This is a genomic window from Saccharopolyspora ipomoeae (assembly GCF_029952525.1).
Taxonomy (GTDB): Bacteria; Actinomycetota; Actinomycetes; order Mycobacteriales; family Pseudonocardiaceae; genus Saccharopolyspora; species Saccharopolyspora ipomoeae.
The window spans coordinates 518521-576191 of the sequence record NZ_JASAOF010000003.1; the positions used below are offsets into that span (position 1 = coordinate 518521).

48 protein-coding genes and 2 riboswitches (1 of these 50 running past the window's edge) are annotated in these 57671 nt (G+C 70.8%); of the genes, 19 read left to right on the forward strand and 29 right to left on the reverse strand.

What is annotated here, in order from left to right:
- Together QFW96_RS09055 and QFW96_RS09060 are read left to right on the forward strand one after the other, a co-directional pair.
- Positions 1–493 carry the 3' portion of a hypothetical protein gene (locus tag QFW96_RS09055; protein WP_281455094.1) on the forward strand. Its footprint begins 287 nt before the window's first position, so 493 of the gene's 780 nt are visible here — the last part of the coding sequence; its start codon lies off the left edge, out of view; it ends in the stop codon at positions 491–493.
- Between the two features lie 215 nt (positions 494–708).
- Positions 709–957: a hypothetical protein gene (locus QFW96_RS09060; protein WP_245775586.1), complete on the forward strand. Its 249-nt coding sequence runs from the start codon at positions 709–711 to the stop codon at positions 955–957.
- A gap of 79 nt (positions 958–1036) precedes the next feature.
- Here the strand turns inward: QFW96_RS09060 and QFW96_RS09065 are convergent, their stop codons facing one another.
- The 9 genes from QFW96_RS09065 to QFW96_RS09105 form a co-directional block, all read right to left on the reverse strand.
- Entirely contained in the window at positions 1037–3256 is a 2220-nt protein-coding gene (locus tag QFW96_RS09065; RefSeq protein WP_281455095.1) for a 3-hydroxyacyl-CoA dehydrogenase NAD-binding domain-containing protein, read from the reverse strand.
- 14 nt (positions 3257–3270) lie between these two features.
- On the reverse strand, positions 3271–4485 hold the full coding sequence (locus QFW96_RS09070; protein ID WP_281455096.1) for an acetyl-CoA C-acetyltransferase: 1215 nt from the start codon (positions 4483–4485) through the stop codon (positions 3271–3273).
- Between the two features lie 252 nt (positions 4486–4737).
- Entirely contained in the window at positions 4738–6054 is a 1317-nt protein-coding gene (locus QFW96_RS09075; protein ID WP_281455097.1) for a (Fe-S)-binding protein, read from the reverse strand.
- Positions 6054–7292: an FAD-binding oxidoreductase gene (locus QFW96_RS09080; protein ID WP_281455098.1), complete on the reverse strand. Its 1239-nt coding sequence runs from the start codon at positions 7290–7292 to the stop codon at positions 6054–6056. Before QFW96_RS09080 ends, QFW96_RS09075 begins: the two co-directional genes overlap by 1 nt.
- Entirely contained in the window at positions 7292–8794 is a 1503-nt protein-coding gene (locus QFW96_RS09085; protein ID WP_281455099.1) for an FAD-linked oxidase C-terminal domain-containing protein, read from the reverse strand. The genes QFW96_RS09080 and QFW96_RS09085 overlap by 1 nt, the downstream gene beginning before the upstream one ends.
- Before the next feature lie 203 nt (positions 8795–8997).
- Positions 8998–9843: an oxygenase MpaB family protein gene (locus QFW96_RS09090; RefSeq protein WP_281455100.1), complete on the reverse strand. Its 846-nt coding sequence runs from the start codon at positions 9841–9843 to the stop codon at positions 8998–9000.
- Between the two features lie 4 nt (positions 9844–9847).
- Entirely contained in the window at positions 9848–11008 is a 1161-nt protein-coding gene (locus QFW96_RS09095; protein ID WP_281455101.1) for an alkaline phosphatase family protein, read from the reverse strand.
- Between the two features lie 60 nt (positions 11009–11068).
- Positions 11069–12211: an acyl-CoA dehydrogenase family protein gene (locus QFW96_RS09100; RefSeq protein ID WP_281455184.1), complete on the reverse strand. Its 1143-nt coding sequence runs from the start codon at positions 12209–12211 to the stop codon at positions 11069–11071.
- Between the two features lie 119 nt (positions 12212–12330).
- The gene (locus QFW96_RS09105) at positions 12331–13461 is read right to left on the reverse strand and encodes a CaiB/BaiF CoA transferase family protein (protein ID WP_281455102.1); all 1131 of its coding nucleotides are present in this window, start codon (positions 13459–13461) and stop codon (positions 12331–12333) included.
- A gap of 145 nt (positions 13462–13606) precedes the next feature.
- Between QFW96_RS09105 and QFW96_RS09110 the strand changes: the two genes are divergently transcribed.
- The 4 genes from QFW96_RS09110 (at position 13607) to QFW96_RS09125 (ending at position 16656) form a co-directional block, all read left to right on the forward strand.
- Complete coding sequence (locus tag QFW96_RS09110; RefSeq protein WP_281455103.1) at positions 13607–14323, forward strand: MerR family transcriptional regulator; 717 nt, start codon at positions 13607–13609, stop codon at positions 14321–14323.
- Between the two features lie 157 nt (positions 14324–14480).
- Positions 14481–15815, forward strand: coding sequence for an AMP-binding protein (locus QFW96_RS09115; protein WP_281455104.1), 1335 nt, complete (start codon positions 14481–14483; stop codon positions 15813–15815).
- Between the two features lie 119 nt (positions 15816–15934).
- Complete coding sequence (locus QFW96_RS09120) at positions 15935–16327, forward strand: YidH family protein (RefSeq protein WP_281455105.1); 393 nt, start codon at positions 15935–15937, stop codon at positions 16325–16327.
- Positions 16328–16329: 2 nt separating this feature from the next.
- On the forward strand, positions 16330–16656 hold the full coding sequence (locus QFW96_RS09125; RefSeq protein ID WP_281455106.1) for a DUF202 domain-containing protein: 327 nt from the start codon (positions 16330–16332) through the stop codon (positions 16654–16656).
- Between the two features lie 4 nt (positions 16657–16660).
- Here QFW96_RS09125 and QFW96_RS09130 read toward each other — a convergent pair whose 3' ends face one another.
- The 4 genes from QFW96_RS09130 to gcvH form a co-directional block, all read right to left on the reverse strand.
- Positions 16661–17077, reverse strand: a complete 417-nt coding sequence (locus tag QFW96_RS09130; RefSeq protein ID WP_281455107.1) for an organic hydroperoxide resistance protein — start codon at positions 17075–17077, stop codon at positions 16661–16663.
- Positions 17074–17547: a MarR family winged helix-turn-helix transcriptional regulator gene (locus QFW96_RS09135; protein WP_281455108.1), complete on the reverse strand. Its 474-nt coding sequence runs from the start codon at positions 17545–17547 to the stop codon at positions 17074–17076. The genes QFW96_RS09130 and QFW96_RS09135 overlap by 4 nt, the downstream gene beginning before the upstream one ends.
- Positions 17548–17714: 167 nt before the next feature.
- A complete protein-coding gene (locus QFW96_RS09140) occupies positions 17715–19070 on the reverse strand; it encodes an L-serine ammonia-lyase (RefSeq protein WP_281455109.1) in 1356 nt (451 codons plus the stop codon).
- Between the two features lie 31 nt (positions 19071–19101).
- Positions 19102–19473: a glycine cleavage system protein GcvH gene (gcvH, locus tag QFW96_RS09145; protein ID WP_281455110.1), complete on the reverse strand. Its 372-nt coding sequence runs from the start codon at positions 19471–19473 to the stop codon at positions 19102–19104.
- Positions 19474–19525: 52 nt separating this feature from the next.
- Positions 19526–19621: riboswitch (glycine riboswitch) on the reverse strand.
- Positions 19622–19717, reverse strand: a riboswitch (glycine riboswitch).
- A 109-nt stretch (positions 19718–19826) separates the two neighbouring features.
- Here gcvH and QFW96_RS09150 point away from each other — a divergent pair.
- From QFW96_RS09150 to QFW96_RS09170, 5 genes are all read left to right on the forward strand, one after another.
- Entirely contained in the window at positions 19827–21380 is a 1554-nt protein-coding gene (locus QFW96_RS09150; protein WP_281455111.1) for a helix-turn-helix domain-containing protein, read from the forward strand.
- A gap of 166 nt (positions 21381–21546) precedes the next feature.
- Positions 21547–22662 carry an alanine dehydrogenase gene (gene ald, locus QFW96_RS09155; RefSeq protein ID WP_281455112.1) on the forward strand — a complete coding sequence of 372 codons (1116 nt, stop codon included), beginning with the start codon at positions 21547–21549 and terminating at the stop codon, positions 22660–22662.
- 289 nt (positions 22663–22951) lie between these two features.
- Positions 22952–23383: a hypothetical protein gene (locus QFW96_RS09160; RefSeq protein ID WP_281455113.1), complete on the forward strand. Its 432-nt coding sequence runs from the start codon at positions 22952–22954 to the stop codon at positions 23381–23383.
- A gap of 79 nt (positions 23384–23462) precedes the next feature.
- On the forward strand, positions 23463–24029 hold the full coding sequence (locus tag QFW96_RS09165; RefSeq protein WP_281455114.1) for a hypothetical protein: 567 nt from the start codon (positions 23463–23465) through the stop codon (positions 24027–24029).
- Positions 24026–25234 (forward strand): MAB_1171c family putative transporter, encoded by a 1209-nt coding sequence (locus QFW96_RS09170; RefSeq protein WP_281455115.1) that lies wholly within the window; start codon positions 24026–24028, stop codon positions 25232–25234. Before QFW96_RS09165 ends, QFW96_RS09170 begins: the two co-directional genes overlap by 4 nt.
- Before the next feature lie 4 nt (positions 25235–25238).
- Here QFW96_RS09170 and QFW96_RS09175 read toward each other — a convergent pair whose 3' ends face one another.
- The gene (locus tag QFW96_RS09175; RefSeq protein WP_425524732.1) at positions 25239–25877 is read right to left on the reverse strand and encodes a phosphatase PAP2 family protein; all 639 of its coding nucleotides are present in this window, start codon (positions 25875–25877) and stop codon (positions 25239–25241) included.
- Between the two features lie 452 nt (positions 25878–26329).
- Between QFW96_RS09175 and QFW96_RS09180 the strand changes: the two genes are divergently transcribed.
- The 6 genes from QFW96_RS09180 (at position 26330) to QFW96_RS09205 (ending at position 37295) form a co-directional block, all read left to right on the forward strand.
- Positions 26330–26842, forward strand: coding sequence for a hypothetical protein (locus QFW96_RS09180; RefSeq protein ID WP_281455116.1), 513 nt, complete (start codon positions 26330–26332; stop codon positions 26840–26842).
- 136 nt (positions 26843–26978) lie between these two features.
- Positions 26979–27947, forward strand: a complete 969-nt coding sequence (locus QFW96_RS09185) for an ABC transporter ATP-binding protein (protein ID WP_281455117.1) — start codon at positions 26979–26981, stop codon at positions 27945–27947.
- A complete protein-coding gene (locus QFW96_RS09190) occupies positions 27947–28801 on the forward strand; it encodes an ABC transporter permease (protein ID WP_281455118.1) in 855 nt (284 codons plus the stop codon). The genes QFW96_RS09185 and QFW96_RS09190 overlap by 1 nt, the downstream gene beginning before the upstream one ends.
- Before the next feature lie 136 nt (positions 28802–28937).
- Complete coding sequence (locus QFW96_RS09195) at positions 28938–32708, forward strand: ABC transporter ATP-binding protein (protein ID WP_281455119.1); 3771 nt, start codon at positions 28938–28940, stop codon at positions 32706–32708.
- A gap of 585 nt (positions 32709–33293) precedes the next feature.
- Entirely contained in the window at positions 33294–36908 is a 3615-nt protein-coding gene (locus tag QFW96_RS09200) for a multifunctional oxoglutarate decarboxylase/oxoglutarate dehydrogenase thiamine pyrophosphate-binding subunit/dihydrolipoyllysine-residue succinyltransferase subunit (RefSeq protein WP_425524739.1), read from the forward strand.
- Positions 36909–37118: 210 nt separating this feature from the next.
- Positions 37119–37295 (forward strand): DUF6104 family protein, encoded by a 177-nt coding sequence (locus QFW96_RS09205; protein WP_093413728.1) that lies wholly within the window; start codon positions 37119–37121, stop codon positions 37293–37295.
- Between the two features lie 45 nt (positions 37296–37340).
- Here the strand turns inward: QFW96_RS09205 and QFW96_RS09210 are convergent, their stop codons facing one another.
- The 9 genes from QFW96_RS09210 to hutH all read right to left on the reverse strand — a co-directional run bounded on the left by QFW96_RS09210 (position 37341) and on the right by hutH (position 47162).
- Complete coding sequence (locus QFW96_RS09210; protein ID WP_281455121.1) at positions 37341–38306, reverse strand: zinc-binding dehydrogenase; 966 nt, start codon at positions 38304–38306, stop codon at positions 37341–37343.
- A gap of 77 nt (positions 38307–38383) precedes the next feature.
- A complete protein-coding gene (locus QFW96_RS09215) occupies positions 38384–39076 on the reverse strand; it encodes a cation efflux transmembrane domain-containing protein (RefSeq protein WP_281455122.1) in 693 nt (230 codons plus the stop codon).
- Positions 39069–39425 carry an ArsR/SmtB family transcription factor gene (locus QFW96_RS09220; RefSeq protein ID WP_281455123.1) on the reverse strand — a complete coding sequence of 119 codons (357 nt, stop codon included), beginning with the start codon at positions 39423–39425 and terminating at the stop codon, positions 39069–39071. The genes QFW96_RS09215 and QFW96_RS09220 overlap by 8 nt, the downstream gene beginning before the upstream one ends.
- Before the next feature lie 34 nt (positions 39426–39459).
- The gene (locus QFW96_RS09225) at positions 39460–40242 is read right to left on the reverse strand and encodes a class I SAM-dependent methyltransferase (RefSeq protein ID WP_281455124.1); all 783 of its coding nucleotides are present in this window, start codon (positions 40240–40242) and stop codon (positions 39460–39462) included.
- A gap of 90 nt (positions 40243–40332) precedes the next feature.
- The gene (gene hutI, locus QFW96_RS09230; protein WP_281455125.1) at positions 40333–41493 is read right to left on the reverse strand and encodes an imidazolonepropionase; all 1161 of its coding nucleotides are present in this window, start codon (positions 41491–41493) and stop codon (positions 40333–40335) included.
- Between the two features lie 14 nt (positions 41494–41507).
- Positions 41508–42797 carry a formimidoylglutamate deiminase gene (locus tag QFW96_RS09235; protein ID WP_281455126.1) on the reverse strand — a complete coding sequence of 430 codons (1290 nt, stop codon included), beginning with the start codon at positions 42795–42797 and terminating at the stop codon, positions 41508–41510.
- A gap of 5 nt (positions 42798–42802) precedes the next feature.
- Positions 42803–43987, reverse strand: coding sequence for an allantoate amidohydrolase (locus tag QFW96_RS09240; RefSeq protein ID WP_281455127.1), 1185 nt, complete (start codon positions 43985–43987; stop codon positions 42803–42805).
- Entirely contained in the window at positions 43984–45630 is a 1647-nt protein-coding gene (gene hutU / locus QFW96_RS09245) for a urocanate hydratase (protein WP_281455128.1), read from the reverse strand. The genes QFW96_RS09240 and hutU overlap by 4 nt, the downstream gene beginning before the upstream one ends.
- On the reverse strand, positions 45627–47162 hold the full coding sequence (hutH, locus tag QFW96_RS09250; RefSeq protein WP_281455129.1) for a histidine ammonia-lyase: 1536 nt from the start codon (positions 47160–47162) through the stop codon (positions 45627–45629). The genes hutU and hutH overlap by 4 nt, the downstream gene beginning before the upstream one ends.
- A 77-nt stretch (positions 47163–47239) precedes the next feature.
- On the opposite strand from hutH, the gene QFW96_RS09255 reads away from it, so the two are divergent.
- Complete coding sequence (locus QFW96_RS09255; protein WP_281455130.1) at positions 47240–48022, forward strand: IclR family transcriptional regulator; 783 nt, start codon at positions 47240–47242, stop codon at positions 48020–48022.
- Between the two features lie 33 nt (positions 48023–48055).
- Here QFW96_RS09255 and QFW96_RS09260 read toward each other — a convergent pair whose 3' ends face one another.
- The 4 genes from QFW96_RS09260 to QFW96_RS09275 are packed head-to-tail and all read right to left on the reverse strand — an operon-like array spanning position 48056 to position 51331.
- A complete protein-coding gene (locus QFW96_RS09260) occupies positions 48056–48934 on the reverse strand; it encodes an ABC transporter substrate-binding protein (RefSeq protein WP_281455131.1) in 879 nt (292 codons plus the stop codon).
- On the reverse strand, positions 48931–49614 hold the full coding sequence (locus QFW96_RS09265; protein WP_281455186.1) for an ABC transporter permease: 684 nt from the start codon (positions 49612–49614) through the stop codon (positions 48931–48933). Before QFW96_RS09265 ends, QFW96_RS09260 begins: the two co-directional genes overlap by 4 nt.
- Positions 49611–50252, reverse strand: a complete 642-nt coding sequence (locus QFW96_RS09270) for an ABC transporter permease (protein WP_281455132.1) — start codon at positions 50250–50252, stop codon at positions 49611–49613. Before QFW96_RS09270 ends, QFW96_RS09265 begins: the two co-directional genes overlap by 4 nt.
- Positions 50249–51331, reverse strand: coding sequence for an ABC transporter ATP-binding protein (locus QFW96_RS09275; protein WP_281455133.1), 1083 nt, complete (start codon positions 51329–51331; stop codon positions 50249–50251). Before QFW96_RS09275 ends, QFW96_RS09270 begins: the two co-directional genes overlap by 4 nt.
- A gap of 189 nt (positions 51332–51520) precedes the next feature.
- Here QFW96_RS09275 and QFW96_RS09280 point away from each other — a divergent pair, with 189 nt between their 5' ends.
- Positions 51521–53143 (forward strand): bis-aminopropyl spermidine synthase family protein, encoded by a 1623-nt coding sequence (locus QFW96_RS09280; RefSeq protein ID WP_281455134.1) that lies wholly within the window; start codon positions 51521–51523, stop codon positions 53141–53143.
- Positions 53144–53150: 7 nt separating this feature from the next.
- Here the strand turns inward: QFW96_RS09280 and QFW96_RS09285 are convergent, their stop codons facing one another.
- Positions 53151–55934 carry a bifunctional diguanylate cyclase/phosphodiesterase gene (locus tag QFW96_RS09285; protein ID WP_281455187.1) on the reverse strand — a complete coding sequence of 928 codons (2784 nt, stop codon included), beginning with the start codon at positions 55932–55934 and terminating at the stop codon, positions 53151–53153.
- A 362-nt stretch (positions 55935–56296) separates the two neighbouring features.
- A complete protein-coding gene (locus tag QFW96_RS09290; protein ID WP_281455188.1) occupies positions 56297–57487 on the reverse strand; it encodes an NAD(P)-dependent malic enzyme in 1191 nt (396 codons plus the stop codon).
- Positions 57488–57671 lie beyond the last annotated feature (184 nt).

Here is a 57671-nt window from a genome sequence, read left to right on the forward strand (position 1 = left end):
CGTGGCCGGCGAGCTGCAGGACGGCCGTCCCGTGCTCGCCCCGGGCAAGCCGAACCGGGTTCTCGGGCACGTTTTCGCCGAGACCACGCGCGTGTCGAAGATGACCAAGACCCGTCCGACCGTGAGCGGCTCGGTCACCCCGGGCCACCTCGGCGTGGTGTACGAGCACACGCCCGACGCGGCGCTGCTGGACACCGAGATCGGGCCGCGCGAGCCCGGCCACCAGGGCTTCTCCGCGGTGGACACCGCGGTCGCGCTGACCGCCGCGCAGGGCTACGAGTCCGAGCCGGTGAGCAACCCGGTGGCGCTGGTCGCCCCGACGCTCAACAACAACCCGCTGCAGACCTCCGGCGAGCCGGTGACGCTGGCCAAGCCCAGCGATGTGCTGCCCGCCGTGGAGAAGACCCCGGTGCTGTCCGAGGTCGACAAGGCCGTGGGCGGCGTGTCGGACGCTCCGCTCCAGCGGATCAGCGGTGTCCTTCCGAAGAACTGAGAACCCCTGGGGCTTCAGCCGAAATGAAAGTCCATGGTGGAATGTCCGGTTCGCGTCACTCCATCGTGGGTATTCGGCTGAAAACGCCCTTCTGAGTTCGACTTGGACGTGCGCCATGTCGCAGACTCTGCCGCGCGACGCAGGCGAAGCGCAGAAATTCCCTGTGCCGCAAGGGTTCATCCCCTGAAGAACAGTCATCCATAAGGAGAACGACAGTGCGTACCGCTGCACGTATCGCCGGCGTCGCCGGCGCCGCCACCGCCATGCTGGCCCTGGCCGGCCCGGCGTTCGCCGACAGCGCGGACAACGAGGGCGTCAACGGGGCGAACGACAACAACATCAGCGCCGTTCCGGTGCAGCTGTGCGGAGACAACGTCGCCGTCCTCGGCGCGGTTGTCCCGGTCCTGTCGCCGCAGACCCCGCAGTGCGTCAACGCCCCGGTCGTGGACCACCCCGAGGGCTGAACTCGCTGAGCGAGCAACGAGGCGCCGGGTCCTTTCGGGCCCGGCGCCTCGTCATGTCAGCTCGCTGATCACCGTCAGCTCATCGGGCCGACGTGGCCTGCACGATCTCCGCGTCCGGCTCGCCGATGTCGAGCGGCTCACCGTTGGCGGCGCGCTTGACCAGAGACTCCGGCGGCTGGAACCGGTCGCCGTAGCGCTCCGCGAGTTCGCGGGAGCGGGCGACGAAACCGGCCAGACCACCGGGGTATCCGTTCACGTACTGCACGACACCGCCGGTCCACGGCGGGAATCCGATGCCCATGATCGACCCGATGTTGGCGTCCGGCACCGAGGTCAGCACGCCCTCGTCGAAGCACTTCACGGTCTCCAGCGCCTCGGCGAACAACATCCGCTCCTGGAGGTCGACCAGGTCGACCTGGGAAGGATCGGCGTCGGCGGAACCGAAGTTCTCCACCAGCCCCGGCCACAGGCCGGCGCGCTTGCCGTCGGCGTAGTCGTAGAAACCGGCGCCGCCGGACTTGCCGGTGCGGCCGAACTCGTCGACCATCCGGTCGATGATCTGCTCGGCGGGGTGCGGGTCCCACGTGCCACCGGCCGCTTCCACCGCCGCCTTGGTCTCGTCGCGGATCTTGCGCGGCAGCGTCAGGGTCAGCTCGTCGAACAGCTGCAGCACCGGGGCCGGGTAGCCGGCCTGCGAGGACGCCTGCTCGATGGAGGCGGGGTGGACGCCCTCGGCCAGCATCGCCACGCCCTCGTTGATGAAGGTGCCGATGACGCGGCTGGTGAAGAAGCCGCGGCTGTCGTTGACCACGATCGGCGTCTTGTTGATCTGCTGCACGACGTCGAAGGCGCGGGCCAGCGCGCGGTCGCTGGTGCGCTCACCCGAGATGATCTCGACCAGCGGCATCTTGTCGACCGGCGAGAAGAAGTGCAGGCCGATGAAGTCCTCGCGGTTTCGGACACCTTCGGCGAGATCGGTGATCGGCAGCGTCGAGGTGTTCGAGCACAGCAGCGCGTCACCGTCGACGACGTCCTGGATCTCGCCGAAGACCTGGTGCTTGAGCTTGAGGTTCTCGAAGACCGCCTCGATGACCAGATCGCAGCCCGACAGCGGCTCGACCTGATCGGTCGGGGTGATGCGACCCAGCAGCTCGTCGGCCTTCTCCTGGGTGGAACGGCCGCGCGCGACGGCCTTCTCCAGGATCTTCGCCGAGTAGTCCTTGCCCTTCTCGGCGTTCTCCAGCGACACGTCCTTGAGCACGACCTGCATGCCGGCCTTGGCGCAGACGTAGGCGATTCCGGCGCCCATCATGCCGCCGCCGAGCACCGCGACCTTCTTCGCCCGGAACTCCGGCACGCCGTCGGGGCGGCTGCCACCGGCGTTGATGTGCTGAAGGTCGAAGAAGAACGCCTTGCTCATGTTCTTCGCGGTCTGGCCGGTGACCAGCTCCACGAAGTAGCGGCCCTCGATGTCCAGGGCGGTGTCGAAGTCGACCTGGCTGCCCTCGACCGCCGCGGCCATGATGTTGCGCGGCGCCGGCATGGGGGCGCCCTTGAGCTGCTTGCGCAGGTTGGCCGGGAAGGCGGGCAGGTTCGCCGCGAACTTCGGGTTCGACGGGGTGCCGCCGGGGATCTTGTAGCCGTCGGTGTCCCACGGCTGAGCGGCCTCGGGGTTGGCCTTGATCCATTCCTTGGCCTTGCCCAGCAGGTCCTCGGGGGTGTCGACGATCTCGTGGATCAGCCCGGTCTTGAGGGCCTTCTCGGGACGCAGCTGCTGGCCCTGCAGCAGGACGCCCATCAGCGCCTCGGCGATGCCCAGCAGGCGCACGCTGCGCACCACGCCACCGGCGCCGGGCAGCAGTCCCAGGCTGACCTCGGGGAACCCGAAGCGGGCCTTGGGGTTGTTCAGCGCGATGCGGTGGTGGCAGGCCAGCGCGATTTCGAGGCCGCCGCCGAGGGCGGTGCCGTTGAGCGCGGCGACGACGGGCTTGCCGAGGGTTTCCAGGCGGCGCAGCTGCTTCTTCACGTTGGCCGTGGTGGCGCCGACGGTCTCGGCGTCACCGGGCCGGGCCTGGATCAGTTCGCGCAGGTCACCACCGGCGAAGAAGGTCTTCTTCGCGGAGGTGAGGACCACGCCGGTGATGCTGTCGCGCTCGGATTCCAGGCGGTCGAGGACCGCGTCCATGCTCGCCTGGTAGCGCAGGTTCATGGTGTTGGCCTGCTGCTGGGGGTCGTCCAGGGTCAGCACGACGATGCCGTCGGCGTCGGACTCCCAGCGGATGGTGTTCTGCTCGCTCATGTCTGATGTGCCCCTCAGCCGATCCGTTCGACGATGGTCGCGATCCCCATGCCGCCGCCGACGCACAGCGTCGCGAGGCCGTACCGGAGGTTGCGGCGTTCGAGCTCGTCGATGACGGTGCCCAGGATCATGGCCCCGGTGGCGCCCAGCGGGTGGCCCATGGCGATCGCACCGCCGTTGACGTTGACCTTGTCGTGGTCGACGCCGAACTCCTTCATGAACTTCAGCGGCACCGCGGCGAACGCCTCGTTGATCTCGATCAGGTCGATCTGCTCGATGCTCATGCCCGCCTTGGCCAGCGCCTTGCGCGCGGCCGGGCCGGGGCCGGTGAGCATGATGGTCGGGTCGGCGCCCGACAGCGCGGCGGCCACGATGCGGGCGCGCGGCTTGAGGCCGGTGCGCTCACCGAGGTTCTCGCTGCCGATCAGGGCCAGCGCGGCGCCGTCGACGATGCCCGAGGAGTTGCCCGGGGTGTGGACGTGGTCGATCTGCTCGACCCAGTGGTACTGCTGCAGCGCGACGGCGTCGAACCCGCCCATCTCGCCGATGCCGGCGAAGGAGGGCTTGAGCCCGCCGAGGGAGTCGGCGGTGGTGCCTGCGCGGATGTGCTCGTCGCGGTCGAGGACGGTCACGCCGTTGCGGTCCTTGACCGGGACCACGGAGCGGGCGAAGCGGCCGTCGGCCCAGGCCTTGGCGGCGCGGTCCTGCGACTCGGCGGCGTAGGCGTCGACGGTGCCCCGGTCGAAGCCCTCGATGGTGGCGATGAGGTCCGCGCCGATGCCCTGCGGGACGAAGCCGGTCGAGTAGTTGGTCTCCGGGTCCATCGCCCACGCACCGCCGTCGGAGCCCATCGCGACGCGCGACATGCTCTCGACACCGCCTGCGAGGACGGCGTCCTCCCAGCCGGAGCGGACCTTCTGCGCGGCGATGTTGACGGCTTCCAGGCCGGAGGCGCAGAAGCGGTTCAGCTGCACGCCGGCGACCGTGTCGGGCAGCCCTGCGGCGATCGCCGCGGTCTTGGCGATGTCGCCGCCCTGATCGCTGACCGGCGAGACCACGCCGAGGACGACGTCGTCGATCAGCGCGGGGTCGAGCTCGGGGTGGCGGCGCTGCAGCTCCTCGATCAGGCCCACGGTCAGGGAGATGGGTTTCACCCCATGCAACGACCCGTTTTTCTTTCCACGACCCCGCGGTGTGCGGATCGCGTCGTAGACGAACGCCTCGGACATGTGTGGCGTGCCTCCTCATTGCGGCAGGTGCTCCACTCAGAGTGTGACACCAATGCTGTCACAGTCAATGACAATCCTGATGTCCGCCGGAGGGAGCGGGCGGTGTTGGGAGCGCGGGAACCTTTCGTTCACCTTCCCCCCGCAGCGGCGCGCGGCAACTCGGCAGGAAGGTTCCCCTGCTCGGCACCGCACACCCGTCTCAACGACGAAGCGGGGACGCCGCAACGACGTCCCCGCTTCTGGTCACCGACATCACTTCAACAACGTCTCCACGCCCGCGCCGCGGATCGAGGCGTCGAGCACCTGCACCGTGTGCGCCATCGACATGGCCTCGTCGCGTCGTTCCAGCGCCGTGCGGATCTGCATGGAGCAGCCCGGGTTGGCCGTCACCAGCAGCTGAGCGCCGGTGTCGAGCACGTTGGCGGCCTTGCGGTCACCGAGCTCCCGGGCGGGCTCGGGTTGCAGCAGGTTGTAGACGCCCGCCGAGCCGCAGCACAGCTCGGCGCGGTTGATCTCGGTGAGCTGCAGCCCCGGGATGGCTCGCAGCAGCTCGCGCGGCTGCGAGCGGATTCCCTGACCGTGGGCCAGGTGGCACGCGTCGTGGTAGGCGACCTTCACCGGCAGCGGGTGCCGCTCGGCCACGGGACCGAGTTCCACCAGGAGTTCGGCGATGTCGCGGACCTTCGAGGAGAACCGCTCGGCCTTCTCCCGGTAAACCGGGTCGTCCTGGAGCAGTCGCGGGTACTCCTTGAGCGTGGAGCCGCACCCGGCGGAGTTGATGACCACGTGGTCCACCCCGGCTGCCTCGAAGCTGTCGAGCAGGTCGCGGGCGAAGGCCACCGCTTCGGCTTCGCGCCCCGAGTGCTCGCTGAGCGCACCGCAGCAGCCCTGCGCGGGCGGGACGACGACGTCGCAGCCCTCGGCGGCGAGGATGCGGGCGGTGGCCGCGTTGACGTCGGGGAAGAACGCCGACTGGACGCAGCCCGTGATCATGCCGACGGTCGCGCGCTTGGCCGAGCGGGCCGGGATCCGCGCGGGGAGCTTCTCGGCGCGGTTGATCGGCGGCGCCAGGGATTCCATGACCTGCAGGCCTGCGGGCAGCTTGGCCATCAGCCCGGTGCGCTTGAGCAGCCTGCCCAGGCGCGTGCGCTGGTAGAGAGCGAGCGGGCCGCGCATCGCGCGCAGCCGCTTCGGATATGGGAAGAGCGTGAAGATGATGGTGCGCATCAACTTCTCGAAGCGCCCGCGTTCGTGGCGCCGCTCGACCTGCGCGCGCGTCTCGGTGATCAGCGTGCCGTACTGCACGCCGGACGGGCAGGCGGTCACGCAGGCCATGCAGCCCAGGCAGGCGTCGAAGTGCTCGACCATGTTGTCGGTGAGCGGTTCGCCTTCGAGTCCTTCCTTCATCAGGTAGATGCGTCCGCGCGGGGAGTCCATCTCCTCGCCCCACAGGTCGTAGGTGGGGCAGCTGGGCAGGCAGAACCCGCAGTGCACGCAGTCGTCGATGAGTTCGCGCTGGGGCGGGTGAAAGGCGTCGAAGGCGCCGGGGCGGGCCGGGGTCTCGGTCATCAGATTCCTCCCACGAACCGGCCGGGGGCGAGCCGGTGTTGCGGATCGAACTGGTCCTTGGTGCGGCGCATCAGCGCGAGCGGTCCGGCGGCGATCGGGCCCCACGGGTCCACGGCCTGGAGCACCTCGCGCGGGGCGCGTTCGAGCACCGCGTAGTCGCCGCGGTCGCGCAGTCGCGAGGTGAGCCGCGCGATCGCGGTCGGGTCGGAGTCGGCCGGGAGGCCCAGGTGCAGGACACCGAGCCCGATCGCGCCGCGCACGGACACCGGCAGCTCACCGGCGAGCTGTTCGACGGCGCCCAGCAGATCGCGCATGCCGGTGGGCTCGGCTCCGACGCGCAGCCCGGTGCCGTCGGGGGTGAAGGGATGCTTCCCCCACCACTGCGGCGGCTGGTCGACGACGTCGCCGCCGATCTCGGCCGCCAGCTCCAGCGCGCGGGCGTGGGTGGCAGAAGGGCGTCCTTCCACCTGTCCGCAGACCGTGAAGGGACCTCCTGCGGGACGGTCGACCTCGATGGCGGTCGGCATCGCCTGCGAGTGGCGGATGGTGTCCGCGGCGGCCGCCGCTGCTGCGGCGTCGTCGGTGGTGACGGTGATCCACCGGTGCTCGTCGGCGACGGGGTGCAACCGGAACACGGCTTCAGTGATGACGCCGAGGGTCCCGAACGAACCGGTGTAGAGCTTGCAGAGGTCGTAGCCGGCGACGTTCTTGACGACCTTGCCGCCCGCGGTGGTGACGGTGCCGTCGGCGAGCACCACGGTGATGCCGATCAGCAGGTCGCGGACGCCGCCGAACAGGTGCCTGCACGGTCCGGAGTTCGCGGTGGCGATGACGCCGCCGACGGTGGCGGAGTCGATGGGCTGGTCGATGGCCAGTTGTTGCCCGCCGCTGCGGACGGTCCGGTTGATCTCGGCGATGGGGGTGCCGGCCAGCGCGTGCACGACGAGGTCGCCCGCGGCGTGCTCGACGACCTCGTTGGCCGGTGAGAGGTCCAGCAGCAGGTCGACGTCGCGGGGCGGGGCGCCCCAGTCGAGCTTGCTGCCGGAGCCCTTGGGCACGACGCGCAGCTGGTGTTCCGCGGCGACCTTCATCGCGGCCGCCGCCTGCTCGGTTCCCTCCACTGCGGCCACCAGGGAGTGGCCGATCCCGTGGTCCTGGTCGTTCGCCGCGCGGACGTGGTCGGCGCCGAGCGCGGCGACCAGTGCGTCGTGGGCGGCTTCGGTGGTCTTCGTGGGCATCAGAACTGGTCCGCCAATCCCGCTTCGGTCAGGGGGTGCACGCCGGTGCGCCGGCCCGGCACTTCTCCGCACAGCCGGGGTGTGGGGAAGACCTTGCCGGGGTTGCAGATCCCGACCGGGTCGAACGCGCAGCGCACCCGCTGCATGGTGTCGAGGTCGTCGGCGGTGAACATGCGCCCCATGTACTTGACCTTGTCCGCCCCGACTCCGTGCTCGCCGGTGATGGAGCCGCCGTGCTCGATGCACAGGTCGAGGATCGCGCCGGAGACGGCTTCGGCGCGCTCGCCCGCGCCGGGTTCGGCGTCGTCGAAGAGCACGAGCGGGTGGAGGTTCCCGTCGCCGGCGTGGAAGACGTTGGCCACGCGCACACCGGATTCGCTGGACAGGCGGGCGATGCGGCCCAGCACCTCGGGCAGCGCGGTGCGCGGGATGACCCCGTCCTGGACGATGTAGTCGGGGCTGATGCGGCCGACGGCGGCGAAGGCCGATTTGCGGCCTTTCCAGATCATGGCCCGCTCGGCGTCGTCGGCGGCGACGCGGATCTCGAAGGCGCCGTGGGCGCGGCAGTGCCGTTCGACCTCGGTGAAGGTGTGCTCGACCTCGGCCGCGGGCCCGTCCAGCTCGACGACCAGCACGGCGCCCGCCCCGTCCGGATATCCGCACTGCACGGCCTGTTCCGCGGCCTCGATGGCGAGCGCGTCCATCATCTCGATGGCCGCCGGCGTCACGCCGTCGGCGATGATGGCCGACACCGCGGCACCCGCTTCGTCGGTGGACGGGAACCCCGCGAGCAGGGTTTGCACGGATTCCGGTTTGCGCAGCAGCCGCACGGTGATCTTGGTGACGACGCCGAGGGTGCCTTCGCTGCCGATGAAGGCCCCCAACAGGTCGTAGCCGGGAGCGTCGCGCGCGTCGGACCCGAGTTCGACGAGTTCTCCGTCGGGGGTGACGACTTCCATGCCGAGGATGTGGTTGACGGTGAAGCCGTACTTCAGGCAGTGCGCGCCGCCGGAGTTCTCGGCCACGTTGCCGCCGACCGAGCACACCTGCTGGCTGGAGGGGTCGGGGGCGAAGTAGTAGCCGTGCGGCGCAGCGGCTTTGGTGACGTCCAGGTTGATCACGCCGGGTTCGACGACGGCGCGCTCGTTCGCGGTGTCGATCTCCAGGATGCGGCGCATCTTGGAGGTGACCACCAGAACTCCGGAGGAGTGCGGGAGCGCACCGCCGGACAGGCCGGTTCCGGATCCTCGTGCGACGAAGGGGATCTCGTGCGCGGCGCAGGCTCGCACGACATCGCGGACCTGCTCGGCGGTCTCGGGCAGCACGACCACGGCCGGGACGACCCGGTGGCTGGCGAGTCCGTCGCATTCGTAGGTCCGCAGCCGCTGCGGATCGGTGATCACCGCTCCGTCGGGCAAGGCCGCGCGGAATTCCCCTATCGCGGTGTCCAGCGCGGTCGGGCCTCCCGCCGCGCGCTCGGCTTCGACACTGGCCGACTGCATTGTTCAGCCTCCCGGGAAACTTCCGCCTAGCAGAAAAGTGGTTCCGTGAAAGGAAATCCTAGGTTGCTCACAACATAGATACAAGAGGTGGACAAGATGCGCGTGCTCACCCCGAGTGTGCCCGAATATGCACTTCACAGACGATCTCCGCAGGGCGGCGCCGCCCCGGAGACGTGGAAGAAAGGTTCCCTTCCTCCCGGCCGCTAGAGCTCCGCGAGCGACCGCGCGGAAGGGAAGGCCCCTTCACCCAGCCGCTCCACCGCACGCAGCACGTGCCCGCTGGGGAACCGGTAGCGCAGCCGGTCGGGCACCGCCTTGCCCGCGGCGCGGAACGCACGCGCACCGGCCGTGGTGGCCGACTCCGGCAGCGGCGTCCGGCCGTGCAGGTCGTGCGCCCAGTTCGGCAGCAGCGAGTACGCCAGCCGCCCGATCGGCAGATACCCCAGGTTCAGCGGCCGCCAGCGCCTGGCGCGCAACGGGTGGTGCAGGAACCGGAACACGACCTCCGACTCGTCCGTGCGCGCCAGCTCCGGGCGCACCCGCCGGAAGTAGTCCGCCACCTCGCCACGCGAACCGGGCACCCGCTGCGGATCGAGCCCCACGAGCTCGGCGGAACGGCGCTGCTCGTCGAGGTAGCGGTCGTGCTGGGCGTCGGTGAGCGGAAAACCCGCGCGCCGCACCACCTCCGCGAACGTGGCGACCTCCGCGCAGTGCACCCACAGCAGCAGATCCGGGTCGTCGAGCCGGATCCGCTCACCCGTCCTCGGATCGCTGGCGCTCAGCGCGCGATGCACGTGGCGGACGCGTTCCGCAGCGGCAGCGGCCTTGTCGGTGGTGCCGTAGGTGGCCACACCCACGAAGTCGCTGGTGCGGCGCAACCGGCCGATCGGGTCCTGCTGGAACCGCGAGTTCTGCACCACCGCGGCCACCGCCCGCGGGTGCAGGGCCTGCAGGAAGAGGCTGCAGATCCCCGCGATCCACATCGTCGGATCACCGTGCAGCTGCCAGGTCACCGTCCTGGGCCCGAACAAGCCCTCGTCGACCGCCACCGACTCACCCTCCCGTCACCAGCACCGGCACCAGCTGCTCGGCGGCGGTCAGCGACCCGTGGTGGCCCCGCAACGCCGACTCCCCCGGCTCGACCGCGGAACGGATCACCCCGCCGGTGCGCATGATCGCCAGCACGTCGCCGATGCGCGGTGCCACCTCCGCCGACACCGGGCCGAAGTAGCCCTCGTCGATCGCCTGCTCGCCGGTCATCACCGCACCGGCCGGACCGACGGTGTCCCGCCAGGCGGCGAGCACGTCGCCTCGCGCACCCGCCCGCGCGTAGACGTGGCGGACGCGCACCTCTCCGCCGAGCAACCGGACCCCTTCGCTCAGCGCGGGATCGCTGTCGGCGTCGATCGCCTCGGCAGGGTCGAGGTCGACCATGCCGTGGTCGGCCACGACTCCGAGCACCGCTCCCGGCGGGAGCGCTTCGGCGATCATCCGCACGAACGCGTCGACCTGCCGCAACTGCATGCGCCACGGGACCGACCCCGGCCCGTGGACGTGTCCCAGCAGGTCAACGCCCCCGTGGTAGCCGTAGCAGAGGGTCGGTCCGGGGCTCTCGGCTGCGGCGAGGAGCTCGGCGGCGAGATCGCCCAGCTCCCGCACGCCCCGGAACCGGCCGCCGCGCAGCGAGGCCCGGGTCAGACCGGTGCCCTCGAAGTGCGGCGGCACGGCGGTGCGCACGTCCACGCCCGCGGCCACGGCGCGTTCCAGAACGGTGGTGTGCGGCTGCACCTGCTCGGGAGGCCACTTCTCGATCAGGCTGCTGCGCTCGTCGTCGGCACCGCCGGGGGCGCTGCGCGCCGTCCAGCTCAGGGGGTGCAGCAGCCCGCCGCCCGGTTCGGCGAAGGTGTAGCCGACGAGCCCGTGCTCGCCCGCGCACCGGCCGGTGGCCAGCGAGGTGATGCTGGTGACGGTGGTGGTGGGGAACCCCGCTGTCAGCGGCGGCGTGGTCTGCAGGCTCGACAGGAACGGGGCATCGACAGCGTGCTCGCGCAGCAGTTCGTGGCCGAGCCCGTCGACGAGCAGCACCAGGGCGTTGCGGCACGGCGGGATGCCGATGGTGTCGGTGAAGCCCTCGACGCCCATCGCGGACAGCATCGAGGGCAGGACGTCGCGCAGCGCGCGACCGCTGGGATCGGGGGCGACGATCCAGTCCACGGCTCGCCTCCTTCGCGGCGGGGCGCGGTGACCGGCGGGCGCCGGTCACCGCCGGCACCGTCAGAATCCCATGGACCGGCCGATGATCTCCTTCATGATCTCGGTCGTACCGCCGTAGATGGTCTGCACCCGGGAGTCCAGGTATGCCTTGGCCACCGGGTACTCGGTCATGTAGCCGAAGCCGCCGTGCAGCTGCAGGCAGCGGTCGATGACGCGCTTGTTGAGCTCGCTGAGCCACCACTTGGCCATCGCTGCGTGCTCGACGCTCAGCTCGCCGCGCACGTGGTCGCACACGCAGCGGTCGGCGAAGACCTGGCCGATCTCGACCTCGGTGGCCATCTCGGCGAGCTCGAACCGGGTGTTCTGGAACTTGCCGATAGGACGGCCGAAGGCGGTGCGCTCGCGGCAGTAGTCCTTGGTGAGCTCGAGGATCTTGGTGGCCGAGGCGATGGCGGCGACGCCGATCGACAGCCGTTCCTGCGGCAGGTTCTGCATCAGGTAGACGAAGCCCTGCCCCTCCTCGCCGAGGAGGTTGCGGGCCGGTACCCGCACGTCGTGGAAGAACAGCTCGGCGGTGTCCTGCGACTTCTGGCCGATCTTGTCGAGGTTGCGGCCGCGTTCGAAGCCCGGCATGTCGCGCTCGACGACCAGCAGGCTGATGCCCTGGTGCCCGGCGTCGGGATCGGTGCGGGCCACCACGATCACCAGGTCGGACATGATGCCGTTGCTGATGAAGGTCTTCTGCCCGTTGAGCACGTACTCGTCGCCGTCGCGGATCGCGGTGGTGCGGATGCCCTGCAGGTCGCTGCCCGCACCGGGTTCGGTCATGGCGATGGCCGAGATGAGCTCACCGGAGCAGAACCCGGGCAGCCAGCGCTGCTTCTGCTCGTCGTTGGCCAACCTCATCAGGTAGGGCGCGACGATGTCGTTGTGCAGGGGCGATCCGAACCCGGAAACGCCTGCGGCGACGAGCTCCTCGTCGAACACGACGTTGAACCGGAAGTCGTCGACTCCCCCGCCGCCGAACTCGTCGTCTACGGCGAAGCCGAGGAGTCCCTGCGCACCGGCGGCGCGCCAGGCCTCCCTGCTGACCTGACCGGCTTCTTCCCACTCCTGCACGTGCGGCACGAGTTCCTTGGTGACGAAGGTCCGAACCGTGTCGCGGAACGCCTCGTGCTCGGACTCGAACAACTCCCTGCGCATCATCACGCATCCTTTTCGTTCGTGGCGGGCAGTGGGAGGAAGGGAACCTTCCTGTCACCACCGGCCCGCGGGACCGCTTCGAGGGGACGGGATTTCGCGACGGGTCGCGTCGCGGGACGTCATGACGCGGAGCGCATCGCCCCGGAGTCGAGCAGGTCCTGGGGAAGACCCCAGTCGCGCAGGACCTCTTCGGTGTGCGCGCCCGGTGTGGCGACCGGTCCGGGCTCGGGGTTGGGGGTGTGGCTGAAGCGCGGGGCGGGAGCGGGCTGCAGGGTCCCGTCACGTCGCACGAGGGTCTGGCGGGCGGCCAGGTGCGGGTGCTGTTCGGCCTCGGCCATCGACAGCACCGGCGCGAAGCAGGCGTCGGAGCCCTCGAACACCTCGGTCCACTCCTGGCGGGTTCGCTGCTTGAACGTCTCGGCGAACGTGGCCCGCAGCTCGGGCCAGTTCGAGGCGTCGTCGCGGTCCGGGACCTTCCCCGTCAGTTCGAGCCGGTCGAGCAGCTCGGCGTAGAACTTGGGTTCCAGCGCTCCGACGGAGATGTGCTCGCCGTCGGCGGTCTCGTAGACGTCGTAGTAGGGCGCCCCGGTGTCGAGGAGGTTGGTGCCGCGTTCGGTGCTCCACCCCCCGGAGCCGAAGAAACCCCAGAGCATGGCGCCCAGGTGCGCGGTCCCGTCGACGATGGCGGCGTCGACGACCTGCCCGCGTCCGCTGGAGCGGGCTTCGAGCAGTGCGGCCAGCACTCCGACAGCCAGGTACATGGCGCCGCCGCCGAAGTCGCCGAGCAGGTTCGCCGGTACCTGCGGCGGCCCGTCCTTGCGGCCGATGAGGTGCAGCATCCCGGTCAGCGACACGTAGCCGACGTCGTGGCCGGAGGTGTGGGCGAGCGGGCCGTCCTGCCCCCAGCCGGTCATCCGGCCGTAGACGAGGCGGGGGTTGCGTTCCCAGCACTGCTCGGGGCCGACGCCGAGGCGTTCGGTGACACCGGGCCGAAGTCCTTCCAGCAGCACGTCGGCCTCTTCGGCGAGGGCGAGCACCGCTTCCGGCCCCTTCTCGTGCTTGAGGTCGACCTGCACCGACCGCTTGCCCCGGTTGAGCAGGTCCTCGCCGCCGCCGGCGGTGCCGGGCCGGTCGACCCGGACCACGTCCGCGCCGAGGTCGGCCAGCAGCATCGAGCAGAACGGCGCGGGACCGATCCCGGCGAGCTCGACGACTTTCACCCCGGCCAGCGGGCCACCCGTTGCCGTCACGACAGAGTCCTCTCCACGACGCGGAAGCCGGAGCCCTCGAACAACGCGGGCCCCAGGACAACGCTGTGTCACGCGACACAAGAATCACGACGCAATCAGTGTTACATCGTTGGTGTAACAGCGGTCAAGGAGTAGCGTGACCGGCATGCTCCGAACTGCGGACGAAGAGCTCACCATCGACGAACTGGCCGCCCGTGCCGGAGTGACCGTGCGGACGGTCCGCTTCTACTCGTCGCGCGGCCTGCTGCCCGCACCGCGTCTGCGCGGTCGTCTCGGACTGTACGGCGCCGAGCACCTCGCGCGACTGGATCTGATCCGCGAGCTGCAGACGCTCGGCTTCACCCTGTCGGCGATCGAGCGGCACCTGCAGCGCATCCCCGAGGGGTCCTCGCCGGACGAGCTGGCGCTGCAGCGGGCGCTGATCGCTCCGTGGACCGATGAGCACGCCGAGGAGCTCGACCGCCACGAGCTGGATCGCCGCGCCGGTCGCCACCTCGACGACGACCTGGTCGAGCACCTGGTGGAGCTGGGGATCCTGCAGCGCATCGACGGCTCCGACGAGCTGCGGCTGCCCAGCCCGGCGATGCTTGGGGTCGGCCTGCAGATCCTCGACCTGGGGCTGCCGCTGGAGATGCTGGTGCAGGCCAAGGGAATCGTCGAGCAGCACACCGCGCAGATCGCGACCGAGCTGCGGGAGCTGTTCGCGGCGAACGTCCTGCGCCCCTACATGGAGCACGGGCGTCCCGAGGACGAGCGGGAACGGGTGCGGGCGGCCACGGACCAGTTGCGTCCGCTGACCATCCAGGTGCTGGTCAACGGGTTCCAGCACGCCGTCAACGACGTCATCCGCGACCACGTCTGATTTCGCCGTTTCTTCCGGATGAGCGGCCAGGTCTACCGGTTGGGCGGAACGTGATTCCAGCTTTCGGCGCTGGTTTCCCTCGACCCTGATCAGGTTTCATCGCCTCAACGCGCGACATTCGCAACCGTCGTTCGGGGCGAGGGGAGATCCGGCTGCGATGAGCACCGTGGACGACTGGGCCGAGGCAGCACTGGAAACGACGATCCCGCGACTGCTCTCCCGCACCACCGCGCGCTTCGCCGACGAACCGGCCCTGACCGACGGCGACCGGACCTACACCTGGAAGCAGACCGGCGAGGAGGTCGAACTGCTGGCCGCTGCGCTGCACGCGCTCGGCCTGCAACGGGGCCAGACCATCCTGTTGATGATGTCCAACCGCGCCGAGCACTGGCTGGCCGATGTGGCCGCCGCGCACCTGGGCGCGGTTCCCAGCACGCTGCACCCGGGGCTGAGCCAGGACCAGGTGCACGCCATCGTCGCGCACAGCCGCGCCCGCGTCGCGGTGCTGGAGAGCGGCGATCAGTTGCGGCGATGGGCCAAGGCGCTGCGCAACGACAGCACGGTCGAGCACGTGGTGGTGCTCGACGAAGCGGTGATGGTCAGCGCCGATCACCGCTTCCGCACCTGGGACGACCTGCGGAGACAGGGCGCGCGCCGGGCGGAGGAGGACCCGGGTCTGCTGCAGCGCGCCGGCGCCCGGATCTCCCCCGGCACACCGGCGGCCGTCGTCTACCCGAGCGAGGACTGCGACCACCTCAAGGGCGTGGTGCTGACGCACCGCAACCTGTGCTTCGCCGCCGCGGCTCTGCACCGCATCAACCGTCCCGAACCGGGCACGACGCGGCTGAGCTACCTGCCGCTGAGCCACATCGCCGAGCGGGTGGCGGGTGTGCACGCGGCGATCCACGACGCCGCGCACGTGCACTTCTGCGGGGACCGCACTCGGGTGCTCGCCGAACTCCCGAGGACCAGGCCCGCGCTGTTCTTCGCCTCGTCGGAGGTGCTGTCGCAGCTGACGGGCGCGCTCCGCGACATCCCTGCCGAGCAGCGCAGCACGCCTCGCGACGGGCAGCGGGTGCGGGCGCGGATCGGCCTGAGCGGCACGGTGTGGCCGTCGACCAGGTCCGGCCCGATCGACTCCGAGGTGCTGGAGCTGTTCAGCGGAATCGGGCTCGAGGTGTGCGAGGGGTGGGGGCTGATCGAGACCACCGGGTGCGCCACCGCGAACCATCCCGACGACCGCCGCACCGGCACGGTGGGCCGCGCGATGCCGGGCGTGGAGCTGCGCATCGCGCCCGACGGCGAAGTGCTGGTGCGCGGCCCGCTGGTGTGCGCGGGCTACCTGGAGGCGGACGGGATGATCCGTCCCGTCACCGACACCGACGGATGGCTGTGCACGGGGGAGGTCGGCGAGCTGGACCCCCACGGGTACTTGACGATCACGGGCCGCAAGGCGGAGCTGTTCGGCGGGAACGTGCCCTTGGCCCGGTAAGCACGACGAGCACGGGAACCTTCCTGTCATTCCGGCTGGAGCACGGGAACCTTCCTGCCACCTGGGGCGGAGGCGTGAGCGGCGACTGTTCCGCCATTCGGACCGGATAACCTCAGGTCATGGCGACCGATGGCGAAGAGCGGACCACACGATGGCCGCGTCGGCTCTACGAGGAGGGCGACGAGCCCGACCCCCGGTTCACGCTGGCCAACGAGCGGACCTTCCTCGCCTGGATCCGCACGGCGCTGGCGTTGATGGCCGGCGGGGTCGGTGTCGAGGCGCTCAACGCCGTGGCCGCCGAGCCCAGCCCCATCCGCACCGTGCTGGCGGTCGCGCTGCTGCTGGCCGGGGTGCTGTGCAGTGCCACGGCCTTCACGCGGTGGGTGTCGACCGAGCGCGCGTTGCGGAGGGGTCGGCCGCTGCCCGCGCCGCGCCTGGCTCCGGTGCTGGGTTACGGGTTGGCCGTGATCGGGGTGCTGGCCTGCGTGCTGCTGTTCGTGACCGGGTTCTGACGGTGAGCGGGAATCAGCCCTGGGATCCGGGTCTGCAGATCGAGCGCACGACGTTGGCGTGGTTGCGCACGGTGTTGGCGTTCATGGCGAGCCTGCTGGTGCTGCTGAAGTTGATCTCTCACCACAGCACGGTCGCGGCGGTGGTGTGCGCGCTGGTGACGTTGCCGTTCAGCGGTGTCGTGGCGTGGCTGCTGTGGCGGCGCCATCGCCGCAGCGAGCGTCGGCTGCGCGCGCGAACGCCACTGCCGGGCGGGGTGTTGCCCGCCGCGACAGCGGCGCTGGCGATGCTCGCCGGTGCCACCGGCGCGGTCTACGTCCTGTTCGCGTAGCGGATCAGGCGACGCGGACGTCGATGTCGATGTTGCCGCGCACGGCGTTGGAGTACGGGCACACCGCGTCCGCGGCCTCGGCGAGCTGCTGCGCCTGGTCGGCGGGAACGCCGGGCAGTTCGACGGCGAGCGCGACCTGGAGGCCGTAGCCGCCCTGGCCGTTCGGGCCGATGCCGACCTCGGCGGTCACCGAGGAACCTTCGATGTCGACCTTCTGCTTGCGGGCGACGACCTGCAGCGCGCTGTGGAAGCAGGCGGAGTAGCCGGCGGCGAACAGCTGCTCGGGGTTGGTGGCACCGCCGGGACCGCCCATCTCCTTGGGGATGGCCAGCTCGAGGTCGACGAGGCCGTCTGAGGTGCGGGTGCGGCCGGCGCGGCCGGCTCCGGTGGCGGTGGCCTCCGCGGTGTAGAGAACGGTCATGATCGCGTCTCCTGATTCTCGGTGACCCGGCGGGCCGCGTCGTTCAACGTGGTCGTCAGGTTTTCCAATGTGGACCGAAGTTCCTCGACGTCGCCGAGTTGCATCCCGGTGGCGGCGACCATCCGCTGGGGGATGTCGCGCGCCTGCTGTCCGAGCGCGCGCCCGTCGTCGGTGATCGCGACGCGCACCGACCGCTCGTCGGTCTCGCTGCGCGCGCGGACCAGGACTCCGCGAGCCTCGAGTCGCTTCAGCAGGGGCGACAGCGTTCCGGAGTCGAGCCGGAGCAGAGCTCCGAGCTCTTTGACGGTGAGCGACTCGCGTTCCCACAGGACGAGCATCACCAGGTACTGCGGGTAGGTCAGGCCGATCTCGTCGAGGAACGGCCGGTAGAGGTTGGTGAACGCCCGCGACGCGCTGTGCAGCGCGAAGCAGAGCAGCCGGTCCAGCGTCGTTCCGGGTTCTGTCGCCACGCCACGAACAGTAGCGCACCATTCAGTTGTGCACAACTTAATTGGGCACAATGATGCTGCGGGTGTTCGCGTCGAAGGTTCCCCCGATACTCGAACGAGCAGGTCAGGGGCGCGCTGAGGCCCGAGGCGGTGACAGGGAGGTCCCCCTGCTCACCCCGGGCCGCCGTTCAGCATTCGATGACGTTGACGGCCAGGCCGCCGCGCGCGGTCTCCTTGTACTTGACCGACATGTCGCGACCCGTCTCCCGCATCGTCTTCATGACCTTGTCGAGGGACACGTAGTGCGTGCCGTTGCCCCGCAGGGCCATGCGCGCGGCGGTGATCGCCTTGACCGATGCGACCGCGTTGCGCTCGATGCACGGGATCTGCACCAGCCCGCCGATGGGATCGCAGGTGAGCCCGAGGTTGTGCTCCATCGCGATCTCGGCGGCGTTCTCCACCTGCTCTGGCGTGCCGCCCAGCACCTCCGCCAAACCGGCCGCCGCCATCGAGCAGGCCGAGCCGACCTCGCCCTGGCAACCGACCTCGGCACCGGAGATCGAGGCGTTCTCCTTGAACAGCACCCCGATCGCCCCTGCCGTCAGCAGGAATCGCACCACACCGTCCTCATCGGCACCGGGGACGAAACGGGCGTAGTAGTGCAGAACGGCGGGAACGATGCCGGCCGCGCCGTTGGTCGGAGCCGTCACCACGCGCCCGCCCGCCGCGTTCTCCTCGTTGACCGCCAGCGCGAACAACGTGACCCACTCCAGCGGGTCGTCGCGGTCGGTCAACGACGCCAACAGCTGCGCCGCGCGCCGCCGCACCTTCAACCCGCCCGGCAGCTCACCGGTGTTGCGGCACCCGTTGTCGACGCATTCCCGCATCACCCGCCAGATGTCGAGCAGCCCCGCGCGGACGGCCGGCTCCTCGCGCCACGACAGCTCGTTGGCCAGCATGACCCCGCTGATCGGCAAACCAGACCCGGTGCTGTGCAGCAGCAGATCGGCCCCGGTGCGGAAGGGCATGGGAACCTTCGTGTCATCGGCCTTGACCCGATCCGCCCCGGCAGCGTCCTCGTCCACGACGAAACCGCCACCGACCGAGTAGTAGATCGCCGAGTCGAGCTCCCCTCCGTCGTTGCCGAGGGCGGTGAACCGCATCCCGTTGGGATGCTGCGGCAACGACTTGCGCCGGTGCAGCACCAGATCGCGCGCAACGCTGAAGGGCAGCACCTGGTCGCCGCCGAGCCGCAACATGCCGCTGCGCTCGATCTCGTCGACGCGCTCCGCGCCGGCCACCGGGTCCACCGCCTCCGGGCGGTTCCCCTCGAGCCCGAGCACCACGGCTCCCGGGCTGCCGTGACCGTGACCGGTCGCGCCGAGAGAACCGAACAACTCCGCTTTGACCTTGTTGACCTGGGAGATCACGCCGTTCTCGCGCAGCCTGACGGTGAACCGCTGCGCAGCGCGCATCGGCCCCACGGTGTGCGAGCTGGACGGACCGATTCCCACCGAGAACAGGTCGAAGACACTGATCGCCATTGATCGCCTCGCCTCGTTCCGGGCTCCGCGACTACTCGTTGATCAAGTCGGAGTACTGCTGGGCCGTGAGGGTCGCACCGGTCTCGGTGACGCGCACCTCGATCAGCCAGCCCTCGCCGTAGGGGTCGGAGTTGACCACGGCCGGGTCGTCGACCGCGGCTTCGTTGATGGCCACGACCTCACCGGTGACGGGTGCGAACAGGTCGCTGACGGACTTGGTCGACTCGAGCTCACCACACGCCTGACCGGCCTCGATCTTGTCGCCGACCTCGGGGAGCTGCACGAAGACGATGTCGCCGAGGGCGCTGGCGGCGTGCTCGGTGATGCCGACGCGGGAGATCTCGCCGCGGTCCTCGATCCACTCGTGCTCTTCGGTGTAGGCCAGGTTGGTGGGCAGCGTCATGAGGGAGGCTCCAAAGCGGTTTCGAGGGGCGTTGATCCCCGGTTTCGGCTGGGCCTCCCCCTCTGTTGCGGAACCTGAGAGCTTCGCCGCGGCGGCGGCTTGCACCGTGGGTGGCACGTCTGCGTCGACGAGCGCTTTCCAGAGTCGCCTCGCCCGAGCGGTCGTGGGTGCCTGAGAGTTTGCTGGGGAGTGTTGCTCCTTCGGCGCCCTGCGCTGCTGGCAGGGTCTCTCCCGCACGGGGTCGATGGCCGGTATGCGATTGTCGATGTGCTCAGCAACGATAAACGCGCCAGCGGCACTGTCAATGCACATGTGATCTCCGCCGGTGCGTCTTGGTCGAGGAGGCCCCTTCGATGCTCGACATCCGGGCGCTGGTCGAGCGGGTCGGACCGGCTCTGCTGCGCACCGTGATCAGCCCGGAGGCCAGCACCGTCGCCGGTGATGTGGTGATCGCCGAACCGGATCAGCCCACACCCGCCACCGGTGGCGACCTCGTGCTGGGCGTGGGCATCGCCGATCGCGAGCAGGCGCTGCGGCTGGTGCGCGAGAGCGGCGAGAGCGGAGCGGCGGCGGTGCTGCTCAAACCCCCGGTGGCGGCGCTCGCCGAGGTGGTGGAGGCGGTGCGCGAGGCGGGGATCGCGCTGGTCGAGGTGCGGCCGGGCACGGCGTGGGCGCAGCTGGTGTGGTTGATCCGCGCGGCGCTCGCGGGCGGGATCCGGCAGACCGAGGAGAGCGGGGTCGGGGTTGCCGACCTGTTCCGGCTGGCCGACGCGGTCGCCGACGTCGTGGACGCCCCGGTGACCATCGAGGACGCCCACTCCCAGGTGCTGGCCTACTCGGCCCGGCAGGACCTGACCGATCCGGCGCGGATCTCCACGATCATGGGACGCAAGCAGCCGGACGACGTGCTCGCGAAGTTCCGTGCCCGCGGCACGTTCCGGCAGCTCACCAAGGGCAGTTCGGCGATCTTCGTGCCCGCGCAGCAGGACGGCACGCTGCCGCGGCTGGTGGTGCCGATCCGCATGGGAGGCGAGCTGCTCGGGTCGATGTGGGCGGTGGTGCCGGGACCGGTCTCGGAGGAGCGCGCCACGGCCTTCGCCGACACCGCGCCGCTGGTGGCGTTGCAGTTGTTGCGCTGGCGCGCGGTCGCCGACGTGCAGCGGAAGCGCTCGGCGGAGCAGGTGCGGCTGCTGCTCGACGGAGGGGACGGCTGGCGCTCGGCAGCCACCGAACTGGCCGTGCCCAACGAGGAGCACCGGGTGATCGCGATCGAGATGCCGGCGTCCGACGAGCCCGCCGAGGGGCAGCGGCTGGCGATGTGGGAGCGGATCACCCGCGGCATCGGGCGACGTCCGCTGGTCACCGAGATCGGCTCGGTGCTCTACGCGCTGGTGCCCGATCGGGGACGCGGTGGCGGCTGGCCCGAGTTGCGCCAGGCCCTGCTTTCGCACGAGTTGTCCCCTCGCCCCCTCGTCGCGGTGGGAACGTCCGTGCCGGTCACCGACGTGCCGCGGTCGCGCGCGCAGGCCGATGAGCTGATCGGGCTGCTGCGCACGGGCCTGGTGCGGCAGCGCGTCGCGGTCTACGACGACCTGTGGCACCTGCTGGTGCTGAGCCGGATGGCGGGGGCCGCCACCGATGCCGGGGTTGCCACGTTGGGTCCCCTGCCGATGCTGCGCGAGCACGATCGCGCGCAGCACACCGACTACCAGGCCACCCTGCACGCGTGGCTGCGTCATCCCGGTGACCCGCGTCAGGCGAGCCGGGAGCTGCGGGTCCACCCCAACACCTTCCGGTACCGGATGAAGCGGATCGGCCAGCTGGTGGACGTCGACCTCGACGACCCCGACGTCCGGTCGGCGCTGCTGGTGCAGTTGCTGGCCGAGCGGTGGGCTCAGCACGGCTGAGTCCGTCGCGGGGCGAACACGGGAACCTGTCTGTCACCACCGGCCCCGCACGCACCGCTGTTGTGCCGGCAGCACAAAGCCCCCCACCCAATCTCATGCCGCGGACATGATGCGTCCTGCGCCACATCGTCCGATCGTTGTTTCCACACGACGAAAGGACCCCACGGTGAAGATCGCAGTGCCTCGCGAGATCAAGAACAACGAGTATCGGGTGGCGATCACTCCTGCCGGTGTGCACGAGCTGACCGCGCGTGGTCATGACGTGTTCGTCGAGGCGGGCGCCGGCGCCGGATCGTCCATCCCGGACGAGGACTACCTCGCTTCCGGCGCGAAGGTCCTGGCCGCCGCCGACGACGTGTGGGCGGAAGGCGACCTCGTGCTCAAGGTCAAGGAGCCGATCGCCGAGGAGTACCCGCGGCTGCGCCGGGACCAGGTGCTGTTCACCTACCTGCACCTGGCCGCCTCGGCCGAGCTGACCGACGCGATGCTGGACTCGGGCGTCACCGGCATCGCCTACGAGACGGTGCAGACCCCGGATGGCGGGTTGCCGCTGCTGGCGCCGATGAGCGAGGTCGCCGGGCGGCTGGCGCCGCTGGTGGGAGCGCATTCGCTGATGCGCCCCAGCGGTGGCCGCGGCGTGCTGCCGGGCGGCGTTCCGGGGGTGCACCCGGCCCGGGTCGTGGTGATCGGCGGCGGTGTCGCCGGGCTCAACGCGGCTCGGGTGGCCCTGGGCATGGGCGCCGACGTGGAGCTGCTGGACACCAACGTCGACAAGCTGCGCGAGATCGACCGCGACTTCCACGGCCAGATCCGCACCGTCACCTCCAACCGCTACGCGGTGGAGCAGGCGGTCCGCTCGGCCGACCTGGTGATCGGCGCGGTGCTGATCGCGGGAGCGAAGGCCCCGAAGCTGGTGTCCAACCACCTGGTCTCGGAGATGAAGCCGGGCAGTGTTCTGGTCGACATCGCCATCGACCAGGGCGGGTGCTTCGCGGACTCGCGTCCGACCACGCACGACGATCCGACCTACCGGGTGCACGACTCGGTCTTCTACTGCGTGGCGAACATGCCGGGCGCGGTGCCCAACACCTCCACGCACGCGCTGACCAACGTGACCCTGCCCTACGTGCTGCGCATCGCGGAGGCGGGCTGGCGGCAGGCCTGCCGTGGCGACGCGGCGCTGGCCGGTGGCCTCAACACCCACGACGGGCACTTGGTCAACCAGGCCGTCGCCGAGGCTCACGGCCGCACGAGCCTGCCGCTGAACAGCGTCCTGGACTGACTTCGGCCGGGTCGATCGCGCCTCGGGGTTGCGCGAAAGGTTCCCCTCCTCGCAGCCCCGCCGGTCTTCGTTGACAGGAAGGTTCCCTTGCTCGCGCGCGATGGCATCGACGGGCACCCGGTCACGTCCGAGCGGCTGCGGCACCGGAGCAGAACCGCGGGATGATGTTGCTCTCCTGCGGCTCTGCCCGGCACACCCCCAAGTGATTACACAATCGTGGAATCTCGACAGAGATTAGTATCAAATGCGATAATCCGTCAATCGGGGGAACGGACCTGGGGGTGATCCTGTGCCCGAGAAGCACGAGAGCACGGTGAGCGATCAAGGGGACACGCTGGCGGAGAGGCTGGCGTGGCTGCGGCGATCGTTCCCCGACCCGGAGACCGGGCGGCCGTACGAGGTCAAGCGGATCTCCGCGGAGACCGGCATTTCCGGATCGCAGCTCTACAAGATCCTCAGCGGGGAGTCCCCGAACCCGGGCTGGCAGCACCTTCGGGCGCTGGCGGCGTTCTTCCGCGTTCCGCTCGACACCTTCGACTCCGGTGAGCACGCCGACTCGGTGCGGGCCCAGCTCGCGACGCTGGTCGAACTCCGGGAGCTGAAGGAGTCCGGTGTGGAATCGCTCAGCTTGCGCGGGCTGACCCCGGCCCAGGCCGAGCGCATCCGCGGTGTGGTCGCCGATCTGCGCGACAGCAACACCGCGAGCAACGATGACGCATGATCCGGAACATGAGCATGCGTCGGCGACCGCACCGTTCCGCTGCGCGCGCCTGGTGCTCATCCCGGGCGATGATCGCGGCGTGACCCCCTCCGACGATCACACCCAGCCCGGCACGATGCGGGCGTGGTGCCAGGAACTGGCGTCCGCGCTTCCGCTGCCGACGCCGTGGGACCTGCGCACGTTCATCGACGAGCTGGGGCGTGCCCGCGGGCGCCCGATCACGCTGCGCCAGGTCTCCGCGGTGGAGTCCGAAAGCCCCTGCGGCGCCCTGATCTCGCTCGCCGACCACGACGTGATCGGCTACGTGCCCAGCACCCCGCTGCACGAGGAGCACATCATCCTGCACGAGGTCGGGCACCTGGTGTGCGGGCATTCGGACACCAAGCTGGCCGATTCGCCGATGGTGGCCGCCTTGGTGCCGGACCTGTCGCCCGAGCTCATCCGCAGCGTCCTGGGGCGCTCCGCGTTCGACGCCGTCACCGAGCAGCAGGCCGAGCTCGTGGCCAGCCTGTACCTCTACCGCGCCGGGCGCGCACCGGCGCCGCTGCGGGGCGTGCGCAAGCTGGACGCGCGGTCCGGCCGCACCCTGCGCGAGATCCAGGCGACGTTCGGCAGCGCTCGCCGACGCGGGCCCGAGAAGCGATGAGCAGCATCGTCCTCTCCTGCGTCGGTCTGATCGCGGTGCTGGCCGCGGTCGGCAAGGCCGTTCAAGGCCACCGCAGGCGGTCCCTCACGCCGAGCACGCTGTACCTGTGCGGCGCGATCGGCAGCGTGGGCCTGTCCGCGGCGCTGGTGGCTCCGGCTTCCCTGAGGTGGATGTCGACCTGGGAGCCCGTGCCCAACCTCGGGCGTCTGGTGGCCAACGTCCTGGCGATGCTCGCCGCCGTGTGCGTCCAAGGTTTGGTGGCGCACCTGCTGCACGAGCCGGCGCGCGCCCGCGCGGTGATGCGCGTGCAGATACCGATCATGGTCCTGGCGTCGGCGGCGATGGCGCTGCTGCTGCTCACGGCCGATCTCCCGTTCCACCTGGCCTACTTGGCCGGCTACGCCCACCACCCGGCCGTAGCCGCCTACATCGTCGTGTTCACCCTCTACATCCTCTGGTCGACGTCGGTGTTCGGCTGGTTCTTGCACCACTACATCGCACGAACCCCGCGCAGGTGGCTGCGCGCCGGGCTGCGCACGATCCAGGCCGGGTGCCTGGCATCGGCGGGGTGGGCAGCGGCCAAGATCACCGGTGCGCTGTGGGTGGTGAGCGGCCGCAGCCCCGTCGCGATGGAACCGGTGGCGGACCTGGCGAGCGCGTGCGCCGCGGCGTGCGTCGCCCTGGTCGCCGCCGGGGCGACCATGCCCGTCTGGGGCCCGCGCGCGGCGGTCCCGGTCTCGTGGGGCCGCGCGGTGCTCCAATCCCGGCGGCTGCGGCCGTTGTGGCAGCGGCTGGCCGGCGAGCTGCCGCAGATCACCTTGCCCGCCGCCACGTACGCCCACGCCGACGCGCGGTTCGCCCTGTACCGGCGGGTGGTGGAGATCCGCGACGCCCAGCTGGTGCTGCGCTCCTACGTCCACCCCGAGGCCCACGCGTGGGCTCGCCGCGCCGCCGAGCGGGCGGGGCTCGGCCCCCGGCGCACCCATCAGGTCGTCGAGGCGGCGTGCTTGGCCAGCGCGCTGGACGCTCACGCCGCGGGCCAGCGGCATCAGCCGGACCCGGACGAATCCACCGCGCCGTATCGCGGCGTGGGCTCGGATCCGCACGCCGAGGCGCGGTGGTTGATCGAGATCGGCCGCCTCGTGGAACGCTCCCCGATCGTGGCCGACATCCGGTCCCGCAGCCGAGCCGACGTTCCCGGCTGAGCTCTCAGCCCAGGGCGGCGAACAGGCCGCCGCCGACGGCGGCGCCGATCAGCGCGCCGAGGACGACCTGCGCGGTGGTGTGGTCGCGGACCTGCACGCGCGACCAGGAGATCGCCGCCACCAGCACCATCAACGCCCAGCACACCGGGTGGTAGGTCACGGCGAGGATCACCACCGCGCCCGACGCCACCGCCGAGTGCATCGAGATCTTCCACCGCGCCGTGATTCCTCCCGTGACGAGCAGGGAGGCGATCATGGCGACGTCCAGGACGATCACCTGCCGCGGCGCTCCCAGGGCGACCAGCAGGCCCAGGCCGACCAGGCTCATGACGATCAGCGCGATGAGGGGAACCAACCTGCCCGCGCGGTCGCGGACGTGGTGGCCGTCCCACCGGCCGGTCCTGGCTCCCCAGACGATCACCGCCATCGGGAGGATGCTGCTGGTGGCCGCGACGAGCAGGCCCCAGCCGAGCGCGGGGAGCACTCGGTGCGTCGCGCGCCAGGCCACCGCCAGCGGCAGCAGGACGACGATCACCCACGGCGCGAACAGCTCGGTGAGCACGCGCGCCAGTCGGTCGCGCAGGTCGCGCGCCGGGCTGCCGATCGTGGTGTTCTCGGTCGTCGGGCAAGCGTCCACGGGCACAGTTTCACATGCTCAGCGGACCGCACCCGCCAGCAGCTCACCACCACCAGCGCGAGGTTTGGGGAATTTGCCCCTAGTTCGAATTCGAATTGGTGGATGAGCAACTCAAGTCCGAATGCGGGGCAATTGCCGGAGCGCACGAATCGCAGTGCGGCGAGAAAAGGGGAATTAGGGGCGGCCCGCTCAACCAGCCTGGGGGTCACCGGGAGCAGGCCGCCACGCTCAGTGTAGGGCAAGATCGCCGGTTTGCCGACGACGTGAGCGAGCCCTTCGCCGCCAATTTTCAGCCGAATCGATAACCACTCGATGGGGTGAGTCTCGCCGGGTGGCCGTGCAGGCGTGAACCGCTGATGCCGATGTCACCCATCGGAGTAACGGCGGGTGACTGATCGACGGACGCTCCCGCCGGAAACTCCGTGGCAGCAAAAGCACGCTGAGGGTGGGAGAAAAACGTGACGGACACGGCACTGCGCAAGGCGGTTCTCGACCGGCTCGACACGCTGGACAGAGCGATGGGCGAAGGCGCTCCCGAAGTGCTTCTCCCCATTGCCCGATCCGAACTGCATCGACTCACCGAAGCCCTCCAAACCCTGTTAGCCGATCACGAACCCGACAAGGACGGACGCTGCCCGTCCTGCCGCGGAACGCTGCGCGGCCGCCCCTGGCCCTGCAAGGTGTGGCAGGCCGCGCACCACCAGCTCATCACCGAGCGCTCCGCCTCGCAGGAACGTCGCAGCAACCTCCGCCGCCAAACCGGATCGCACCCCCGCACCCCCGAACCCGAGGTCCCGGTGATCAGCGAGCCGATCGTGTCGACCGTCGGACGAGGCCCCTCCGACTGGGACACCGACGAGTTCATCCGGCCCGACCTGACCACCGTCCCGATGACCCCGCCTCTGCTCGCCCAGCCGGCCGACGCCGAGCGCGGCACGATCTACCGCGCGGCCGTCGTCGAACGCTCCTGACCTGCCGCTCTCCCCCACGTCCGGCTCCCGATGACCTTTGCGGCCGCGACACCGCACCGGGCCGCGCCCGCCTGTCCGGCAGGATGGGGGCCGTCAGGGTTGGCACACCGACGGGTGACCGGACGTGGGAGGGCGCGTGCACGACGGCAGCGGTCGCATCCACGTGCAAGGGCTGAACAAGACGTTCGGCCCCGTGCACGCGGTGCAGGACCTCAGCTTCACGGTGCAGCCCGGCGCGGTCACCGGTTTCCTCGGCCCCAACGGGGCGGGCAAGACCACGGCGCTGCGCATGATCCTCGGCCTGGTCGCGCCCACCTCGGGCACCGCGACCATCAACGGACTGCCGTTCCACCGGCTGCCGAAGCCCGGCGGGATCGTCGGGGCGGTGCTCGACGCGCACGGGTTCCACCCGAACCGCACCGCCCGCCACCACCTGCGCTGCTACGCCGCCGCGATGGACGTCCCCGACTCGCAGGTGGACCGGGCGCTGGAGCTGGTCGGCCTGGCCGCCGCCGCGGACCGCAAGACCGGCGGCTTCTCGCTGGGCATGCGGCAACGCCTCGCGCTGGCCACCGCGCTGCTCGGGGATCCGCAGATCCTGGTCCTCGACGAGCCCGCCAACGGCCTGGATCCCGAGGGGATCGCGTGGTTGCGGGGTTTCCTGCACGCGTTCGCCGCCGGGGGCCGCACGGTGCTGATGTCCAGCCACTTCCTCCGCGAGATCGAGAACACCGTCGACCGGCTGGTCATCATCAGCCAGGGCCGCTGCGTCTACGACGGGCACGTCGAGGAGCTGCGCGCCGCCCAGCAGGCCCGCGCGCTCGTGCAGGCCGACAGCCCGGAGGTGCTGGTCGGCAAGGTCCAGGAAGCCGGTTTCGGGGTCGAATACCTGCCGGACGGGCGGCTGGCCGTGATCGGGGCCGATTCCCGCGCGGTCGCCGACCTGGCGCGGGAAGCGGGCGTCGCGCTCTACGCGATGCAGGACGAGCGCATCGACCTGGAGCAGTTGTTCTTCCGCCTCACCCACGGCCAGTACGCGGGACTTCCGCAGTACGCCCCGCCGAGAACGTGGACGGGCCGGCCAGGCGAAGGTGGGGACGTGTGATGATCGCGCTGATCAAGGCCGAGTACCGGAAGATCTTCACCACCAGCCTGTGGTGGGCGCTGCTGATCCCCGTGGTGGTGCTGGGGTTCGGCGCGGGCTGGTTGGGCACCGCCTTCGGCGGGATCATCGACATGGTCGAGGAGTTCAGCGCGTCCCTGCCGCTGGGCCTGCTGTCGGTGGCGCTGTCGACGAACTTCGGCACGATCTTCGCGCTGCTGTTCGGCGCGATGTCCTTCGCGGGCGAGTTCCGCTCCAAGTCCATCACCACGACCTACCTCACGGCCAACCCGCGCAGCTCGGTCCTGTGGGCGAAGCTGATCGCCTGCGCCGGCATCGGGGTGCTCTACGGCTTGGCGAACGTGCTGGTCGCGAGCTTCGGCGCGCTGCTCGGCGCCGGCCAGGACATGGGCAACTTCGGCGGCCTCGGCAGCTGGCTCGGCGTCGGCGGGGCCGGTGTGCTCGCGATGCTGCTGTGGACGCTGCTCGGGGTCGGTTTCGGCGCGCTGATCGCCAACTCCGTCCTGGTGATCATCCTGCCGCTGGTCTACAAGTTCGCGGTCGAGTTCATCCTGTCGATCAGCCTGATCGACACCGCGGTCTCGGGCATCAGCCCCTACCTGCCGGGCGCGGCCGGCAACGGGATCGTGTCGAACCTGGCGGTGCCGCTGTTCGTCTCCGCGGTGGCGGGACCCGACGAACCGAACACGCCGCGCGCCGCGTTCGAACTCCTGCACCTGTTCTTCGGCGGCACCTACGGGCACCCGTGGTGGGCGAGCCTGCTGACGTTCCTCGGTTACACCGCGCTGTTCGTGGCCGGGGGCTGGTTCGTGAGCACGCGGCGCGACGTGGTGTGAGGAAGGGAACCTTCCTGTCATCCCGCACGGGCTGCGGGCGAAATGACGGGAAGGTTCCCTTCCTCACGCGTTGGCGCCGGTCACACCGCGGGATCGGTGGTGCTGCGACGTCGGTGCGGCGGCCTAACCTGACGGGGTGAGCGACTCCGAGAATCCCCGCCGTTCCTCCGGCGGCTGGATCCGTCGCCTCTTCGCCGCATGTCGGCGCCACCCGGTCGCGTTGACGTTGGCGATGGGCGCCTCCGTGACCGCAGTGGGGCTGGAGGCGCTGGTTCCGCTGCTGACCAAGCTCGCGGTCGACGACGCGGTGGCCCGCAGCACCGAACGGCTGTGGTGGATCGTGCTCGTGCTGCTGGTGCTGGGGGTGTTCCGGTTCGCGGCCGCGTTCGTCCGCCGCTACAGCGCCGGACGCCTGGCCTTGGACGTGCAGCACGACCTGCGGCGGGCGGTGTTCGCCGCGATGCAGCGGCTCGACGGGGGCAAGCAGGACGCGCTCCGCACCGGCCAGGTGGTGTCGCGGTCGATCAGCGACCTGCAGCTGGTGAACTCGCTGCTGTCGATGCTGCCGCTGGCGGCGGGCACCGCGGTGCTGGCGGTGTTCGCGATCGCGGCGATGCTGTGGCTGTCCCCGCTGCTCACGGTGGTTGCCTTGATCGTCGCGCCGCTGATCGCGGTCGTCTCGGCGCGCAGCAAGAAGCGGTTGTTCCCGGCGACCTGGTCGGCTCAGCAACGCGCGGCCGACATCGCCCAGCACGTCGAGGAGACCGTCACCGGCGTGCGCGTGGTCAAGGGCTTCGGGCAGGAGGAACGGGAGGTCTCCCGGCTGGAGACGCGGGCGCGGCGGCTGTTCGCCGCGCGGCTGCGCGCGGCCCGCATGACCTCGCTCCCGGCCGCGAGTCTGGCGACGCTGCCGTCGGCCGGTCAGGTCGGCGTGCTCGGCCTGGGCGGCTGGATGGTGCTGCAGGACCAGGTGAGCTTGGGAACCTTCGTGGCATTCGCCGGCTACGTGGCGATGCTGTCCGGCCCGGCCCGCATGCTCTCCAGCGTGATGATCCAGGCCCAGCTGGCGCGGGCCGGGGTCGAGCGCATCCACGAGCTCACCGACTCCCAGCCCGAGGTCGAGGAGAAGCCCGACGCCCGCAGCCTGCCCGAGGGGCCTCTGGAGGTCCGCCTCGACGAGGTCGGGTTCGGCTACACCCGCGATCAGCCGGTGCTGCGGGACGCGACGTTGCGGGTCCGCCCGGGCGAGACGGTGGCGTTGGTGGGGCCGGCCGGATCGGGCAAGTCGACGGTGTCGCTGCTGCTGCCCCGCTTCTACGACGTGCACTCGGGCCGCGTCGCGATCGCCTCCGCTGACACCGGGGAGACCTTCGACCTCCGCGACCTGCGGCTGGATTCGCTGCGCGGCGCGGTGGGCGTGGTCTTCGAGGAAGCGTTCCTGTTCTCCGACACCATTCGCGGCAACATCGCCTACGGCCGCGCCGACGCGAGCGAGGAGGACGTGATCGCGGCGGCGAAGGGCGCGGAGGCCCACGAGTTCATCTCCGCCCTCCCGGACGGGTACGACACGACCGTCGGCGAGCGGGGTCTGACGCTGTCCGGGGGCCAGCGGCAGCGGGTGGCGCTGGCCAGGGCCCTGCTGTCGAACCCCCGGGTGCTGGTGCTCGACGACGCGACCTCGGCGGTCGATCCGGCGACCGAGGCCGCCATCCACGACACGCTGCGGTCGGTGACAGCGCAGCGCACGACTCTGCTGATCGCGCACCGGCGCTCGACGCTGGCGCTGGCCGACCGGATCGCGGTGCTCGACGGGGGACGCGTCGTGGACGTGGGCACCGAGAGCGAGCTGCGGGAGCGGTGCGAGCTGTTCCGGTCGTTGCTGGCCGGTCCCGGCGAGACCATCGACGAGCCGCACGACGGTGGGGCGGACGTGTCCCCCGACGACATCACCCCGGAGCTGTGGCGACGGGAGGAGCAGCCCGCGGATGAGGTGACGGGAACCTCCGTGTCAACGCCGGGCAGGCACGGCATGGGTGAGGGGTCCGTTCCTCCCACTCCGGAGTTGGTCGAGGGCATTCGCGCGTTGCCGCCGGCGAGCGATCTGCCTCGGGTGCGGGGAACCGATCCGACGGCGCCCGACCCGCAGTTCCGGCTGGCGCGCCTGCTGCGGCCGATCCGGTGGGGGTTGGTGCTGACGGTCGCCCTGGTCGCCGGGGACGCGTTGACCTCGGTGCTGCTGCCGTCGCTGGTGCGGCACGGCATCGACAGCGGTGTCGGGACCGGCAACGTCGACACGTTGTGGCTGGCCACGGGCCTGGCGGCGGTGCTGGTGGCCGGTGGCTGGCTGGTGATCAAGCTGCAGACGGTGATCACCGCCCGCACCGGCGAGACCCTGCTCTACGTGCTGCGGTTGCGCAGCTTCGCGCACCTGCAGCGGTTGGGCCTGGACTTCTACGAGCGGGAGCTGGCCGGGCGGATCATGACCCGGATGACCACGGACGTCGATGCGCTGTCGTCGTTCTTGCAGACGGGTTTGGCGACGTTCGTGGTGAGCGTGCTGACGTTGCTGGGCATCGCGGGCGCGCTGCTGTTCACCGACCCGTCGCTGGCGCTGGTGGCGATGGCGGTGCTGCCGGTGCTGGTGGTGGCCACGATCGTGTTCCGCAGGGTCTCGTCGACGGCTTACGCCGAGGCGCGGGAGCGGGTCAGCACCGTCAACGCCGACCTGCAGGAGAACGTCTCGGGTATGCGGGTCGCCCAGGCCCACCGCCGCGAGGGCCACGCCGCGACGGTGTTCGCGCAGCGCAGCGATGCTTATCGGCGTTCGCGGCTGCGGGCTCAGCGCTACATCGCCACGTACTTCCCGTTCGTGGCGCTGCTGTCGGAGATCGCGCAGGCCGCGGTGCTGGGAGTGGGGGCGACGCGGGTCGCTTCGGGTGAGCTGACGGCCGGCGTGCTGGTCGCCTTCCTGCTGTACCTGGGGTTGTTCTTCTCGCCGGTGCAGCAGCTGTCCGGTGTGTTCGACGCCTACCAGCAGGCTCGTGTCGGGTTGCGGCGCATCGGCGAGCTGCTGCGCACGCCGACGTCGGTTCCGGAGCCCGCCGAGCCGGTGGAGGTGCCCGAGCGGCTGCGCGGCGAGGTGGAGTTGCGGGACGTCTCGTTCCGCTACCCGGGCACCGAGCAGTGGGCGCTGCGGGACGTGAACCTGCGGGTGCGGCCCGGGGAGACGGTGGCGCTGGTGGGCGCCACGGGTGCCGGGAAGTCGACCTTGATCAAGCTGATCGCCCGGTTCTACGACGTCACCGACGGTGCGGTGCTGGTCGACGGGACGGACGTGCGCGGCTACGAGCTGGCGGCGTTCCACCAGCGGCTGGCGGTGGTGCCGCAGGAGGGGCACCTGTTCACCGGCGACGTCTCCGACAACATCACCTACGCCCGCCCCGATGCCGGGCCTGCGGAGGTGGAGGCCGCCGCCCGCGCGGTGGGGGCGCTGCCGGGGATCGCGATGCTGCCGCACGGGTTCCGGCAGGAGGTGGGTGAGCGCGGTCGAGGTCTGTCAGCGGGCCAGCGCCAGTTGGTGGCGTTGGCGAGGGCGCAGCTGGTGGAGCCGGACGTGCTGCTGCTGGACGAGGCCACGGCGGCGCTGGACCCGGCGACGGAGTCGATGGTGGTGGCGGCCAGCGACCGGTTGGCGGCGCAGCGCACCACGTTCGTCGTCGCGCACCGGTTGGGCACGGCGGCCCGCGCGGACCGGATCGTGGTGGTCGACGGCGGGCGCATCGTCGAACAGGGCGGGCACGAGGAACTGCTGGCCCGGCACGGTCACTACGCGCGGCTGTGGCGGGCGTCCGACGCGCACGACTCACCTGGGGGCGGTGCCGTGGCGGAGACGAGCAACATCGCGTGAGGAGGGGAACCTTCCTGTCACCCCGGGTCCGCGAGGGGAGCGCTACTTCTGGGTCACCGCGAGGTCGCCGACGGGTGTGAGGAGGGGAACCTTTCTGTCACGATCGCCACATCTCAGCCCGCGAGCGCACGCAACGGAATCAGGCGGACACGGTCCGCGATCGCTAAACGGAAAAATCGGACACTCGGGTGAGAGCCGGTGGGAGCGCTCCCGCCATGCGGTCGATTCGGTTACCAGTTGAGAACACAGCGTGGCGGTGAAACGCCATAATGGACCCGTACGACAACCCGTATGGACCAGCGCTGAACGGCGCTGATCAGCGAACGAAGCACGCTCAGGACGGCTGATGATCACTCGAACGGCTCGGGCGGGGTCTCATCTCCGCTGGCCGGACGATCCTGATCGATTCTGTGACAGGAGTCCTTCCGCCGAACGGCCGTCCTGTGTGTCAACCTCGCGAATCGGGCGGCTAGCCTGGTACCCGAGTGTGTCTGTAAATCACGAGCATATGGATCGAGGCGAACGCCAGCCGTGTCCAGCAGCCCCGCGTCACAGTTCGGCCCCAATGAGTGGTTGATCGAGGAGATGTACGAGCAGTTCCTCCAAGATCCCACTTCCGTAGACTCGGCGTGGCACGAATTCTTCGCCGACTACAAGTCGGACCAGGCGAAAAACGAGAACACCGCTACCGCTGCTGCGGCCGGCGCTGCAGCGGCCCCGACACCGACGGCCACAGCGACCCGCGCCGCTGAGACCAACGGCCAGGCGGCCGCCGCGCCCGCGGCCAAGCCCGCCGCACCGAAGCCCTCCCCGCAGCAGGCCGCCAAGGCCGCGCCGGTGAAGCAGCCGCAGGCCGAGGGCGACGTCAAGACCCTGCGCGGTGCCGCGGCCGCGATCGCCAAGAACATGGACCAGTCGCTCACGGTCCCCACCGCGACCAGCGTGCGCGCGGTGCCGGCGAAGCTGCTGTTCGACAACCGGATCGTCATCAACAACCACCTCAAGCGGAACAAGGGCGGGAAGGTCTCCTTCACGCACCTGATCGGCTACGCGCTGATCAGGGCGGTCAAGGACTTCCCGAACATGAACCGCCACTACGGCGAGGACGCCAAGGGCAAGCCCGCGTCGGTCACGCCGGAGCACATCAACCTGGGCCTGGCCATCGACATGCCGGGCAAGGACGGGTCGCGCAACCTCGTGGTCGCCTCCATCAAGGGCTGCGAGGACATGACGTTCTACCAGTTCTGGCAGGCCTACGAGGACATCATCCGCAAGGCGCGCGGTGGCGCGCTGACCGCGGACGACTTCTCCGGCACCACGATCTCGCTGACCAACCCGGGCCCGTCGGGCACCAACCACTCGGTGCCGCGGCTGACCAAGGGGCAGAGCGCGATCATCGGTGTCGGCGCGATGGACTACCCCGCCGAGTTCCAGGGCGCCAGCGAGAAGACGCTGGTCGACATGGGCATCAGCAAGATCGTGACGCTGACGTCCACCTACGACCACCGCGTCATCCAGGGCGCCGAGTCCGGTGACTTCCTGCGCCGCGTGCACCAGCTGCTGCTGGGCGAGGACGGGTTCTTCGACGACATCTTCGCGTCGCTGCGCATCCCGTACGAGCCGGTGCGCTGGACGCAGGACATCCCCGAGGGCGCGGTCGACAAGACCGCCCGGGTGCTCGAGCTGATCGACGCCTACCGCACCCGCGGCCACCTGATGGCCGACATCGACCCGCTGAACTACCGGCAGCGCCGGCACGAGGACCTCGACGTCCTGTCGCACAGCCTCACCCTGTGGGACCTGGACCGCGAGTTCGCCGTGGGCGGTTTCGCCGGCCGCGAGAAGATGAAGCTGCGCGACGTGCTCGGCGTGCTGCGCGACTCCTACTGCCGCACCGTCGGCGTGGAGTACATGCACATCCTGGAGCCCGACGAGCGCGAATGGCTGCAGCAGCGGGTCGAGAAGCCGCACACCAAGCCGGACTCGACCGAGCAGAAGTACATCCTGTCGAAGCTCAACGCGGCCGAGGCCTTCGAGACGTTCCTGCAGACCAAGTACGTCGGGCAGAAGCGGTTCTCGCTGGAAGGCGCCGAGACCGTGGTGCCGCTGCTGGACGCGGTGCTGGACAACTCCGCCGCGCACGAGCTCGACGAGGTCGTCATCGGCATGCCGCACCGCGGCCGGCTGAACGTGCTGGCCAACATCGTCGGCAAGCCGATCTCGCAGATCTTCCGCGAGTTCGAGGGCAACCTCGACCCGGGCCAGGCCCACGGTTCCGGTGACGTGAAGTACCACCTGGGCGCCGAGGGCAAGTACTTCCGGATGTTCGGCGACGGCGAGACGAAGGTGTCGCTGACCTCGAACCCGTCCCACCTGGAGGCCGTGGACCCGGTGCTGGAGGGCATCGTCCGCGCCAAGCAGGACATCCTGGACAAGGGCCAGGAGGGCTTCACGGTGCTGCCGGTGCTGCTGCACGGTGATGCCGCGTTCGCCGGTCAGGGCGTGGTCGCCGAGACGCTGAACCTGTCGCTGCTGCGCGGTTACCGCACCGGCGGCACGGTCCACGTGATCGTCAACAACCAGGTCGGCTACACCACCGCGCCGGAGCACTCGCGTTCCAGCAAGTACTGCACCGACGTGGCGAAGATGATCGGCGCGCCGGTCTTCCACGTCAACGGCGACGACCCCGAGGCCTGCGTGTGGGTCGCGCGGCTGGCCGTGGAGTACCGCCAGGCGTTCGGCAAGGACGTCGTGATCGACATGGTCTGCTACCGCCGTCGCGGCCACAACGAGGGCGACGACCCGTCGATGACGCAGCCGAAGATGTACGACGCGATCGACAAGATGCGCAGCGTCCGCAAGGTCTACACCGAGTCGCTGATCGGCCGCGGTGACATCACCGTGGACGAGGCCGAGAAGGCCCTCAAGGACTACGCCGCGCAGCTGGAGCACGTGTTCAACGAGGTCCGCGAGCTGGAGAAGCACCCGCCGACGCCGAGCCCGTCGGTGGAGTCCGAGCAGCAGGTTCCGCGTGGTCTGTCGACCGCGATCTCGCAGGAGTCCCTGGAGCGGATCTCCGAGGCGCAGATCAACCTGCCGGAGGGCTTCGCCCCGCACCCGCGCGTGAAGCCGGTGCTGGAGCGTCGCGCCAAGATGGGCCGCGAGGGCGGCATCGACTGGGCGTTCGGCGAGCTGCTGGCGTTCGGTTCGCTGGTCATGGAGGGCCGCCAGGTCCGCCTGACCGGTCAGGACAGCCGCCGGGGCACGTTCGGTCAGCGCCACTCGGTGCTCATCGACCGCAAGAACGACTCCGAGTACACGCCGCTGCAGAACCTCTCGGACGACCAGGGCAAGTTCCTGGTCTACGACTCGGCGCTGTCGGAGTTCGCCGCGCTGGGCTTCGAGTACGGCTACTCGGTGGGCAACCCCGAGTCGCTGGTGCTGTGGGAGGCGCAGTTCGGTGACTTCTTCAACGGCGCCCAGTCGATCATCGACGAGTTCATCTCGTCCGGTGAGGCCAAGTGGGGCCAGCGCTCCGACGTGGTGATGCTGCTGCCGCACGGCCAGGAGGGCCAGGGCCCGGACCACAGCTCGGGCCGCATCGAGCGGTGGCTGCAGCTGTGCGCCGAGGGGTCGATGACGGTCGCGATGCCGTCGACTCCGGCGAACTACTTCCACTTGCTGCGGCGGCACGCCCTCGACGGCATCCACCGCCCGCTCGTGGTGTTCACGCCGAAGTCGATGCTGCGCCTGAAGGCCGCGACCAGCCCGGTCGAGGACTTCACCGAGGGCAAGTTCACGTCGGTCATCGACGACCCGGCCCAGCCGGACCCGTCGCAGGTCAAGAACCTGGTGCTGTGCACCGGCAAGCTCTACTACGAGCTGGCGGCCTACCGCGACAAGAACGGCATCACCGACACCGCGGTGGCGCGGCTGGAGCAGCTCTACCCGCTGCCCCACCGCAAGCTGGGCGCCCTGTTCGAGCGGTACCCGAACCTGGAGTCGGTCCGCTGGACGCAGGAGGAGCCGGCGAACCAGGGTGCGTGGCCGTTCCTGGGCCTGGCGCTGACCGAGCAGTTCCCGGAGCTGATCGGCAAGCTCAAGCGGGTCTCGCGTCGTCCGATGGCCGCCCCGGCCACCGGTCTGGCGAAGGTCCACGAGGTCGAGCAGGCCGAGGTCGTGTCGAACGCCTTCGCCTGATCTCCACGGCTGAAGCGGGCCGTCGGTTCCTCCCGGAACCGGCGGCCCGCTTTTTCGCGCCCGGGCGGGGCGCGGTGGGGCGGCGGAGTGTGCACGGGAACCTTCCGCTCATCTCGGCCGGGGTTGTCTCGTTGTGGTGAAGGGTCGTTTCGTACCCTGCTGTTCCCGACCGCACCGCGTCGAAGATCGACCGAGCACTAGGAGGAAGCGGTGTATTTCACCGACCGCGGCATTGAGGAACTCGAGGAGCGTCGCGGTGACGACGAGGTCACCTTGGCGTGGGTCGCTGACCGGATGCGGGCCTTCGTGGACCTCAATCCGGACTTCGAGGACGCCACTGAGCGTTTGGCGACCTTCCTCGCGCGCGACGACGCCGACGACGAGTGAGCCGGGCCCGGCCGCGCACCCCCTGCGAGCGCGGCCGGGCCACGTTCAGGGGCGCAGCACGGCGCGCCCGGAGATCTCGCGTCGTTCGATGGCCGCGTGGGCGTCGGCGACCTCCTCCAGCGGGAAGCTGCCGCCGATGGCTGGGGTGATGCGTCCCGCGGCGGCCTCGGCCAGGGCCTTGCGGAGCAGGTCCAGACGCCGCTCGCGCGTGGCGTGCTGGATGTCGAGGAGCCCGGTGACGGTCACGCCGCGCCGACCGGCCTCGGTGGTGTCGATGTCGGCGAAGTCGCCGTCGGAGGCACCGTAGGCGATGACGCGCCCACCGTCGCCGACGGCGCGGAACGCGTCGCGACCGTAGTGCCCACCGGCTCCGTCGAAGAGGACGTCGACTCCCCCGGTCAGGTCGCGGACCCGTTCCGCCCAGTCCGGTGCGCCGTAGTCGACTGGCTCGGCGCCGAGTGCGCGCACGCGGCCGAGCTTCTCGTCACCGCGCGCCGCACCGATGACGTGCGCTCCCGCGGCGGCGGTGAGTTGGACGATGATGGACGCCGCTCCCCCGGCGGCCGCGGCGACGAGCACTTTCTCCCCCGGTCGCACGGCCGCGTGGTCGGCGAGTTGCAGGGCTGTGACCGCGTCGTGCAGCAGCACCGCGGCCGCCTGCTCGTCGAGCCCGTCGGGGACCACCACGAGTTCGCCGGTGGGGACGGCGACGAGTTCGGCGCAGGTGCCGCTGTTCTCGGTGCTGGCGACGACGGTCTTGCCCAGCCACGCCGGGTCGACGCCCTCGCCGAGCGCGACCACGTCCCCGGCCACGCCGTCGCCGGGGACGTAGGGCGGGTTCATGTCGAAGTATTCGCGTCCCCACCCCTGGCGGAGCTTGGTGTCGAGGAACAGCACGTCCACGGCTGCCATCTTGACCAGGACTTCTCCGGCTCGTGGTTCGGGGTCGGGTCGTTCGATCACCGACAGGACTTCCGGTCCGCCGAACTTCGTCACCTGCACCGCTCGCATTTTCGATCACTCCGCTCTCGGTCGACTGCACCCACCCTCGGACTTCGAGTTAGCTGGAGGTCAAGGGGATTTTTCGATCAGCAGCAGCGCTGCCCGCGCCAAGCCTGCCGACCTTCGTTGACGGCGACCGCCGCGATGATCAGCGCCACCACCGGGTCGGCCCACGACCAGCCGAGGAGGCTGTTGAGTACCAGTCCGAGCAGCAGCACCCCGGACAGGTAGGTGCACAGCAGGGTCTGCTTCGAGTCGGCGACGGCGCTGGCCGATCCCAGTTCCCGGCCCGCCCGCCGTTGCGCGGTGGACAGCAGCGGCATGATCACCAGTGATAGGGAAGCGACCACGATTCCGGCCGTGGAGTGCTCGGCGGAGCCGGCACCGAGCAGGGAGCGAACGGATTCGACCGCGACGTAGGCGGCGAGCGCGAAGAACGACACGGCGATGACCTTCAGCGCGGTGCGCTCGCGGGCTTCGGGGTCGGTTCCGGAGAACTGCCAGGCGACGGCTGCGGCGGAGGCGACCTCGATGACCGAGTCGAGGCCGAATCCGATCAGCGCGGTGGAGGACGCGGCGGCCCCGGCGGCGATGGCCACGACGGCTTCGATCACGTTGTAGGTGATCGTCGCTGCCACCAACCAGCGGATCCGTCGCTGCAGGGAGAGACGTCGGGGTTCGGCGATCGTGGTCGCTGAGGGCGCCCGAGAGCGGTCGGCGCAGCACGGGTCTGCGCAGGTGTCCTTGCTGGCCCGCCGGGAGGCCGGGTCGTCACTCATGCCGACCTCCGTCGGGGAGCGCCTCGACGCCGTAGTTCGGGCAGAGCGCCGCGGCGTTGCCGGTGGCGGCCAGGAGGGACTCAGCCGAGGCCAGCAGGTCGATCAGTTCGGGCCTGGCCAGGGAGTAGAACACCTGCCTGCCCTGCGGGCGACCGTCGACGAGGCCGCAGTCGCGCAGGCACGCGATGTGCGCCGACACCGTCGACTGGGCCAGGCCGAGCCGGCCCACCAGGTCGGCGACCCGGGCTTCACCTTCAGCGAGGTGCCGCACGATGGCCAGCCGAGTGCCGTCGGAGAGGCTGTGGAACAGGGCCACGGCGGAGTCGACTCCGGCCTGATCGATCGTCATACGACGATGATAGCGCTCTTCGACGATACATTGATCAACCGAGGCGCTGCGCGCACGCGAGCTGGGTCAGGTAGCGCTTGGTGATGGTGCCGCCGCCCTCCTCGACGCAGCGTCCGATGCAGGTCAGGAGCTGCTCGCGCGCCGACTCCGGCATCGCCCGGTGACCCGAGTAGGTCATCAGCAGATCCAGGTACTGCTCTTCCGCGTAGGCCACCTCCCACTCGTAGCGGTGGAACTCCGGTCGGCTGAACCGGCCCGAGCGGTAGAACTCCTCCGGATCCTGAGCGATCTCGTCCGCGGTGGGGAGGCGCCGCCCGGGTTCGGTGAGGGGGTCGAACCGCTCGTAGCAGCGCTGGATCCGGGTGAAGGACTCCTCGCTGCCACCCGCGATGTGGTGCGTCGACACCACCGCCAGGACGCCTCGCGGACGCAGCGCGTCGGCGGCCTTGACCATGCGCAGCGCGGGGTCGAGCCAGTGGAACGAGGTCGCGGCCACCACGAGGTCGAACCCGACCGGCGGCAGCGCCCAGGTCTCGAAGTCCTCGACGACGACCCGAGCCGAGGGGTAGTCGTCCAGGTGCTCCCGGGCGATCTTCGCCATCTCCTCGCTCCGGTCGAGCGCGGTCAGCGCGAAACCCCTGCCCGCCAGCGGCACGCTCGCCTGCCCGGTGCCGCAGCCGATCTCGAGAACGCGGGCCCCTTCACCCACCGCGGCCGTGAGCACGTCGAACACCTGCGACGGATACCCCGGACGGCACCGGTCGTAGCGCTCGGCGTCCTCGCCGAACACCGAGCGCAGCCGCTCGCGGTCGCTCACCGAGCCATGTCCGAACCGCAGGCCATGCACGCAGTGTACGAAGGGGCGGCGGTGTTGACAGGAAGGTTCCCACGCTCCCGCCCGAAGGCGTCAGCGAACGCGGTCGCCTTTCCGCCACACCGCGTGGGTGAGGGGAACACCAGGCCGATACGCGAGCCAGGTCGCGCTCGGGGCGTCCAGTACCTGCAGGTCTGCGCGGGAGCCGGGGCTCAGCACCCCGACCGCGCCGTCGCCGGTCTCGCGCCGCAGAGCGCGCGCCCCTCCCCAGGTGGCGGCGCGCACGGCTTCGGCGACGCTCATCCGCATCTGCAGCACCGCGGTCGCCACGCAGAACGCCATCGACGAGGTGTAGGACGAGCCGGGGTTGCAGTTGCTGGCGAGGGCGACGGTGGCTCCCGCGTCCAGCAGCGCGCGGGCGTCCGGGAGGGGCTGGCGGGTCGACAGGTCGCAGGCCGGCAGCAGCGTCGCGACGGTGTCGGAGTTCACGAGCGCGTCGACGTCGGCGGAGGTCAGGTGAGTGCAGTGGTCGACGCTGGCCGCGTCCAGCTCGACCGCCAGCGCCACCCCGGGTCCCGGCCCGAGCTGGTTGCCGTGGACCCGCAGTCCCAGGCCGCGCTTCCGGGCTGCTGTCAGCACTCGCCGGGATTGGGCGGCGTCGAAGGCACCTTCCTCGCAGAACACGTCGCACCAGCCGACGTGCTCCCCCACGGCGTCGAGCATTTCCCCGCACACCAGGTCCACGTAGTCGTCCGAGTCGGTCCCCGGGGGCACGAGGTGCGCGCCGAGGAACGTGACCTCGTCGGCGATGGCGGCGGCGACCTGGGCCGACCGCAGTTCGTCGGCGACCGTCAGCCCGTACCCGGTCTTGGTCTCCACGCACGTCGTGCCCTGGGAGGCCGCTTCGTCGACGTGGCGGCGGAGGGTGTCGGCGAGTTCCGCGTCCGAGGCTCGCCTGGTGGCATCGACGGTGACCGCGATCCCGCCCGCCCGGTAGGGCTGTCCGGACATGCGGGCGGCGAACTCGGCGGTGCGATCGCCGGCGAAGACGAGGTGTGTGTGGCTGTCCACCCAGCCCGGCAGGACCGCCCGCCCGCCGACGTCCACGCGCTCATCGGCGTCGGGGACGTCCCGGGCGGACCCGACCCAGACGATCCGGTCGTCCTCGACGACCAGCGCGGCGTCGGTGCGGGTCCCGAGCTCGTCGTCGTGGGTGGTGAGTTCACCTATCCCAGTGATAACAGTGGCTGCCATTGTTGACCATTTCCTCACGTTCGCAGTGCCGTGATGGATTCCCGCAGTTCACGTGCGGTGTCGATGTCGGTGTGGGCACCGTCGACGACCACCGTCCTGCCGTCGACGATCACCTCGCGCACGTCGGCGGCCCGCGCGACGGCCGGAACCGCCTCCGGCGCGACACCCGCCAACCGCGTCGAGTCGAGGTCGACCGCGACGAGATCCGCGCGGGCTCCCACTTCGAGCCGTCCCGCGTCGGGATGCCCCAGGGCCGCGTGCGCGGTGGCCATCGCCAGCAGCTCCCCCGGCGCGTGGTGGCCGCGCGTCTCGGTCGCCAACCGCTGGTAGGACTCCACGGCCTGCGCCTCGGCGAGCACGTCGATCACGGAGTGCCCGTCGCTGCCCAGCGACAGCGGGCTTCCCGCCACCGCCAGCGCCCCAGCAGGACCGATCCCATCGGCGAGATCGGCTTCGGTCGTCGGGCACAAGCACACCCCGGTCCCGCTCCCGCCCAGCAGGGCCACGTCCCGGGCCGCGAGGTGGGTGGCGTGCACGGCGGTGACGTCGTCACCGAGCGCGCCGCGCTCGGCCAGCAGCTGCGTCGGCGTCCGCCCGTGCGCGGCCAGGCACGCTTCGTTCTCGGCGCGCTGCTCGGACAGGTGGAGGTGCAGGGGAACCTTCCTGTCACGCGCCCACCCGGCGACCTCCTCGATCGCCTCGCCGGGCACCGCCCGCACCGAGTGCACGGCGGCCCCGGTCAGCACGCCGGTCGCGGTGAAGGACTCCGCGCGCTCACCCCAGCGGCTCGCGTCGCCGTCGGAGAACCTCCGCTGCACCGGATCGAGCTCGCGGCCGAAACCGCCGGTGAGGTAGCAGGTGTCGAGCAGCGTCAAGCGGATCCCGGCGTCGCGGGCGGCGTGCGCCAGGGCGTGGCTCATCGCGTTCGGGTCGCGGTAGCGGGAGCCCCCGGGTGCGTGGTGCAGGTAGTGGAACTCGCCGACGCCGGTGATGCCGGCCTGCACCATCTCCGCGTAGACGCCGCGGGCGAGCAGGTAGTAACCGTCCGGGTCGAGCCGCTCCGCGACCCGGTACATCCGCTCCCGCCAGGTCCAGAACGTGCCGCGGGCGCTGTCCCCGCGCAGCGCCCGGTGGAAGGCGTGCGAGTGCGCGTTGGCCAGGCCGGGCAGCACCAGCCCGGGAAGCCGTCGCGCCCCGCCCGGCGCCTCACCTCGCCGCACCGCCGTGATCCGGCCCGATTCGACCTCGAACAGCACGTCCTGGCAGAGACCTTCGGGCAGCCACGCCCACGCGCACCAGAACATCCCCTTCACCCCGCCAGCTCGGCCAGGACGCGGGCCAGGGCATGGGAACCTTCCTCGCAGTCCTCGGCGGTCGCGTGCTCTTCGGGGGCGTGGCTGACGCCGGTGGGGTTGCGCACGAACAGCATCGCCGTCGGTGTCTCGGCCGCGAGCACTCCCGCGTCGTGGCCGGCGCCGGTGGGGAGGATCGGTGCGTCGTCGAGAACTCCGCGCAGCCGGTCGCGCAGCGTCGGGTCGAAGTGGACGGTGTCGCCGAAGGATTCCTCGACGACGTCGAGCTGGCAGCCTTCCTGCCAGGCGAATTCCCTCGCCTGCTCGGTCAGGTCGTCGACCAGGGACCGCGCTCCGCGGGGCGCGCGGGCGTCGAGGTGAACGTCCACTGAGGACGCGATGACGTTGGTGCCGCCCGGGGTGGGGACCAGTCGGCCGACGGTGGCGCGACCGTCCCGCGTCGCCTCGGCCGCGCTGCGGGCGGCGAGGACGAGCCGGGCGGCGGGAATCATCGGATCGTGGCGGTCGTCGATGAGGGTGGCGCCCGCGTGGTTCCCCTGACCGCGGAACCGGAACCGCCACCTGCCGTGGCCGAGGATCGAGTCGGCGACCGCGACCGGCCGGTCCAGGTCGATCAGTCCCTTGCCCTGCTCGACGTGCAGTTCCACGAAGGTCCCGATGCGACCGAGGGCACCGTCATCCCGGCCGATGCGGGCCGGGTCCGCGCCGAAGGTTCCCATCGCTTCGGCGAAGGTGAGCCCGTCGGCGTCGCGCAGACCGCGAGCGCGATCCGGGTGGATGGTTCCCGTCATCAACCGCGAGCCCAGGCAGGGGATGCCGAACCGGCCGCCTTCCTCCTCGGCGAAGACGATCAGCGCCAGCGGTGCGCGCGGCTGAAATCCGCGTTCCCGCAGCAGGTCCACGGCTTCCAGCGCGCTGACGACGCCGAGCGGGCCGTCGAAGGCCCCGCCGCCGGGCACCGAGTCGAGGTGGCTTCCGGTGACGACCGCTCCCGGGCCTGGCCGTCCCCACCAGGCCCAGATGTTGGTGTTGGCGTCGGTTTCCACCGCGAGCCCGCGCCGCTCGGCCTGCTCGACGAACCATTCGCGCAGGGTCCGCTCGGCGTCGTCGAAGACGTGCCGCGAGTAACCGCCGCGCCGCCGGTCGGCGCCGATGCCGGCGAGGTCGTCCAGCCCGCTCATCGCCCCACCAGCGGAGTCCGCACGCCGCGCTGCGCGGCGACCTCCTCGGCGCGTTCGTATCCGGCGTCGACGTGCCGGATCACCCCCATGCCGGGGTCGTTGGTGAGCACGCGTTCGAGCTTGCGAGCCGCGAGCTCGGTGCCGTCGGCGACCGTGACCTGGCCGGCGTGCAGGGAACGCCCCATGCCGACTCCACCGCCGTGGTGCAGCGACACCCAGGTGGCGCCGGACGCGGTGTTGACCAGGGCGTTGAGCAGCGGCCAGTCGGCGACGGCGTCGGAGGAGTCGGCCATCGCCTCGGTCTCCCGGTAGGGGGAGGCGACGGAGCCGCAGTCGAGGTGGTCGCGCCCCAGGACGACGGGGGCGGCGAGTTCACCGGAGGCGACCATCTCGTTGAACCGCAGGCCCGCGGCGGCGCGTTCGCCGTAGCCGAGCCAGCAGATCCGGGCGGGCAGGCCGTGGAAGGGAACCTTCCTGTCAGCCAGCCGCAGCCAGCGGGCGAGGTGCTCGTCGTCGCCGAAGAGTTCCAGCACGGCCTTGTCGGTCTTGGCGATGTCGGCGGGGTCGCCGGACAGCGCAGCCCAGCGGAAGGGGCCTTTTCCTTCGCAGAACAGCGGCCGGATGTAGGCGGGGACGAAGCCCGGGTAGGCGAAGGCCCGGTCGTATCCGGCGAGCTGGGCCTCACCGCGCAGCGAGTTGCCGTAGTCGAAGACCTCGGCGCCGGCGTCGAGGAATCCGACCATCGCTTCGACGTGCTGGGCCATGGATTCCCGCGCGCGGGTGGTGAACTCGTCGGGTTTGCGCGCGGCGTAGTCGGCCCAGTCGTCCAGTTCCACGCCGAGCGGCAGGTAGGACAGCGGGTCGTGGGCGGAGGTCTGGTCGGTGACGATGTCGGCGGGCACGCCGCGGCGCAGCATCTCGGGCAGCAGGTCGGCGGCGTTGCCGATGACGGCGACCGAGTGGGCGCGGCGGTCGCGCTTGGCGGCGACGGCCTTGTCGATGGCCTCGTCGAGGGAGTCGGCGACCTCGTCGAGGTAGCCCTGCCGGGCGCGGCGGTGGGCGCGTTCCGGGTCGCATTCGACGACGAGCGCGGCCCCTTCGTTCATGGTGATCGCCAGCGGCTGCGCGCCGCCCATCCCGCCGAGCCCGGCGGTGACGGTGAGGGTTCCGGCGAGCGTTCCGCCGAAGCGCTTGGCCGCGATGGCCCCGAACGTCTCGTAGGTGCCTTGGAGGATCCCTTGCGTGCCGATGTAGATCCAGGATCCGGCGGTCATCTGGCCGTACATCATCAGGCCGAGCTCGTCGAGGCGGCGGAACTCGCTCCAGTTCGCCCAGTCGCCGACGAGGTTGGAGTTGGCGATGAGCACCCTCGGCGCCCACTCGTGGGTCTGCAGGACGCCGACGGGTTTGCCGGACTGCACCAGCAGGGTTTCGTCGTCGCGCAGCGTCGTGAGCTCCCGGACGATGGCGTGGTAGCTGGGCCAGTTGCGGGCGGCTTTGCCGGTCCCGCCGTAGACGACGAGGTCGTGGGGGCGTTCGGCGACGTCGGGGTCGAGGTTGTTCTGCAGCATCCGCAGCGGCGCTTCGGTGCTCCAGCTGCGGGCGGTCAGCGTCGTGCCGCGCGGGGCTCGCACGTCGGTCATCGATCCCTCCCTGCGTCGGCGGCGGCGAGGACGTCGCCGCCGCGGATGAGTTCTTCGGCCGCCGCGATCTCGGGGGCGACGTGCCGGTCGGGTCCGGGGCCGGGCACGCGGGTGCGGAGCAGGTCGCGGACCGCCCCGGTGGCGGGTCCGGGGTCCAGCGGTGCGCGCAGGTCGAGGGCTCGGGCGGCGGTGAGCAGTTCGACGGCGAGCACGGTGGTGAGGCCGTCGACGGCGCGGCGGAGCTTGCGGGCGGCGGACCAGCCCATGGACACGTGGTCTTCCTGCATGGCGCTGGTGGGGATGGAGTCGACGGAGGCGGGCGCGGCGAGGCGCTTGAGCTCGGAGACGATCCCGGCCTGGGTGTAGTGGGCGATCATGTGCCCGGAGTCGACGCCGGGGTCGTCGGCGAGGAACGCCGGGAGACCGTGGGAGCGGGCGACGTCGAGCATCCGGTCGGTGCGCCGGTCGCAGATGCTGGCCACGTCGGCCAGGGCGATGGCCAGGAAGTCGAGGACGTACCCGAGCGGGGCGCCGTGGAAGTTGCCGTTGGATTCGATGCGCCCGTCGGGCAGCACCACGGGGTTGTCGATGGCGGCCGCGAGTTCGCGGTCGGCGACGGTTTCGGCGTGGCCGGCGGTGTCGCGGGCGGCGCCGTGGACCTGCGGCGAGCAGCGCAGCGAGTAGGCGTCCTGGACGCGCGGGCAGTCGGGGCCGCGGTGGCTGGCGACGATGGGCGAGCCTGACAGGAAGGCGGCCATCCTCGCGGCCGAGACGGCTTGGCCGGGGTGCGGGCGGAGCGCCTGCAGGTCGGCGGCGAAGGGACGATCCGTCCCCAGCAGGGCTTCGACGCTCATGGCGGCGGTGAGGTCGGCGACGTCGATGAGGTCGCCGATGTCGCGCAGGGCGAGCACCAGCATGCCGAGCATGCCGTCGGTGCCGTTGGTGAGCGCGAGACCTTCTTTCTCGGCGAGCGCGACGGGGGTGATCCCGGCGTCGGCGAGGGCGTCGGCGGCGGGGCGCTGTCGTCCTTCGGCGTCGAGGACGTCGCCTTCTCCGGTGAGGGCGAGGGCAACCGTGGCGAGGGGCGCGAGGTCTCCGGAGCAGCCGAGCGAGCCGTGCTCGTGGACGAGGGGAACGATTCCGGCGTTGAGCATCGCGGCCAGGGCGTGGGCGGTTTCGGGCCGGACGCCGGTGCGGCCGGTGGCGATGGTGTGCAGGCGCAGCAGCATCTGGGCGCGCACGACTTCGGGTTCGACGACGTGGCCCGCCCCGGCGGCGTGGGAGCGGACGAAGGATTGCTGCAAGGCCGCCCTTCTGCCACTGGGGATGTGGCGCACGGCCAGGGCTCCGAAGCCGGTGGAGACGCCGTAGACGGGTCGTTCCTCGGCTGCCAGCGCGTCGATGTGCTTGCGGGTGTCGGCGATGCCCTGTTCGGCGAGTTCGCTGAGCCGCACCGGGGTTCCGCCGCGTGCGACGGAGACGACCTCGGCTCGCGTGAGCGGCTGCGGGCCGATGAACAACTCGTTGTGCATGTCTCCATCCCAGCTCGCGGAAGCTCCTGGCAGAAGCCCTGATGGTGGGTCTCTGTCTGGGATGTCAGACTCCGGGCGTGGGCGAGAGCAGCGATGTGCCCGCGCTGCGGCGCGGGTTGGCGATCCTGCGGGGGCTGGCCGGGAGGGCGGGGCCGGTGTCGGCTGGGGTGTTGGCCCGCGAGCTGGATCTGCCGAGGTCGACGACGTACCACCTGCTGGCGGAGCTGGTGGCGGGTGGTTTCGTGGTGCACCTGCCGGAGGAGCGCCGCTACGGGCTGGGGGTGGCGGTGTTCGAGCTGGGTTCGGCGTATCTGCGGCACGATCCGCTGGAGCGCCTGGCGGGGCCGATCTTGCGGCGGCTGGTGGACCGGGTGGGGCGCGCGGCTCAGCTCGGGGTGTTGCGCGGGGGCGAGCTGCTGTACCTGATCAAGGAGCGCCCTTCGCAGCCGCAGACGCTGGTCACCGATGTCGGTGTGCGGTTGCCTGCGCAGCTGCCTGCGTCGGGGCGGGCGATGTTGGCTCATCTCCCGGCGGCGCAGGTGCGCGCGATGTTCCCTTCTTCCGAGCGCTTCGTGCTGCGCACGGATCGGGGGCCGCGCAGCCTGCCGGAGTTGCGGCGGTTGCTGGCCGAGGAGCGGCGCCGAGGCTGGGCGGTGGAGGACGGTGTCATCACGCCGGGTTTCGCGTCGGTGGCGTGCCCGGTCTTCGATCACACGACGCGTCCCATCGCGGCGATCGGGGTGACCTTCCGGCATTCCTGCGAGGGGCCGGGGTGCGGTGAGACGTGGCCGAACCTGGCCGAGGAGGTGGGGCGTGCGGCCGCCGAGCTCACGTCGCGGATCAGCGGCCGCACGGCGTGACCGGCCACCGCTGGGGTGGCCGGTCGATCGAGGTCAGAGACCGACCGTGGCGATGAATTCCTTGGCGACGTCGGCGGGATTGGCCTTGTCGACTTCGAGCCGCTTGTTGAGCTCGGTGAGCTTGTCGGTGGTCAGGGCCCGGGAGACCTTGTTGAGGACGTCGGCCTGGGGCGGGGTGAGCTTGCCCTTGCCCGCCAGGGGGACGACGTTCTGGGCGGGGAACATGTTCTTCGGGTCGTCGAGCTTGACCAGGTCGTTGGTGGCGATCTGCGACGAGGTGGTGAACAGGTTGGCGACCTGGATCTCACCGGCGGTCAGCGCGTTGACGGTGATCGTGCCGGCTTCGACGCTGCGGATCTCCTTGAAGGTGCAGCCGTAGTCGCGAGCGATCGTGGTCTCCCACCGCGATTTCCACTCGGCGGGGGCGCCGAGGACGAGTTCGCCGCAGCGCGGTCCGAGGTCGGCCATCGAGCGCAGGCCGCTGTCGGCGGTGGCGCGGGTGACGGTGAGGACGTCGGAGTCCTCGGCGGGTGACTGCTCGAGGAGTTCCATGTCGGGGGCGACCTTGGTGTCGAGCTGGTCGTAGACCTGCTGGGATTCGGTGGCGGTCGAGGCCGGGTCGAGGAACTGCAGCAGGTTGCCGGTGTATTCGGGGACGAGGGTGAGTTCTCCGTTGCGGACGGCGTTGACGTAGAACTCGCGGGCACCGATGCGGGGTCTCGTCTGCACGTCGGCCCCGGTGGTCTTGAGGGCTTCGGCGTAGACGTGCATGAGCAGTTCGCTCTCGGCGAAGTCAGCGGAGCCGACGACCACCTGGCCGCCCTGCGCCTTGTTGGCTTCCAGGGGGTCTTGCGATCCGCAGCCGGTGAGCAGCACCGCCGCGGCGGCGGCCAGGGCCAGGAGTCGTTTCATCGATCGTTTCCTCCTCGTCGGGCGGCCAGGGTCAGACCGCGGGGTACCACGAGCCGGGTCAGCCCGGCCAACGCCAGATCGAGCAGGACGGCCAGGACCGCGATGACGATCGCCGCGGAGGCCATCTGGGCGTAGTCGCTGATCTTGAGCCCGTCGAGCAGGATGCGTCCGAGCCCGCCGAGACCGACGTAGGCGGCGACGGCGGCGGTGGCCACGACCTGCAGCATCGCGCTGCGGATGCCGCCGAGCACCAGCGGCAGCGCGGTCGGCAGCTCCACCTGCCACAGCACTTGGGCGGGCCGCATTCCCATTCCCCGTGCGGCGTCGACGGCGTCGGCGGGCGCGTTGCGCACGCCCGCGTAGGCGCCGGAGAGGATCGCCGGGATCGCGAGGATCACCAGGCCGGCGAGCGCGGGGGTGACGCCGAGCCCGAACCCGAGCACCAGCAGGGTGACGACGCCGAGCGTGGGCAGCGCCCGCATCGCGTTGCCGAAGGCCACCACGAGCACCGAACCCCGCCCGGTGTGTCCGATGTAGACGCCGAGGGGGATGGCGATGAGGGCGGCGACGAGGACGGACACGACGCAGTAGTAGAGGTGCAGCAGCGTCTGCGCGGGGATGCCGTCCGGTCCGCTCCAGTGCGCGGGGTCGGTCAGCCACGCGATCATCTCGCCGATCATGACCGCGTCCACGGGGTCGCGAGTCGCCACAGCAGCACGAGCACCAGGTCCACCACCAGGGCGAGCAGGAGCGTCAGCACGATGCCGATGACGATCTGCTCGGGGTAGTCGCGTTGGAATCCGTCGGTGAAGAGCCGTCCGAGCCCGCCGATGCCGACGAGGGCGCCGACGCTGACGAGGCTGATGTTGCTCACCGACGCCACCCGCACGGAAGCGGCGAGAACCGGCACTGCCAGGGGCAGTTCGACGGCGAGCAGCCGCCTGCCGGGCCGGTATCCCATCGCGGTGGCGGCGGCGACGATGTGGCCGGGAACCGAGTCGAGGGCGTCGCGCACCGGCCGCACCAGCAGCGCCGCGGTGTACAGGGTGAGGGCGATGATGACGTTGAGCGGCGACAGCAGAGGGGTTCCCATCAGCCCGGGCAGGATCACGAACAGCGCCAGGGAAGGGATGGTGTAGAAGACGTTGGCGATGTTCTGCAGGGCTTCGCGGAGCCAGCCGACGCGCTGCGCTAGGCGCCCCAGCGGCAGCGCGATCAGCACGCCGAGCAGCAGCGGGAGCAGCGACAGGTAGAGGTGCTGGCCGAGCTGGGTGATCACCAGTTCCCGGTTGCTCGGCGACCCGAAGAAGTCGATCATGTCGCCGCCCGCTGCCGGTCGAGCAGCGACAGCACCTCGTCGGCGGTGACCACGCCGACCACACCGCCGTCGGAGGCCACGACGACACCGAGTCCTGAGGGCGCGGACAGCGCCGCGTCCAGGGCGCCACGAAGGTTCCCGTGCTCCACGTGCAGCGATCCGCCCGCCACCAGCGCCTGCTCGTCGAGCGCCTCACCGGCGTCGGTGCCCGGGGGCAGCCAGCCGCGAGGGCGGTTCCCCTCATCCACCGCGAGCCGCCAGTCGCGCGAGGAGGGGAACCTCTCTCCCACGCGGACCGTCGGGACCGGACGTGGCCGCAGACTCGTGGCGTCGGCGAAGGACAGCCTGCGGTAGCCGCGGTCGCGGCCGACGAAGGACGTCACGAAGTCGTCGGCGGGCGCGGCCAGCAGGTCGTCGGGGCGGGCGTACTGGGCGAGGTGGCCGCCTTGGCGCAGGACGGCGACCTTCTCGCCGAGCTTGATGGCCTCGTCGATGTCGTGGGTGACGAACAGGACGGTCTTGCCCAGCTCGTCCTGCAGCCGCAGCAGTTCGTCCTGCAGCCCTTCGCGGACGACGGGGTCGACGGCGCTGAAGGGTTCGTCCATGAGCAGCACCGGCGGGTCGGCGGCCAGGGCGCGGGCCACGCCGACGCGCTGCTGCTGCCCGCCGGACAGCTGCGCCGGGTAGCGCTTGCCGAGGTCGGCGGGGAGTCCGACCAGGTCGAGGAGTTCACCGGCGCGGTCGCGGGCGGCGCGGCGGGTTTCCCCGGCGAGCAGCGGGACGGTGGCGATGTTGTCGATGACGGTGCGGTGCGGGAACAGCCCGGCCTGCTGGATGACGTAGCCGATGCCGCGGCGCAGCTGCGCGGGATCGCGGTCGCGCACGTCCGTGCCGTCGACGGACACGGTGCCCGAGGAGGGGTCGATCATGCGGTTGACCATCCGCATGAGGGTCGTCTTGCCGCAGCCGGAAGGCCCCACCAGCACGGTGATGGTTCCCGTCTCGACGGACAGGCTGAGCTCATCGACGGCGACGGTGCCGTTCGGGTACTGCTTTCGGACAGCTCGGAACTCGATCAAGCGAGCCCCCTCTCGCGCGGGTCCCCCAAACGCGGCCGACCCTAGCCGGGCGCGTCACTCACCGCGATCTCCTGAGATCGATGCGTGATCTGCTCCCATGATGCGGGAAGTGCCTGCGCGTTGAACCATTCACGACGACACGAACGTTCCCGTCGCCGCATTCGGGCACCGATTAGGCTGTGCATTCCCATGGACAACGCCCCCTCATCCAGCGCCCCTTCCGCCGGCAACCCGTCGTCCGGCGGCCCGGCATCCGGCGGCCCGGCATCCGGCGCTGCGTCAGACGTTCCCCCGATCGAAGCCGTCCGCGAGCTGCGCGCCGAGCAGGGCCTGCTGGGCCACCAGGTGCGTCGCGTGCTGGCCGAGCTCACCACCGCCGCGCGCTCGCTGGACGAGCTGATCCGGCGCACCGGGGTGTCGCGCCGCACCGTCGAGCAGGTGCTCGCCGCGGCCGGTGCCGACGTCGACGAGCGCGGCGGCGCGTTCTGCATCAAGGACTCCCTCCTCCCGCAGTACCGGCGGGAGCTGGACCTCGACGCGCTGCCGGTGGTGCGGGAGGAAAGCGACCTCGATGCCGGTGCGCTGGAGGCGATGGCCGGTTTCGTGGCGTCCGGGCCCCGACCGGAATCGGCGCTGGACCACGTGACGGCCACACCGGAGACGGCGTTGCGCCGGGCGATGTGGTTGCGCGACCACTACGACCTGGACGGCCGGAAGGTGCTGTGCCTGGGCGACCACGACCTGACGTCGCTGGCGCTCGCGCTGGTGGCGCCGTCGGCCGAGGTGCGGGTGGTGGACCTCGACGAGCGGGTGCTGCGGCACATCGACTCGGTCGCCGCCGAGCGCGGTTTTCCCATCGTCACCACCCACGCCGACCTGCGGTTCGGGTTGCCGCCGACGTTGGAGGGCTGGGCCGACGCGGTGTTCACCGACCCGCCCTACACCCCGGAGGGCATCGGCCTGTTCGCGACGCGGGCCGCCGAGTGCCTGGCGCCGGGGAACGGCCGCCTGTTCCTGGCCTACGGCTGCAGCCCGCGCACCCCGGCGTTGGGCTGGAAGGTCCAGCAGGAGCTGATGCGACTGGGGTTCGTGTTCGAGGCGATCCTGCCGCAGTTCAACCGCTACTACGGGGCGCAGGCCATCGGCAGCGCCAGCGACCTGTACGTGTGCCTGCCGACGGCGCGCACCCGCAAGCTGGCGCTGCGCCAGGACCAGGCGATCTACACCCACGGCCCGCAGTCGGTGGAGGCCGCCGGTGACACGCCGGAGGCCTTGCCGCAGGCCGCGGCGGAGCGGCTCGGCGCACCGGTCGCCGAGCTGCGGCGGGCGAGCTGGGCGCGGCCGGTGCGGGAGTCGGGACCGGTGGCGTTCGACCTGCGGGCTGATCCGGGCCCGTGGCTGCTGCGGATGCTGCTGGCCTGCGGTGCGCAGAAGGTCGCCTTCGTGCTGGGGAACAACCACCCGGACGTGACCAGCGAACGCGCCCAGTCCGAGCTGCGGGACCTGGTGGCGGCCAAGTACCGGTTGGCGCTGCACCGCAGCACCCCGGACGGCAAGCACGCGATCGTGGTCGCCGAACGACCGGGAACCGAAGCGGCCGAGGAGTCGGCGGCCGGTTTCCTGCTGCAGCGCGTCCACGGCAAGCTCGGCAACGTCTGGCGGGAGGCGCTCATCGCGGGATCCGGGGACCTCACCAAGCGGCAGGCGCGCGAGAAGGTCGCGGAGCTGGCGCCGCACCCGCGGGACCTGGAGCTGCGGTTGATCGACCTGCCCCGGCACCGCATCGCCGACGTGCTGCGCGCGATGCGGTGAGCGCGGGTCACGGGACGGTGAGCGGCCCGTCGGCGAGCATCTCGCGGAACTTCGGCGCGGGGATCGCGCCGGAGAAGAGCCACCCCTGGTAGGCCTCGACGCCGACACCGCGCAGCAGCCGGAACTGGGTGGCGTCCTCGACGCCTTCGGCGACGCACTGCCGGTCCATCGCGTAGGCCATGTCGACGACGGCGCGGGCGACGGCGAAGTCGGAGGCGTCGCCGCCGACTCCGGCGACGAACCGCCGGTCGACCTTGATGATCTGCGCGGGCAGGTCCTTCAGGCGCGCCAGAGACGAGTAACCGGTGCCGAAGTCGTCGACGGCGAACCGGACGCCGCGGGAGACGAGTTCGCCCATCTCGTGGCGGGTGCGGGAGGGCAGGTCGACGAGCGAGGTCTCGACGAGTTCGAGGATCACCCGGTCCCAGGCGATGCCGGTCTCGGCGACGATGTCGGCGACGGAGTCGACGAAGTCGGGGCCGCCGGGCACGAGGCCGGCGAGGTTGACCGCGATGCTGACGGGCCGGCCGTTGCGGACCGGCCAGGACGCGGCTTCGCGCAGCGCGGTGCGCAGCACCCAGCGGTCGAGTTCGCGCAGCAGGTCGCCTTGTTCGGCCACCGGCAGGAACGCGTCGGGCGAGAGCATGCCGCGTTCGGGGTGCGGCCAGCGGATCAGCGCTTCGGCGCTGACCACGGTGCCTTCGGCGTCGACGACGGGCTGGTAGTGCAGGGCCAGGCCGTCGTTGCTGAGCGCTTCGCGCAGCTGCCCTTCGAGGTGGAGCTGGCGGTCGGCGGCGGCCATCAGCGCGGGGCTGGCGAGCGAGACCTTGCCGGTGCCGCGGCGTTTGGCCTCGAACATGGCGGCGTCGGCGAAGCGCAGCAGGTCTTCGCCGCCGGCGCCGGAGCCGTTGGGCACGGCCGCGCCGATCGAGGACGACACGCGGACCAGCTGTCCGTGCACGGGCACGGCGGTGCGCAGCAACGCGGAGACGCGGGTGGCGAGCTGGTCGACGCCGCCGCTGGCCTCGACGTCGGAGCAGATGATGACGAATTCGTCGCCGGACAACCGGGCGGGGGTGCAGCCCTCGGGCAGGCCCCCTTCGAGGCGTCGGGCCAGGGCGACGAGCAGTTCGTCGCCCGCGTCGTGGCCGAGGGAGTCGTTGACCCGCTTGAAGTTGTCGATGTCGCAGAACAGCACGGCGATGCCGGGTGAGTCGGCGCGTCCCAGCAGGCGGCCGAGGAGGTCCTTGACGGCGGTGCGGTTGGGCAGTCCGGTCAGGTCGTCGTGGGTGGCCTGGTACCGGAGGGCTTCGGCGGCGCGGCGGCGTTCGGTGATGTCCTGGAACACCACGAGCCAGAACTCGGTGCCGTCGTCCTGCACGGAGCTGGAGGTGTGCAGTTCGCAGTAGACGGGTTCGCCGTCGGCGCGGACCATGACGCGCTGCGGTGCGCGGCGGCGGAACCCGGAGGGCTCGTCGGGCGCGGGCAGGCTGGGATCGACCTCGTCGGGGTGGGTGATGTCGCGGATGCTGAGCCCGCGCATCTGGTCGAGCCGGTACCCGAGGAGTTCGCAGAGGGCTTCGTTGGCGTTGACGAGCCGTTCGGAGCGGTCGAACAGGCCGATGCCGACGGGGGTGATGTTGACCAGGTCGGAGAAGCGCTGGCTGGAGCGTTCCATCCGGGTGACGACGGCCCGCTGCTCGGTGACGTCCTGCGCGGTGCCGACCAGCAGGTCCCTGCCGTCGGCGTCGGCGATGCGGGTGCCGTGGATGCGCAGGATGCGGGTGCTGTCGGGGGTGCGCTGGTAGCGGTGCTCGATCTCGACCTGCTCGCCGCACTCGATGAGGGGCCGCCACGCCTGGCGCACCCATTCGCGGTCGTCGGGGTGAACGCGGTCGAGGTAGCGGTCGAAGGTGCCGGTGCTGCTGACGGGCTGGCCGAGGATCTCGTAGAGCATGCTCGACAGCCGCATGACGTTGGTGCGCGGATCGACTTCCCAGGTGCCGAGGCGGGCGATGCGCTGGGCGTCCTGCAGGCGGCGGCGTTCGTCGCGCAGCTGCCGTTCGAGCGCGCGGTGCTCGGTGACGTCCTGGACGGTGCCCTGCACGCGCACGATCTGCCCGGCGCGGTCGTACTCGGCGCGCCCGGTGCACAGGAAGATGCGGGTGCCGTGGAGGTTGCGGAGCTCGACTTCGAGGAGTTCCCCTTCGCGGGCGTTGAGCACGTCGGCGTAGAACTGGGCGGCGCGGTCGCGGTCGTCGGGGTGGGTCGTGGAGATCATCGCCGTGACGTCGTCGGCGTGGTCGGCGCCGCCCGCGCCGAGGAAGTCGGCGAGCAGCGGGCTTCGGTAGATGGCGCCGGTGTCCGGGTAGTAGACCCAGCTGGCGACCTTGGCGAGGCGTTGGGCGTCGATGAGCCAGTAGCGCTCTTCGGAGTCGCGCGGGCCGCCGGGCGCCTCGGGGCCGGTTCCGGTGAGGTCGGAGACGTCGACGAGCAGCGTGATCTGCAAGGTCTCGTCGTCGGGGTGCGGCCAGGTCTGCAGCCGCACGGGGGTGCGGCCGGAGGCGCCGACGAGCCAGGTCTCGCGGCCTTCGCGTTCGATGAGGTCGGCGAGCTTGCTGCCGACGAGTGCGCCGGGTGCGTCGTGCCCGGCCAGCGTGGCGGCCTGCGGGCTGGCTGCGACGACGAGGCCGTCTTCGGCGCTGAGCAGCGCCGGTGCGTCCGGCAGTGACAGGCCGTGCACGCGCGCCGGGGTGCCGGCCAGGCCGAGACCACCGGACGTCGGTGACATCCGGCTCCGCTCGCTCCGCTCGGTCAACTGCACCCCTCCTGCGTTGCAGCCGCGCAACGGCCGTCCACTCCGGCCCCGATGACCCATCATCGAGTGATGCGCGCCACAGCGAGTCGTATCGCAGACCCTACCGGTCCGCGCACGGCCGGTACCGCCATGGTGCCGGGACCTGAGGCCCGTTCCCTGAAGAGGTGACAGCCTTCGCCCGACATGATGACGCCGACTCACCAAAAACTTTCTGAAGTCGGTTCCGACGCCATCGACGAGTGGGGCCGGGAGAGCCCTGGAGGACTCTCCCGGCCCCACTCGATGCCGGTGTAGAACCTACCGCCGACCCACCGACGGGCGACAGGGTTCGTTGATCACGCGGTGGCCACACCTTCGGCACGAGCCGCCTTCGCGACCGCCGCGCTGACCTCCGGTGCGACCCTCGGGTCCAGCGGCGAGGGCACGATGTAGTCGGCGCTGAGGTCGTCGGCGGCCACGGCCGCGATGGCCTCGGCCGCGGCGACCTTCATGCCGTCGGTGATGCGCCGCGCACCCGCGTCGAGGGCTCCCTTGAAGATGCCGGGGAACGCCAGGACGTTGTTGATCTGGTTCGGGAAGTCGCTGCGCCCGGTGGCCACGACCGCCGCGTACTTGCCCGCGACCTCCGGGTGGATCTCCGGGTCGGGGTTGGACAGGGCGAAGATGATGGAGTCCGGGGCCATCGAGGCCACCTGCTCCTCGGGGACCTGCCCGATGGAGACGCCGATGAACACGTCCGCGCCGCGCATCGCCTCGGCGGGGCCGCCGCTGATGCCGCGCGGGTTGGTGAACTCGGCCAGCTCCTGCTTGATCGGGGTGAGCCCGTCGCGGTCGGCGCTGATCACGCCGCGCGAGTCGAGCACGATGATCTCGCCGACGCCCGCGGTGTGCAGGATCTTCGCGCAGGCGACACCGGCGGCACCGGCGCCGGAGATGACCACCTTGAGCGACTCCAGCTCACGGCCGGAGACGCGGGCGGCGTTGCGCAGCGCGGCCAGCACGACCACGGCGGTGCCGTGCTGGTCGTCGTGCATGACCGGGCAGTCCAGGGCCTCGGTGACGCGGCGCTCCAGCTCGAAGCAGCGCGGCGCGGAGATGTCCTCCAGGTTCACCGCGCCGAACGAGGGGCGCAGCCGGACCAGGGTCTCCACGATCTCGTCGACGTCGTTGGTGTCCAGGACCAGCGGGATCGAGTCGAGCCCGGCGAAGGTCTTGAACAGCGCGGACTTTCCCTCCATGACCGGCAGCGAGGCCTTCGGCCCGATGTCCCCGAGACCGAGCACCGCCGACCCGTCGCTGACCACGGCGACCAGCCGCTGCGTCCAGGTGTAGCGGTCGGCCAGGGACGGATCGCTCGCGATCGCCCGGCTGACCTGCGCCACCCCGGGGGTGTACGCGATCGACAGGTCGCGCGCGCTGTCGAGCGGGGCGGTCACCGCAGCGGTGAGTTTGCCCCCTTCGTGCGCGGCGAAGATCTCTTCGTGGGTCAGCTCGGCACCGATTCCATTGGCGGTGCCCTCGTTCATGGTGGTCACGGCGTCCCTCCTGTTGCCATGCCTGCGGCCCGAGCACAATTCCGAGCCGGGCGGATGCGACCTTCATCGGTCGCTTTCGACGCCGACTTTCCGGGCGTTCCGGAGAAGTGGACGTCTTATCGAAATACCGGTACCGGCCATCCTGTTCGGACAGCGGCTCGGTGGACGCTGCGGT

Bases quoted from the DNA above. Each gene is read 5' to 3' on its own strand.
- QFW96_RS09065 (WP_281455095.1), bottom strand. From the start codon at position 3,256: ATGAGCGAGCAGAACACCATCCGCTGGGAGTCCGACGCCGACGGCATC.
- QFW96_RS09070 (WP_281455096.1), bottom strand. From the start codon at position 4,485: ATGTCCGAGGCGTTCGTCTACGACGCGATCCGCACACCGCGGGGTCGT.
- QFW96_RS09075 (WP_281455097.1), bottom strand. From the start codon at position 6,054: ATGACCGAGACCCCGGCCCGCCCCGGCGCCTTCGACGCCTTTCACCCG.
- QFW96_RS09080 (WP_281455098.1), bottom strand. From the start codon at position 7,292: ATGCCCACGAAGACCACCGAAGCCGCCCACGACGCACTGGTCGCCGCG.
- QFW96_RS09085 (WP_281455099.1), bottom strand. From the start codon at position 8,794: ATGCAGTCGGCCAGTGTCGAAGCCGAGCGCGCGGCGGGAGGCCCGACC.
- QFW96_RS09100 (WP_281455184.1), bottom strand. From the start codon at position 12,211: ATGCGCAGGGAGTTGTTCGAGTCCGAGCACGAGGCGTTCCGCGACACG.
- QFW96_RS09110 (WP_281455103.1), top strand. From the start codon at position 13,607: ATGCTCCGAACTGCGGACGAAGAGCTCACCATCGACGAACTGGCCGCC.
- QFW96_RS09115 (WP_281455104.1), top strand. From the start codon at position 14,481: ATGAGCACCGTGGACGACTGGGCCGAGGCAGCACTGGAAACGACGATC.
- QFW96_RS09120 (WP_281455105.1), top strand. From the start codon at position 15,935: ATGGCGACCGATGGCGAAGAGCGGACCACACGATGGCCGCGTCGGCTC.
- QFW96_RS09130 (WP_281455107.1), bottom strand. From the start codon at position 17,077: ATGACCGTTCTCTACACCGCGGAGGCCACCGCCACCGGAGCCGGCCGC.
- QFW96_RS09140 (WP_281455109.1), bottom strand. From the start codon at position 19,070: ATGGCGATCAGTGTCTTCGACCTGTTCTCGGTGGGAATCGGTCCGTCC.
- gcvH (WP_281455110.1), bottom strand. From the start codon at position 19,473: ATGACGCTGCCCACCAACCTGGCCTACACCGAAGAGCACGAGTGGATC.
- QFW96_RS09150 (WP_281455111.1), top strand. From the start codon at position 19,827: ATGCTCGACATCCGGGCGCTGGTCGAGCGGGTCGGACCGGCTCTGCTG.
- QFW96_RS09170 (WP_281455115.1), top strand. From the start codon at position 24,026: ATGAGCAGCATCGTCCTCTCCTGCGTCGGTCTGATCGCGGTGCTGGCC.
- QFW96_RS09190 (WP_281455118.1), top strand. From the start codon at position 27,947: ATGATCGCGCTGATCAAGGCCGAGTACCGGAAGATCTTCACCACCAGC.
- QFW96_RS09200 (WP_425524739.1), top strand. From the start codon at position 33,294: ATGTACGAGCAGTTCCTCCAAGATCCCACTTCCGTAGACTCGGCGTGG.
- QFW96_RS09210 (WP_281455121.1), bottom strand. From the start codon at position 38,306: ATGCGAGCGGTGCAGGTGACGAAGTTCGGCGGACCGGAAGTCCTGTCG.
- QFW96_RS09215 (WP_281455122.1), bottom strand. From the start codon at position 39,076: ATGAGTGACGACCCGGCCTCCCGGCGGGCCAGCAAGGACACCTGCGCA.
- QFW96_RS09220 (WP_281455123.1), bottom strand. From the start codon at position 39,425: ATGACGATCGATCAGGCCGGAGTCGACTCCGCCGTGGCCCTGTTCCAC.
- hutI (WP_281455125.1), bottom strand. From the start codon at position 41,493: ATGGCAGCCACTGTTATCACTGGGATAGGTGAACTCACCACCCACGAC.
- QFW96_RS09235 (WP_281455126.1), bottom strand. From the start codon at position 42,797: ATGTTCTGGTGCGCGTGGGCGTGGCTGCCCGAAGGTCTCTGCCAGGAC.
- QFW96_RS09240 (WP_281455127.1), bottom strand. From the start codon at position 43,987: ATGAGCGGGCTGGACGACCTCGCCGGCATCGGCGCCGACCGGCGGCGC.
- hutU (WP_281455128.1), bottom strand. From the start codon at position 45,630: ATGACCGACGTGCGAGCCCCGCGCGGCACGACGCTGACCGCCCGCAGC.
- hutH (WP_281455129.1), bottom strand. From the start codon at position 47,162: ATGCACAACGAGTTGTTCATCGGCCCGCAGCCGCTCACGCGAGCCGAG.
- QFW96_RS09260 (WP_281455131.1), bottom strand. From the start codon at position 48,934: ATGAAACGACTCCTGGCCCTGGCCGCCGCCGCGGCGGTGCTGCTCACC.
- QFW96_RS09265 (WP_281455186.1), bottom strand. From the start codon at position 49,614: ATGATCGGCGAGATGATCGCGTGGCTGACCGACCCCGCGCACTGGAGC.
- QFW96_RS09270 (WP_281455132.1), bottom strand. From the start codon at position 50,252: ATGATCGACTTCTTCGGGTCGCCGAGCAACCGGGAACTGGTGATCACC.
- QFW96_RS09280 (WP_281455134.1), top strand. From the start codon at position 51,521: ATGGACAACGCCCCCTCATCCAGCGCCCCTTCCGCCGGCAACCCGTCG.
- QFW96_RS09285 (WP_281455187.1), bottom strand. From the start codon at position 55,934: ATGTCACCGACGTCCGGTGGTCTCGGCCTGGCCGGCACCCCGGCGCGC.
- QFW96_RS09290 (WP_281455188.1), bottom strand. From the start codon at position 57,487: ATGAACGAGGGCACCGCCAATGGAATCGGTGCCGAGCTGACCCACGAA.